This is a genomic window from Tropicimonas sediminicola, from assembly GCF_900188335.1.
GTDB classification, from domain to species: domain Bacteria; phylum Pseudomonadota; class Alphaproteobacteria; order Rhodobacterales; family Rhodobacteraceae; genus Tropicimonas; species Tropicimonas sediminicola.
Map to the genome: position 1 here is coordinate 55980 of NZ_FZOY01000007.1, position 56091 is coordinate 112070.

57 protein-coding genes (2 of these 57 running past the window's edge) are annotated in these 56091 nt (G+C 66.1%); 28 read left to right on the top strand and 29 right to left on the bottom strand.

Annotated elements, in window-relative coordinates; genetic code table 11:
* The 7 genes from CHB86_RS16970 to CHB86_RS17000 form a co-directional block, all read left to right on the top strand.
* Nucleotides 1–565 carry the 3' portion of a rod shape-determining protein gene (locus CHB86_RS16970; protein WP_089234281.1) on the top strand. It extends 473 nt beyond the left edge of the window, so 565 of the gene's 1038 nt are visible here — the last part of the coding sequence; its start codon lies beyond the left edge, outside the window; the stop codon is at nt 563–565.
* Nucleotides 566–609: 44 nt separating this feature from the next.
* The gene (gene mreC / locus CHB86_RS16975) at nt 610–1542 is read left to right on the top strand and encodes a rod shape-determining protein MreC (protein ID WP_089234282.1); all 933 of its coding nucleotides are present in this window, start codon (nt 610–612) and stop codon (nt 1540–1542) included.
* Nucleotides 1535–2074, top strand: coding sequence for a hypothetical protein (locus CHB86_RS16980; RefSeq protein ID WP_089234283.1), 540 nt, complete (start codon nt 1535–1537; stop codon nt 2072–2074). The genes mreC and CHB86_RS16980 overlap by 8 nt, the downstream gene beginning before the upstream one ends.
* Nucleotides 2071–3990, top strand: coding sequence for a penicillin-binding protein 2 (gene mrdA, locus CHB86_RS16985; RefSeq protein WP_089234284.1), 1920 nt, complete (start codon nt 2071–2073; stop codon nt 3988–3990). The genes CHB86_RS16980 and mrdA overlap by 4 nt, the downstream gene beginning before the upstream one ends.
* Complete coding sequence (rodA, locus tag CHB86_RS16990; RefSeq protein ID WP_089234285.1) at nt 3987–5135, top strand: rod shape-determining protein RodA; 1149 nt, start codon at nt 3987–3989, stop codon at nt 5133–5135. Before mrdA ends, rodA begins: the two co-directional genes overlap by 4 nt.
* Nucleotides 5132–6067, top strand: coding sequence for a 2-hydroxyacid dehydrogenase (locus tag CHB86_RS16995; RefSeq protein ID WP_089234286.1), 936 nt, complete (start codon nt 5132–5134; stop codon nt 6065–6067). Before rodA ends, CHB86_RS16995 begins: the two co-directional genes overlap by 4 nt.
* A 65-nt stretch (nt 6068–6132) precedes the next feature.
* Entirely contained in the window at nt 6133–6942 is an 810-nt protein-coding gene (locus CHB86_RS17000; RefSeq protein WP_089234287.1) for an alpha/beta hydrolase, read from the top strand.
* 109 nt (nt 6943–7051) lie between these two features.
* Here CHB86_RS17000 and CHB86_RS17005 read toward each other — a convergent pair whose 3' ends face one another.
* The 3 genes from CHB86_RS17005 to CHB86_RS17015 are packed head-to-tail and all read right to left on the bottom strand — an operon-like array spanning nt 7052 to nt 9444.
* Entirely contained in the window at nt 7052–7627 is a 576-nt protein-coding gene (locus CHB86_RS17005; protein WP_089234288.1) for a hypothetical protein, read from the bottom strand.
* 57 nt (nt 7628–7684) lie between these two features.
* Nucleotides 7685–8686: a P1 family peptidase gene (locus CHB86_RS17010; protein WP_089234289.1), complete on the bottom strand. Its 1002-nt coding sequence runs from the start codon at nt 8684–8686 to the stop codon at nt 7685–7687.
* Nucleotides 8687–8703: 17 nt separating this feature from the next.
* Entirely contained in the window at nt 8704–9444 is a 741-nt protein-coding gene (locus tag CHB86_RS17015; RefSeq protein ID WP_089234290.1) for a glucose 1-dehydrogenase, read from the bottom strand.
* A gap of 45 nt (nt 9445–9489) precedes the next feature.
* Between CHB86_RS17015 and CHB86_RS17020 the strand changes: the two genes are divergently transcribed.
* On the top strand, nt 9490–10476 hold the full coding sequence (locus CHB86_RS17020; RefSeq protein ID WP_089234291.1) for an aldo/keto reductase: 987 nt from the start codon (nt 9490–9492) through the stop codon (nt 10474–10476).
* Between the two features lie 9 nt (nt 10477–10485).
* On the opposite strand, the gene CHB86_RS17025 is transcribed toward CHB86_RS17020, so the two are convergent.
* The 4 genes from CHB86_RS17025 to CHB86_RS17040 form a co-directional block, all read right to left on the bottom strand.
* Entirely contained in the window at nt 10486–11940 is a 1455-nt protein-coding gene (locus tag CHB86_RS17025) for an aldehyde dehydrogenase family protein (RefSeq protein ID WP_089234292.1), read from the bottom strand.
* A 73-nt stretch (nt 11941–12013) separates the two neighbouring features.
* Nucleotides 12014–12727 carry an alpha/beta fold hydrolase gene (locus CHB86_RS17030; protein WP_089234293.1) on the bottom strand — a complete coding sequence of 238 codons (714 nt, stop codon included), beginning with the start codon at nt 12725–12727 and terminating at the stop codon, nt 12014–12016.
* A gap of 131 nt (nt 12728–12858) precedes the next feature.
* Complete coding sequence (locus tag CHB86_RS17035; protein ID WP_245838062.1) at nt 12859–13836, bottom strand: alpha/beta hydrolase; 978 nt, start codon at nt 13834–13836, stop codon at nt 12859–12861.
* Nucleotides 13833–14597, bottom strand: coding sequence for an alpha/beta fold hydrolase (locus CHB86_RS17040; RefSeq protein ID WP_089234294.1), 765 nt, complete (start codon nt 14595–14597; stop codon nt 13833–13835). Before CHB86_RS17040 ends, CHB86_RS17035 begins: the two co-directional genes overlap by 4 nt.
* A gap of 99 nt (nt 14598–14696) precedes the next feature.
* On the opposite strand from CHB86_RS17040, the gene CHB86_RS17045 reads away from it, so the two are divergent.
* Nucleotides 14697–15803, top strand: coding sequence for a pyridoxal phosphate-dependent aminotransferase (locus CHB86_RS17045; RefSeq protein ID WP_089234295.1), 1107 nt, complete (start codon nt 14697–14699; stop codon nt 15801–15803).
* A 78-nt stretch (nt 15804–15881) separates the two neighbouring features.
* The gene (locus tag CHB86_RS17050; RefSeq protein WP_089234296.1) at nt 15882–16067 is read left to right on the top strand and encodes a hypothetical protein; all 186 of its coding nucleotides are present in this window, start codon (nt 15882–15884) and stop codon (nt 16065–16067) included.
* Between the two features lie 4 nt (nt 16068–16071).
* Here the strand turns inward: CHB86_RS17050 and CHB86_RS17055 are convergent, their stop codons facing one another.
* Complete coding sequence (locus CHB86_RS17055) at nt 16072–17268, bottom strand: pyridoxal-phosphate-dependent aminotransferase family protein (protein WP_089234297.1); 1197 nt, start codon at nt 17266–17268, stop codon at nt 16072–16074.
* 159 nt (nt 17269–17427) lie between these two features.
* On the opposite strand from CHB86_RS17055, the gene CHB86_RS17060 reads away from it, so the two are divergent.
* From CHB86_RS17060 to CHB86_RS17075, 4 genes are all read left to right on the top strand, one after another.
* Entirely contained in the window at nt 17428–18123 is a 696-nt protein-coding gene (locus tag CHB86_RS17060; protein ID WP_089234298.1) for a tyrosine-protein phosphatase, read from the top strand.
* Nucleotides 18120–19925, top strand: a complete 1806-nt coding sequence (locus CHB86_RS17065; protein WP_089234299.1) for an ABC transporter ATP-binding protein — start codon at nt 18120–18122, stop codon at nt 19923–19925. The genes CHB86_RS17060 and CHB86_RS17065 overlap by 4 nt, the downstream gene beginning before the upstream one ends.
* Before the next feature lie 83 nt (nt 19926–20008).
* Complete coding sequence (gene ygfZ / locus CHB86_RS17070) at nt 20009–20764, top strand: CAF17-like 4Fe-4S cluster assembly/insertion protein YgfZ (protein WP_089234300.1); 756 nt, start codon at nt 20009–20011, stop codon at nt 20762–20764.
* Nucleotides 20752–21567 (top strand): fructosamine kinase family protein, encoded by an 816-nt coding sequence (locus CHB86_RS17075; protein WP_089234301.1) that lies wholly within the window; start codon nt 20752–20754, stop codon nt 21565–21567. The genes ygfZ and CHB86_RS17075 overlap by 13 nt, the downstream gene beginning before the upstream one ends.
* 66 nt (nt 21568–21633) lie before the next feature.
* On the opposite strand, the gene efp is transcribed toward CHB86_RS17075, so the two are convergent.
* Nucleotides 21634–22197 (bottom strand): elongation factor P, encoded by a 564-nt coding sequence (gene efp / locus CHB86_RS17080; RefSeq protein WP_089234302.1) that lies wholly within the window; start codon nt 22195–22197, stop codon nt 21634–21636.
* 215 nt (nt 22198–22412) lie between these two features.
* Here efp and CHB86_RS17085 point away from each other — a divergent pair, with 215 nt between their 5' ends.
* Nucleotides 22413–22733, top strand: a complete 321-nt coding sequence (locus tag CHB86_RS17085) for a DUF6280 family protein (RefSeq protein WP_089234303.1) — start codon at nt 22413–22415, stop codon at nt 22731–22733.
* Nucleotides 22734–23181: 448 nt separating this feature from the next.
* Here the strand turns inward: CHB86_RS17085 and CHB86_RS17090 are convergent, their stop codons facing one another.
* The 4 genes from CHB86_RS17090 to CHB86_RS17105 form a co-directional block, all read right to left on the bottom strand.
* A complete protein-coding gene (locus CHB86_RS17090) occupies nt 23182–24489 on the bottom strand; it encodes a hypothetical protein (protein WP_141134919.1) in 1308 nt (435 codons plus the stop codon).
* Between the two features lie 123 nt (nt 24490–24612).
* Nucleotides 24613–26016: a TolC family outer membrane protein gene (locus tag CHB86_RS17095; protein ID WP_342747477.1), complete on the bottom strand. Its 1404-nt coding sequence runs from the start codon at nt 26014–26016 to the stop codon at nt 24613–24615.
* Between the two features lie 61 nt (nt 26017–26077).
* Complete coding sequence (locus tag CHB86_RS17100) at nt 26078–26731, bottom strand: protein-L-isoaspartate O-methyltransferase family protein (RefSeq protein WP_089234305.1); 654 nt, start codon at nt 26729–26731, stop codon at nt 26078–26080.
* Nucleotides 26732–26855: 124 nt separating this feature from the next.
* Entirely contained in the window at nt 26856–27347 is a 492-nt protein-coding gene (locus CHB86_RS17105; RefSeq protein ID WP_176442913.1) for an autoinducer binding domain-containing protein, read from the bottom strand.
* Nucleotides 27348–27500: 153 nt separating this feature from the next.
* On the opposite strand from CHB86_RS17105, the gene CHB86_RS17110 reads away from it, so the two are divergent.
* Nucleotides 27501–28100 (top strand): helix-turn-helix transcriptional regulator, encoded by a 600-nt coding sequence (locus CHB86_RS17110; RefSeq protein ID WP_089234496.1) that lies wholly within the window; start codon nt 27501–27503, stop codon nt 28098–28100.
* A gap of 179 nt (nt 28101–28279) precedes the next feature.
* Here CHB86_RS17110 and CHB86_RS24240 read toward each other — a convergent pair whose 3' ends face one another.
* The 3 genes from CHB86_RS24240 to CHB86_RS17125 all read right to left on the bottom strand — a co-directional run bounded on the left by CHB86_RS24240 (nt 28280) and on the right by CHB86_RS17125 (nt 30035).
* Nucleotides 28280–28636 (bottom strand): hypothetical protein, encoded by a 357-nt coding sequence (locus tag CHB86_RS24240; RefSeq protein ID WP_141134920.1) that lies wholly within the window; start codon nt 28634–28636, stop codon nt 28280–28282.
* Between the two features lie 704 nt (nt 28637–29340).
* Entirely contained in the window at nt 29341–29751 is a 411-nt protein-coding gene (locus CHB86_RS17120; protein ID WP_089234308.1) for a hypothetical protein, read from the bottom strand.
* Nucleotides 29748–30035, bottom strand: a complete 288-nt coding sequence (locus CHB86_RS17125; RefSeq protein ID WP_089234309.1) for a hypothetical protein — start codon at nt 30033–30035, stop codon at nt 29748–29750. Before CHB86_RS17125 ends, CHB86_RS17120 begins: the two co-directional genes overlap by 4 nt.
* Before the next feature lie 372 nt (nt 30036–30407).
* Here CHB86_RS17125 and CHB86_RS17130 point away from each other — a divergent pair, with 372 nt between their 5' ends.
* Nucleotides 30408–31040 (top strand): acyl-homoserine-lactone synthase, encoded by a 633-nt coding sequence (locus CHB86_RS17130; RefSeq protein ID WP_089234310.1) that lies wholly within the window; start codon nt 30408–30410, stop codon nt 31038–31040.
* Between the two features lie 834 nt (nt 31041–31874).
* On the opposite strand, the gene thyX is transcribed toward CHB86_RS17130, so the two are convergent.
* Nucleotides 31875–32780 carry an FAD-dependent thymidylate synthase gene (gene thyX, locus CHB86_RS17135; protein ID WP_089234311.1) on the bottom strand — a complete coding sequence of 302 codons (906 nt, stop codon included), beginning with the start codon at nt 32778–32780 and terminating at the stop codon, nt 31875–31877.
* A gap of 218 nt (nt 32781–32998) precedes the next feature.
* On the opposite strand from thyX, the gene CHB86_RS17140 reads away from it, so the two are divergent.
* The 4 genes from CHB86_RS17140 to CHB86_RS17155 all read left to right on the top strand — a co-directional run bounded on the left by CHB86_RS17140 (nt 32999) and on the right by CHB86_RS17155 (nt 36758).
* A complete protein-coding gene (locus tag CHB86_RS17140; RefSeq protein WP_089234312.1) occupies nt 32999–34075 on the top strand; it encodes a hypothetical protein in 1077 nt (358 codons plus the stop codon).
* 7 nt (nt 34076–34082) lie between these two features.
* A complete protein-coding gene (locus tag CHB86_RS17145) occupies nt 34083–35492 on the top strand; it encodes a surface lipoprotein assembly modifier (protein ID WP_089234313.1) in 1410 nt (469 codons plus the stop codon).
* An 86-nt stretch (nt 35493–35578) separates the two neighbouring features.
* Nucleotides 35579–36007 carry a VOC family protein gene (locus CHB86_RS17150; RefSeq protein WP_089234314.1) on the top strand — a complete coding sequence of 143 codons (429 nt, stop codon included), beginning with the start codon at nt 35579–35581 and terminating at the stop codon, nt 36005–36007.
* A gap of 13 nt (nt 36008–36020) precedes the next feature.
* A complete protein-coding gene (locus CHB86_RS17155) occupies nt 36021–36758 on the top strand; it encodes a DUF1194 domain-containing protein (protein ID WP_245838064.1) in 738 nt (245 codons plus the stop codon).
* Here CHB86_RS17155 and CHB86_RS17160 read toward each other — a convergent pair.
* The 3 genes from CHB86_RS17160 to CHB86_RS17170 all read right to left on the bottom strand — a co-directional run bounded on the left by CHB86_RS17160 (nt 36752) and on the right by CHB86_RS17170 (nt 38010).
* Complete coding sequence (locus CHB86_RS17160; RefSeq protein ID WP_089234315.1) at nt 36752–37249, bottom strand: MarR family winged helix-turn-helix transcriptional regulator; 498 nt, start codon at nt 37247–37249, stop codon at nt 36752–36754. The genes CHB86_RS17155 and CHB86_RS17160 overlap by 7 nt on opposite strands.
* Before the next feature lie 87 nt (nt 37250–37336).
* Nucleotides 37337–37612, bottom strand: a complete 276-nt coding sequence (locus CHB86_RS17165) for a succinate dehydrogenase assembly factor 2 (protein WP_089234316.1) — start codon at nt 37610–37612, stop codon at nt 37337–37339.
* Nucleotides 37609–38010 carry a helix-turn-helix domain-containing protein gene (locus CHB86_RS17170; RefSeq protein ID WP_089234498.1) on the bottom strand — a complete coding sequence of 134 codons (402 nt, stop codon included), beginning with the start codon at nt 38008–38010 and terminating at the stop codon, nt 37609–37611. Before CHB86_RS17170 ends, CHB86_RS17165 begins: the two co-directional genes overlap by 4 nt.
* 98 nt (nt 38011–38108) lie before the next feature.
* Here CHB86_RS17170 and CHB86_RS17175 point away from each other — a divergent pair, with 98 nt between their 5' ends.
* The 3 genes from CHB86_RS17175 (at nt 38109) to CHB86_RS17185 (ending at nt 40865) form a co-directional block, all read left to right on the top strand.
* A complete protein-coding gene (locus CHB86_RS17175; RefSeq protein WP_089234317.1) occupies nt 38109–39311 on the top strand; it encodes a pyridoxal phosphate-dependent aminotransferase in 1203 nt (400 codons plus the stop codon).
* A gap of 153 nt (nt 39312–39464) precedes the next feature.
* Nucleotides 39465–39875: a hypothetical protein gene (locus tag CHB86_RS17180; RefSeq protein WP_089234318.1), complete on the top strand. Its 411-nt coding sequence runs from the start codon at nt 39465–39467 to the stop codon at nt 39873–39875.
* Between the two features lie 45 nt (nt 39876–39920).
* Complete coding sequence (locus CHB86_RS17185; protein WP_089234319.1) at nt 39921–40865, top strand: hypothetical protein; 945 nt, start codon at nt 39921–39923, stop codon at nt 40863–40865.
* Nucleotides 40866–40875: 10 nt separating this feature from the next.
* Here the strand turns inward: CHB86_RS17185 and CHB86_RS17190 are convergent, their stop codons facing one another.
* A complete protein-coding gene (locus CHB86_RS17190) occupies nt 40876–42255 on the bottom strand; it encodes an MATE family efflux transporter (RefSeq protein ID WP_089234320.1) in 1380 nt (459 codons plus the stop codon).
* Between the two features lie 67 nt (nt 42256–42322).
* The gene (locus CHB86_RS17195) at nt 42323–42922 is read right to left on the bottom strand and encodes an SAM-dependent methyltransferase (protein WP_089234321.1); all 600 of its coding nucleotides are present in this window, start codon (nt 42920–42922) and stop codon (nt 42323–42325) included.
* A gap of 136 nt (nt 42923–43058) precedes the next feature.
* Between CHB86_RS17195 and parE the strand changes: the two genes are divergently transcribed.
* Complete coding sequence (gene parE / locus CHB86_RS17200; protein WP_089234322.1) at nt 43059–45020, top strand: DNA topoisomerase IV subunit B; 1962 nt, start codon at nt 43059–43061, stop codon at nt 45018–45020.
* Between the two features lie 17 nt (nt 45021–45037).
* Nucleotides 45038–45418, top strand: coding sequence for a DUF3800 domain-containing protein (locus tag CHB86_RS24245; RefSeq protein ID WP_141134921.1), 381 nt, complete (start codon nt 45038–45040; stop codon nt 45416–45418).
* Nucleotides 45419–46147: 729 nt separating this feature from the next.
* On the opposite strand, the gene CHB86_RS17205 is transcribed toward CHB86_RS24245, so the two are convergent.
* Complete coding sequence (locus tag CHB86_RS17205; RefSeq protein WP_089234323.1) at nt 46148–47077, bottom strand: hypothetical protein; 930 nt, start codon at nt 47075–47077, stop codon at nt 46148–46150.
* 203 nt (nt 47078–47280) lie between these two features.
* Here CHB86_RS17205 and CHB86_RS17210 point away from each other — a divergent pair, with 203 nt between their 5' ends.
* Entirely contained in the window at nt 47281–47988 is a 708-nt protein-coding gene (locus CHB86_RS17210) for a DUF1194 domain-containing protein (RefSeq protein WP_089234324.1), read from the top strand.
* Between the two features lie 61 nt (nt 47989–48049).
* On the opposite strand, the gene CHB86_RS17215 is transcribed toward CHB86_RS17210, so the two are convergent.
* The 6 genes from CHB86_RS17215 to CHB86_RS17240 form a co-directional block, all read right to left on the bottom strand.
* Nucleotides 48050–48910, bottom strand: a complete 861-nt coding sequence (locus tag CHB86_RS17215) for a MipA/OmpV family protein (RefSeq protein ID WP_089234325.1) — start codon at nt 48908–48910, stop codon at nt 48050–48052.
* A gap of 137 nt (nt 48911–49047) precedes the next feature.
* Nucleotides 49048–49461, bottom strand: a complete 414-nt coding sequence (locus tag CHB86_RS17220) for a c-type cytochrome (RefSeq protein ID WP_089234326.1) — start codon at nt 49459–49461, stop codon at nt 49048–49050.
* Entirely contained in the window at nt 49458–49865 is a 408-nt protein-coding gene (locus CHB86_RS17225; protein ID WP_176442915.1) for a c-type cytochrome, read from the bottom strand. Before CHB86_RS17225 ends, CHB86_RS17220 begins: the two co-directional genes overlap by 4 nt.
* 85 nt (nt 49866–49950) lie before the next feature.
* Nucleotides 49951–50634: an ABC transporter ATP-binding protein gene (locus CHB86_RS17230; protein WP_089234328.1), complete on the bottom strand. Its 684-nt coding sequence runs from the start codon at nt 50632–50634 to the stop codon at nt 49951–49953.
* Nucleotides 50627–51913 (bottom strand): lipoprotein-releasing ABC transporter permease subunit, encoded by a 1287-nt coding sequence (locus CHB86_RS17235; RefSeq protein ID WP_089234329.1) that lies wholly within the window; start codon nt 51911–51913, stop codon nt 50627–50629. Before CHB86_RS17235 ends, CHB86_RS17230 begins: the two co-directional genes overlap by 8 nt.
* A 91-nt stretch (nt 51914–52004) precedes the next feature.
* Entirely contained in the window at nt 52005–52436 is a 432-nt protein-coding gene (locus CHB86_RS17240; protein WP_245838071.1) for a methylglyoxal synthase, read from the bottom strand.
* Between the two features lie 448 nt (nt 52437–52884).
* Between CHB86_RS17240 and CHB86_RS25110 the strand changes: the two genes are divergently transcribed.
* Nucleotides 52885–56091, top strand: partial view of a LamG-like jellyroll fold domain-containing protein gene (locus CHB86_RS25110; RefSeq protein WP_089234330.1) — the 5' portion only. The gene runs 1254 nt beyond the window's last position; the window shows 3207 of its 4461 coding nt (coding positions 1–3207); its start codon is at nt 52885–52887; its stop codon lies off the right edge, out of view.

Consider the following 56091-nt stretch of genomic DNA (forward strand, 5'->3'; position numbering starts at 1 on the left):
GGTCGTCGACATCGGCGGCGGCACCACCGAAGTGGCCGTGCTGTCGCTGGGTGACATCGTCTACGCCCGCTCCGTGCGGATCGGAGGCGACCGGATGGACGACGCCATCGTCTCCTACCTGCGCCGCCAGCAGAACATCCTCGTGGGCGATTCGACCGCCGAACGGATCAAGACCTCGATCGGCACCGCCCGCATGCCCGACGACGGGCGCGGCGCCTCGATGCAGATCCGCGGCCGCGATCTGCTCAACGGTGTGCCGAAGGAGACCGAGATCAACCAGGCCCAGGTGGCCGAGGCGCTCTCGGAGCCGGTGCAGGCGATCTGCGAGGCGGTGATGACCGCGCTCGAAGCCACCCCGCCGGACCTCGCCGCAGATATCGTCGATCGCGGCGTGATGCTCACCGGCGGCGGCGCGCTGCTGGGAGAACTGGACCTCGCCCTGCGCGAGCAGACCGGCCTCGCGATCTCCGTCGCCGACGAATCCCTGAATTGCGTGGCCCTCGGCACGGGCAAGGCGCTGGAGTATGAAAAACAGCTCCGGCATGCGATAGATTACGAAAGCTGACCCCCGCGACCGGCAGGCGCCTGGTCGGCAGAACGTGAGGCCGCGTGGCACGCAACCGTAACGGATCAGACGTGGACTATGTCCGCCCCGTAAGGCGTATCGTCGTCATCGGGCTGATTGCGATTTGCCTCGGCATCTTCCTGCTCTGGCGGATCGACAGCCCCCGCGTCGAACGGTTCCGCGCCAACCTGATCGACCGGGTCGTACCCAGCTTCGAATGGGCCTCGGTTCCGATGGCGCGTTTCGCCGGGATGATCGAGGATTTCCAGTCCTACCAGCGGATCTATCAGCAGAACCAGGACCTGCGCCGCGAACTCCAGCAGATGAAGGCCTGGAAGGAGGCCGCGGTGCAGCTCGAGCAACAGAATGCCAAGCTGCTCGCGCTCAACAACGTGCGGCTGGACCCCAAGCTCACGTCGGTCTCGGGCCTCGTGATCGCCGATTCCGGCTCCCCCTTCCGCCAGTCGGTGCTCCTAAACGTGGGCGCCCGCGACGGCGTCCGCGACGGCTGGGCGACGATGGACGGGCTCGGACTGGTCGGGCGCATCTCCGGCGTCGGCGAGACCACCAGCCGGGTGATCCTGCTGACCGACGCCGCCAGCCGCCTGCCCGTGACCATCCAGCCCTCGGGCCAGCGCGCGATCCTCGCCGGCGACAACACCGCCGCGCCGACGCTCGATTTCCTCGAGGATCTCGACGCCATCGAGCCCGGCGACCGGGTGGTGAGTTCCGGCGATGGCGGGGTGTTTCCCTCGGGCCTGCTGGTCGGCCAGCTCGCTCTCGGCCCGGACGGGCGATACCGGGTGTGGCTTGCCGCCGATTACCAGCAGCTCGAGTTCCTGCGCGTCCTGCGCAGCCACAAGGGCGAGGTCATCACCGACGCCTCCGGGCTGATCGTGCCGCCGCAGCCGGACCCGGAAGCCGAGGCCACCGAGACGCCGGCAGAAGGCGAAACGCAGGCAGGCGCCGATGGTTGACCCGATCACCACACGCACCTGGGGCTACCGCCTGCTCTACACGGCGGTGATCCTTGTCATCGCTTTCATCCAGTTGCTGCCCATCGGGATCGCGGCGAGCAACCTGCCGGGGCCGGACCTGGCACTCGCGGTGACTTTTGCCTGGGTGCTGAGGCGTCCGTCCTACGTGCCGGTCCTGTTGGTCGCCGCGCTCTTCATGTTTCTCGACCTGCTGCTGCAGCAGCCCCCGGGCCTCGGAACCGCGCTCGCGGTGCTCGGGACCGAAGTGCTGCGCTCCCGTAAGGGCGTCTCGCGCGACCTGCCGTTCCCGGTGGAATGGGTCTTCGTGACCGGCGTCATGGTTGCGCTGGTCGGGCTCAACCAGATCGTGCTGACCGTCGCGATGACCGACAGGCCGCCGCTGGGCCTCGCCCTTCTGCGCGCATTGTTTACCGCGGGGGTCTATCCCTTTGTGGTCGCCTTGTCGCATTATGGGTTCAGGGTCGCCGCCGCGGACCCGAACGAAGCCGACGCATTGGGGAGCCGCCTGTGAGACGCCCGCCAAAGGATACCGAGGAAAGTGCCCGCAGGATCACCCGACGCGGGCTGGTGCTTGGCGGCTCGATGCTGGGTTTCATGGGCGTGCTGGGCGCCCGGATGCGCTACATGCAGATCGACCAGGCCGAGCAGTTCCGCCTGCTGGCCGAGGAAAACCGGATCAACATCCGCCTGATCCCGCCCGCGCGCGGCCTGATCTTCGATCGAACCGGCGTGCCGATCGCCGAGAACACCCAGAACTACCGGATCGTCATCGTCCGCGAGGATGCGGGCGATCTCGACGAGACATTCGCCAAGCTGCGCGAGTTGGTGCCGCTCACCGATGACGACGTGGAACGCGCGATGCGCGAGATCCGGCGCCGCAGCCCCTTCGTGCCGGTCACCATCGCCGACCAGCTGGCCTGGGAGGACGTGGCCGAGGTCGCGGTGAACGCCCCCGCCCTGCCCGGCGTCACGCCCGAGGTCGGCCTCACCCGGCATTACCCGCTGGAGGACGATTTCGCCCATGTCGTAGGCTATGTCGGGCCGGTTTCCGATTATGACCTCTCCAAGCTGGAGGATCCGGACCCGCTGCTCCAGATCCCGAAGTTCCAGATCGGCAAGGTCGGGCTGGAGGCGCGGCAGGAAGACCTGCTGCGCGGCTCCGCCGGCACCAAGCGGATCGAGGTCAACGCCGGCGGCCGCGTCATGCGCGAGCTGTCCCGGCAGGAAGGCAAGAAGGGCGCCGACCTGCAGCTGACGGTCGATCACGGACTGCAGAACTTCATCAACGCCCGGCTGGTGGGGGAAAGCGCCGCCGCCGTCGTCATGGACGTGCGCAGCGGCGACGTGCTGGCCATCGCCTCGTCGCCGAGCTTCGATCCGAACCTCTTCGTCCGTGGCATTTCGGTCAAGGATTACAAGGCGCTGACCGAGAACGATCACCGCCCCCTCGCCAACAAGTCCGTCCAGGGCACCTACCCGCCCGGGTCGACCTTCAAGATGGTCACCGCACTGGCGGCACACGAGGCGGGCGTGGTGACGGCCGGGGAAACGATCTACTGCCCGGGCTACAAGCAGCTCGGCACCCGCCGGTTCCACTGCTGGAAGCGGGGCGGCCACGGCTATGTCGACCTTCACGACAGCCTCATGCGGTCGTGCGACGTCTATTACTACGAGCTGGCCGAACGCGTGGGCATCGACCGGATCTCCGAGATGGCGGTGCGGCTCGGGATCGGCGTGCGCCACGACCTTCCGATGTCCGCCATCGCCGAGGGGCTGGCACCGACGAAGGCCTGGAAACAGGGCAACCGGCAGGAAAGCTGGATGGTCGGCGACAGCCTGAACGCCTCCATCGGCCAGGGCTTCGTGCTCGCCTCGCCGCTGCAGCTCTGCGTGATGACGGCCCGGATCGCCACCGGCGAGGCCATCCGGCCCCGCCTGGTCAAGTCGGTCGACACCGAGGAGCAGCCCATTCTGTCCGACGGCCCGCTCGGGCTCAGCCCGACGACCCTGTCGCAGGTGCGCAAAGCGATGTTCTCGGTCTCCAACTCCCGCCAGGGCACGGCCTATCGTTCGCGCCTGCTCCCCGAGGACATGAAGCTTGCCGGCAAGACCGGCACCAGCCAGGTGCGCTCGGTGGTCGTTGACAACAAGAACGTGCCCTGGGAGCAGCGCGACCACGCGCTCTTCGTCTGCTTCGCGCCCTACGACAACCCGCGGATCGCGGTCTCCGTCGTGGTGGAACACGGCGGCGGTGGCTCCACCGCGGCAGCGCCCGTGGCGCGGGACATCGTTGCCCGCGCGCTCTGGGGCGACCTGCCGCCGCTCGACATCTTCCCCTCCGGGGAGCGCGACAGCATCGCCGAGATCTGGGATTCGATGCCCCTGCGCCGCAAGGACGGCAAGACCGGCCGGAGCGACCGCGCATGAGTTACCTGGAGTATCGCGTCCAGACCGTGCCGACCGGTCTGCGCAAGATCCTCTACCTGAACTGGGGCCTGATCCTGCTGCTGACGGCGGTCGCGGCTGTGGGCTTCCTCATGCTCTACTCGGTGGCCGGCGGGTCGCTGCAGCCCTGGGCCGAGCCGCAGATGAAGCGCTTCGCGGTCGGCATGGTGGCTATGTTCCTGATCGCCATGGTGCCGATCTACATCTGGCGGAACGTCGCGGCGGTGGCCTATGGCATCTCGGTCCTGCTGCTCATCGGAGTGGAACTGTTCGGCACCACGGGCATGGGCGCGCAGCGCTGGATCGACATCGGCTTCATGCGCCTGCAGCCGTCGGAACTGACCAAGATCACCGTGGTAATGTTTCTCGCCGCCTATTACGACTGGCTCGACATCCGCAAGGTGAGCCGGATCTTCTGGGTGATCCTGCCGGTCTTCATCATCCTGCTGCCGACCTTCCTCGTGCTGAAACAACCAGACCTCGGGACCGCGATCCTGCTGGTCGCAGGCGGCGGGATCATCATGTTCGCGGCCGGCGTCCACTGGGCCTACTTCGCGGTCGTCGGCGCCGCCGGCGTCGGGCTGGTCACGGCGGTGCTGAAATCCCGCGGCACCTCCTGGCAGTTGATCAAGGACTACCAATTCCGCAGGATCGACACCTTCCTGGACCCCGATTCCGACCCTCTGGGGGCGGGCTATCACATCACGCAGTCCAAGATCGCATTGGGCTCCGGCGGCATCACCGGGCGGGGCTTCATGCAGGGTACGCAATCGCGGCTGAACTTCCTGCCAGAGAAGCACACCGACTTCATCTTCACCACGCTGGCCGAGGAGTTCGGGCTGATCGGCGCGGCCTCGCTGCTGACGCTCTACGCGCTGATCATCATCTTCTGCCTCGCCTCTGCCTTCACCAACAAGGACCGGTTCGCCTCGCTCCTGACGATCGGGATCGCCGCCACCTTCTTCCTGTTCTTCTCCGTGAACATGTCGATGGTGATGGGGCTGGCGCCCGTGGTCGGTGTGCCGCTGCCGCTGGTCAGCTATGGCGGCTCGGCCATGCTGGTGCTGCTCGCGGCCTTCGGGCTGGTGCAATCGGCCCATGTCCACAGACCAAGAGACCGCTCATGAGCCCGCGCATCCTGTTCTCCGCCTCCGAGGCCAAGTGGCACGAATACGAAGGCCATCTGCGGCACAGCCTCTCCGCCGCCGGGATCACCGCGGAGCTTTCGCCCGATCTCGGGCCGCCGGAGGAGGTGGACTACGTTGTCTACGCCCCGGATTCCGATGTGCAGGATTTCACGCCCTTCACCCGCCTGAAGGCGGTGCTGAGCCTCTGGGCGGGGGTCGAGGACGTGGTGGGCAATACGACGCTCCGCGTGCCGCTCACCCGGATGGTCGACAGCGGGCTGACCGAGGGGATGGTGGAATATGCCACCGGCCACGTCCTGCGGCATCACTTGAACATCGACCATGCGCTGGCCCACCAGTCCGGTAACTGGGTGCGCCACGTGCCGCCGCTGGCGCGGCATCGCCATGTCACCGTGCTCGGGCTCGGGGTGCTCGGCGCGGCCTGTGCACGGGCCCTGGCCGGGCTCGGCTTCATCGTCGCCGGCTGGAGCCGGACCCCGCGCGATGTCGAGGGTGTGACCTGCCTGTCGGGGCCGGAGGGGTTGGAGCAGGCGCTGGCGCGGGCCGAGATCCTCGTTCTGCTCCTGCCGCTGACACCGGGCACCGACAGCCTGCTGAACGCCGCCCATCTCGACCAGTTGCCGCCGGGCGCGGTCGTCATCAACCCCGGCCGCGGGCCGCTGATCGACGACGAGGCGCTGCTTGCGGCGCTCGATCGCGGAGACCTGGGCCACGCCACGCTCGACGTGTTCCGCACCGAGCCGCTGCCGCCCGAGCATCCGTTCTGGGCCCATCCGAAGGTCACCGTGACGCCGCATATCGCCTCCGAAACACGCGCCGAAACCGCGAGCGAGGTGATCGTGGAGAATATCCGGCGCTGCGAAGCCGGGCTGCCGCTGCTGCACCTGGTGGACCGCGACCTCGGGTACTGACGTCTGGCGCAGCCGGACCCGCGGCATTATCTGTCCGATCAAGCGGACACGAGAGGCCCAATCCCATGATCGACCCGACCTCCTACGACAACGCCGATTTCATCCCGGACGGACACAGCTATTTCGACCGCTGGGCGGCAGCGGCGGAAGCGTTCCGGTCGCACCACCCGGCCTCGCTGCAGCGGCTCGACACGCCCTACGGGCCGGGTGAGCGGGAGAAATACGACCTGTTTCTTCCCGACGGAGCGGCGGCGCCCGAGGGGCTGTTCGTTTTCCTTCATGGCGGTTTCTGGCGGATGAGCGGTCGCAAGGACTGGTCCCACCTGGCGCAGGGGTTCCTCGGCAACAACTGGGCCGTTGCGATCCCCTCCTATCCGCTGGCGCCCGAGGTCCATATCGCCGAGATCACCCAGGCGATCGCCCGTGCGCTGCCGGTGATCGCCACCGAACTGCCCGGGCCGGTGCTGGTCGGCGGCCATTCGGCCGGGGGGCACCTCTCGCTGCGCATGGTCTGCCCCGATATCCACCTGCCGGAAGCGCTGCGGCGCCGGATCCGGGGCGTGCTGCCGATCTCGCCGCTGGCGGATCTGAACCCGCTGATTATGCTGCCGATGAACGAGTTCCTGCGGATCGACGCCGCGGAGGCGGAGAGCGAGAGCCCGATCCTCCATCCGGAACCTGACTGCGGGGTGCAACTGGAGGTGGGCGGCGCCGAACGGCCGAGCTTTGTAGATCAGGCGATCCGGCTTGCGGATGCCTGGCTGAAGTCCGACCTCACGATCACCCCGGGCCGACACCATTTCGACATCCTCGTCCCGCTGGCCGATCCGCAGAGCGACATGGTGCAACGGGCACTTCGGATGGCGCGCGGCTGAGACCGGACCGGGGATCTCCCCTCGGACCTCGACGCTGGCGCGTCTCGGCCCCTTGGGGCCGGGCGCCGCTGACGCGGCGCGGGGGCTGACCGCCCCCGGGTGGTCCGGGCTAGCTGCCGAACGCCTTCATCCCGGCGAAGTCGATGGTCTCGAGAAGCGGCGTCATGACCTCGACAGGCGCCCCCGAGGCCTGCACCAGGATGCGCTTTTCGATCAGGCCGGTAAGCTCGCCGCCCTGGTCGAGGAAGGCTTCGCCGCCGACGGTGACCTGGCTCCCGCTGGCCAGCGCCCCGAGGTTCCCGAGCAGATCGGCGAAGGCCTCGACCATGGCGTTGTCGGCCATCAGCGTGACGGTGAAGGTATCGTCCCCCCTGGCATAGGAGGCCGCCGCGCCAACGCCGCCTCCGAACAGCGACAGCGACAGCGCCGTGCCCATGTCCGTTCGCACCTCGCGGGTCCAGCCGTCGGGCGCCTCGGGGAGAAAGCCGAGGAGGCCGGCCGCCTTCATCGTGGCAACCAGTTGCTGGGCGTTTCCCAACTCGTCGATCGTATCCTGGATGTTGCCGGCCTCGTAGGCCGCGCGGGCAGCATCGATCGCGTCGAGCACGTCGTCCGCCCGGGCGGTGACCGGAAGGGATAGCACCAGCAGCAGGCTGGCAACGGAAAGAAGGTGAGGCTGGCGCACGTTCGAGGCTCCCGGAGACCCGTTTTGCCCGGATGCTAGACGAGCGCGACGGCCGCCTCAATCGCTGGCGTGCCGGGCGTCGGGGAATTTCTCGCGCCAGCAGGGCACGGGATCGCCATCTGCCGGTTCGGCAAGCCAGACACCGCGGGCGATGGCGCGGGCAAGGCAGGTCGCGGCGGCGTGGCCGAGCGCCATCGCGTCGAGCAGCGGGTCCTTTAACGGCCGCGCGCCGGTGGCCGCGGCAAAGACGAGATCGCCGTCGAGCGGGGTGTGAGAGGGCACGATTGCCCGCGCCATGCCGTCATGGGCGGCGGTGGCCATCCGGGCCGCCTCCGCCTGGGTCAGCTCAGCATCGGTCGCGACGATGGCGATGGTCGTCGCCTGGCCCTTCTTGAGCCCCGGTTCGGCAAGCGTATCGTGGCGACGCACCGGCCCGAGCCCGCCGAATTCCCCGTCGACCTCCCAAGGCCCGGCCCAGAACTCCGGCCCGTCGCCGATCACGTCTCCGAGCGCATTGACCGCGACGAGCGCACCAACCGTCACGCCCGAACTCAGCACCACGGAGGCGGAGCCGAGCCCGCCCTTGAGGCTGCGCGTGGTGGCGCCGGTTCCGGCCCCGGCAGTGCCCAGCGCGAAATTATCGGCCGCGGCGTCCAGCGCCATGCGACCGAGGGTTTTGTAGGGGTTCGCGGTCCAGGACTTGTCGCCACCGTTGAGCAGGTCGAACAGGATCGCGCCGGGCACGATGGGCACCCGCTGGTCCCCCACCGCGAAGCCCCGGCCCGCCTCGCGCAGCCCGTCTGCCACCCCCGAGGCCGCGTCGAGCCCGAAGGCCGAGCCGCCGGAGAGCACCAGCGCATCCACCGTCTGCACCAGCTTGTCCGGGGCGAGCAGATCCGTCTCCCGCGTCCCCGGCGCGCCGCCCATGACATGGACGGCCGCGGTGAAGGGCACGTCGCCGAGGAGCACGGAGACGCCGGATTTCAGCGTCGCGTCGCTGGCGTTGCCGACGCGGAGGCCGGGCACGTCGGTGATCAGGTTGCGGGTTCCCGGACGCATCGGCTCTCTCCCCGCGATCAGATGCAGCGCCCGCCGTCGACCTCGAGCACCGTGCCGGTGATCATGCTGGCCTCGTCGGAGCAAAGATAGCAGGCGGCATTGCCCATGTCCTCGGGCGTGGAAAACCGGCCGATCGGGATGGTGGCGAGGAACTTCGCCCGCATCTCGGGCGTGTCCTCTCCGAGGAAGGAGGCCAGCAGGGGCGTTTCCCCGGCGACCGGGGCGAGGGCGTTGACCCGAACGCCGAATGGCGCGAGTTCGACCGCCATGGCGCGGGAGGCCGTGATCATCCAGCCCTTGGAGGCATTGTACCAGTTCAGCTTCGGGCGGGGCGAGACGCCCGCGGTGGAGGCGACGTTCAGGATCGCCCCGCGCCCGTTGGCCTTCATGTGCGGGACGAGTTGTTTCGCCGTCAGGTAGACCGACTTGGCATTGACCGCGAGCACCCGGTCGAAATCCTCCTCCGAAACGTCTTCCATCAGGGCGGGCATATGGGTGACGCCGGCGTTGTTGACCAGGATGTCGACCGTTCCGAAGGCGGCAAGGGCGGCCGCGGCCATCTCCCTGACGCTCTCGCCGTTCGCAACGTCGGTCCGTTGGGCGGTGCCGCCGATCTCGTCCGCCACCGCACTGGCGCCATCCAGGTTGATGTCGGCCACCATCACCCGGGCCCCTTCGGCCGCGAACTTGCGGGCGATCCCGGCGCCAAAGCCCGAGCCGCCCCCCGTCACGATGGCGGATTTTCCTTCAAGACGCATTGATGCCCTCCCATAATCGGCGTGAACGGATGCAGGAGACACTCCATGACGCTGGACCTCAACCACAATCCGCGCCTCGGCATGGGATGCTGGGCGATTGGCGGCCCGTTCTGGGACGGAGACACCCCGCTCGGCTGGGGCGAGGTGGACGACGCGGAATCCACCCGCGCGATCCATGCCGCGCTCGATGCCGGTGCGCGCTATTTCGACACCGCCTCGGTCTATGGTGCGGGACATTCGGAAATCGTTCTGGGTCAGGCACTTGCCGGGCGGAAGGACGTGGTCGTCTCGACCAAGATCGGCGTCCTGTTCGACCCGGTCAGTCGCCAGGTCCTGGGCACCATCGACACGGCGGAGCAAGCCGCGGCGGAGATCGACGGCTGCCTGGAGCGGCTCGGGCGTGACCATGTGGACATGGTGTTCCTGCATCTCAACGAGATGCCGCCCGAGGAGGCCGCGCCGATTTTCGAGGCGATGGAAGCCGCGCGGCAGGCCGGCAAGATCGGGGCCTTCGGCTGGAGCACGGACTTCCCGGAGTCGGTGGCCGCCACGGGTCACCTGCCCGGCTTCACCGCCGTGCAACACACGATGAACCTGTGGTTCCCGGCCAGCAAGGTGCGCGCGCAGATCGCGCGGCACGGGTTGCTGTCGGTCAACCGGATGCCGCTCGCCATGGGCGTCTTTTCGGGCAAGTACACCGCCGACAGCCTGTTGCAGCCCTCCGACATCCGAACCAACAGCTTCGACTGGATGGAGTATTTTCGGGGCGGACAGGTCGTGCCCGAAGTGCTGGCGATGCTGGAGGCGGTACGGGAGCTGCTGCAGAGCGGCGGGCGCTGCGTGGCGCAGGGCGCGCTCGGCTGGATCTGGGCGACCTCGCCCGACACCTGCCCGATCCCGGGTTTCCGAACGGTCGCCCAGGCGGTGGAGAATGCCGGCGCGCTGGAGAAAGGCCCCCTGCCCGCCGGCGTGATGGAAGAAATCGAGCGGCTGGTGACCCGCCCGCCCGAAGGGGCTGCGCGAGCCCGGTGAGTTGCTCTCTCAGCCGTGCCGGGTCGCCACCGTCTTGACCTGCGAGAAGGCAAAGAGCGCTTCGAACCCCTTCTCGCGGCCGTGGCCGGACTTGCCGACGCCGCCGAAGGGCAGTTCCACGCCGCCGCCCGCGCCGTAGTTGTTGACGAACACCTGCCCCGCCCGCAGCCGCTTGGCCATGCGCATCTGCCGACCGCCGTTCTCCGTCCAGACCGCGGCGACGAGCCCGAGACCGGTGCCGTTGGCAATGGCAACCGCCTCCTCCTCGCCATCGAAGGGCAGAAGCACCTGCGCCGGGCCGAAGATCTCTTCCTGGGCGAGCCTGTGATCGGGTGCAGCACCTGACAGCAGGTGCGGCGCGACGTAGTGCCCTCCGGCCGGGGCGTCGGCGACGATGCTGCCCTTGGCCAGGCACTCGAGATCGGCGCCGAGCCGGAGGTAGCCCCCCACGATCTCCTTCTGGCGGGCCGAGATCAGCGGGCCGACATCGAGGTCCGCCATCGCGGGCCCGACCCTGAGCGCGGCATAGCGCTCGGCCATCCGCGCCGCAACCTCGTCGAAGAGCGAGCGTTCCACCAGGATCCGGGAGGCGGCCGAGCAGGTCTGGCCCGCGTTCTGGATGCCCGCGTTGACGAGGAAGGGCAGCGCCGCGTCGAGATCGGCATCGGCAAAGACCACCTGGGGCGACTTGCCACCGAGTTCGAGCGTCACCGGCACCACGTTGTCGGCCGCGGCCTTCTGCACCAGCTGGCCGACCGGGTAGGAGCCGGTGAACGAGATGTGGTCGATGCCCGGATGGCCGGACAGCGCTGCGCCGGCCTCCTCTCCCAGCCCTGGCACGACGTTGAGCGCACCGGCGGGCAGACCCGCCTCTTCCGCCAGCCGGGCAAAGGCCAGCGCGGTCAGGCAGGCCTCTTCGGCCGGCTTCAGCACGGCCGCATTCCCCATCGCCAGCGCGCCCCCGACGGAGCGGCCGATGATCTGCATCGGGTAGTTCCACGGCACGATGTGGCCGGTCACCCCGTGCGGCTCCCGCAGGGTGTAGACGGTGTAGCCGTCGAGGTAGGGGATCGTCTGACCCATCACCTTGTCGACGGCACCGCCGTAGAATTCCATGTAGCGGGCGAGCGCAATGGCGTCGTTGCGGGCCTGCGCGAGCGGTTTGCCGACGTCCCTCGCCTCCAGCCGGGCGAGATCCTCGACCCGCTCCAGCACGAGCTGCCCGATCCGGGTCAGCACCCGTCCGCGTTCCAGCGCGGTCGCCCCGCCCCACTCTCCGTCCAGCGCCGCCCGCGCCGCCGCGACGGCCGCGTCGATATCGGATGCGCCGCCACGGGCGATCTCGCCGATCTCGAGGCCGCTCGACGGGTCCTCCACGGGCAACAGGCCCCCGGCCGGCTGCCGCCATGCGCCGCCGATGAACATCTCCCGGCTATCGAACCATCCTGCGGTTGCGTTGGTCATTTGCTCCTCCGTCGATCGGCGCCACTTTGGCACCTCTGGCGCGAGAGACAAGACGTCCGCGACGTCGATTGCCTCAGCGTAAGACCATCGGCGCCGCGAGCCAGTCCGTCAGGATCTCCGTCGTGACCTCGGGCTGCTCCAGCGTCGGGAAATGCCCCGCGTCCGGGACGATCTCCAGCCGGGCCACGGGGATCAGCTCGGCCATGAATTCCTGGCGCTTCACCGGGAACAGAGTGTCGTGCTCGCCGCAGATCACCAAAGCCGGCACCTTCGTCGTGCGCATGGTCTTCTGCTGGTCGGGGCGTCGCTGCAGGGCGCGGGACTGGGAGATGAACGCCTCCGGTCCGAGGGTGTCGGCCATGTCGAGCACCAGCGACTGCACCTCCATGCGGCCCGGTCCCGGGGCCAGCGCAGAGGGCAGCTTCAGCTCCGTCTTGACCGCCTCGGCCAGCTTGCCTGTCTGGGCCGCGATGATGCGCGGCTCGCGTTCGGCGGCCATCTGGGGCGTTTCCGGCAGGGGGCTGGTGCCGATCAGGCTGATGCGGGTCACCCGTTCCGGGGCGCGGCGCAGGATCTCCATCGCGACCATGCCGCCCATCCCCTGTCCGACCAGCGCGAAGCGGCGCGGCGCGCCGTCCATCACCGCCGCCGCGATCGCCCCCATCGACGAGGCATTGCCCACGGGCGCGATCGTCACCGAGCGCGTGCGCCCGAAACTCATCAGTTGCGGCCAGTAGAGCCGCGCGTCGCACATCATGTCCGGCAGGAACACCAGGGGTTCTTTCATCGCACGCAGATCCTCGGGAACAGTCTTTCAGATGCCGAATCGCACTGCCTCGGCGTCATGCCAAGACGATGGAAGCGGCCCCGGCGGGAACCCGCCTAAGGCGGGGAACCTGCCCGGACAATCGGAGTGGATCACAGGCCGGAAGCCCAATCTGCGATCTGCCCGCTCACGGCATCGGTCCGTTCCGGGCTCAGGATATCGCCGACGATCACATGGTTGGCGGGGTCGCCCGCACCGTCGGCCTCGATCAGCAGCCGGCTTGCCGGTGCCCCCCAGGCATCATGCGCCACATCGGTCGCCTCGGCCGAAACCACGGTGTCTGCGCGCGAATAGATGAAGAGCGCCGGGACGTCGATGGTCCCGACGTCGATCTTCGCGACGTGGGAGACCAGCGCCGCAAGCGGCACGACCGCGACCGTGGGATAGCTGGAGGTCCAATGCGCCGCATGGGCCGCGTTCACCGGCGAGAAGCTCCGCTCGGCACCGGCGATCAGCGGCGCCCAGTGGCGGGCAAAGGGCAGCGTCAGCAGCCCGGCAGCCGGGTCGGCAATACGGTAGAGCGGCGATACCAGGACGACCCCGGCCATCCGCTCCGACATCGCGGGGTCGGCCGCGGCAATGGTGGCCAGCGTGCCGCCGGTCGAGGTGCCGATCACCAGGACGCGCTCGCCGATCCGCCGCCCGATGGCCAGCGCCTCCGCCGTGTCGTGGATCCAGTCGCCGGCACCAGGCTCGGCCATCGCAGCACCGTCGCGGCCATGACCCGAAAGCCGGCCGAAATAGAGGTTGGCGCCAAGGGCCTCCGCCACCGCGTCGGGCACCGGGCGGATCTCTTCCGAGGAGGCCGAGAAGCCGTGCAGGTAGACGACGGAAAGCGGCGTCACCTGCCCCGCTTCGCCCGCCCAGACGATCCGCTTGGCGCTGTCCGGCCGCAACGCCGGAACCCCGGACTCACGCTCGGCAAGCCACGCATCGAGGTCTGCCGGTGCCTCCGGCACTTGCGCCTCGTCGAAGCCGCGCGGCGGCTCCACCCGCTCGCGCGGCCCCCAAACCAGCAGCCCACCGACACAGACGACAAGCACGAGCGAAAGGAGCAGCACCGTCTTCACGCCGCATCTCCGGCCGCGATCACCTCTTCGACCGTGCTGGCGATCAGCGCGAGATCCGAAGGTTCCGAGAAGCGATGGTCCGCCCCTTTCACCAGCGTCAGCCGCATGTCATCGCCCTCTGCATGGTCGAGCAGCCGCAACGCGACGGACATGTCGACATCGAGATCGGCCGTGCCCTGCAGGAAACGCGTCGGGAAGGGCAGCGGAAGCGGCGTGCGCAGCACCAGCCGGTCTCGCCCGTCCTCGATCATGCGCCGGGTCACGATCAGCGGATCGCCGTAGTCTGACGGCAGCGCCACCTGTCCATCGGTCTCGAGCGCGGCCTTCTGCGCGTCGGTGAACCCGGCCCAGAAGCCGTCTTCGGTGAAATCGGGCGCGGCGGCGATGGTCACAAGGCCGGCCATCCGCTCGGGCATGGCACGGGCCATCAGCAGGGACAGCCACCCCCCCATGGACGAGCCCACCAGCACCAGCGGCCCCTCGGTCAGCTCCGCGAGCACCTCGGCGGCATCCTGGGCCCAGTCGCCGATGCAGCCCTCCTCGAAGGTACCGCCGCTGAGACCGTGGCCGGAGCAGTCGAACCGCAGGAAGGCGCGGCCGGTATCTCGGGCCCATTGCTCGAGATGGAGCGCCTTGGTCCCTTCCATGTCGGAGCGCAGGCCGTGCAGGAACACCACCACCGGCCCGGCGCCGCCGGTCCGCCGGTAGGCGATCTTGCGGCCCTGGCGGGTGGTCAGGAACTCCGGGTCGCTCGTCGTCATCGTGCCTCTCCTCCGCCGTCGATCTGTGGCGCCACACTAGCCATGTGCCGCCGCACCGCAAGCCTTGCCGGCGCTGCCCGGTTCCGACTAACTGGCGGCATGAAACCCGGACCCCGCCTGACCCCGCTCGCCGCCAGCCTGCCCGCCACCGTGCCCTTCGTCGGCCCGGAGGCGCAGGAGCGCAGCCGCGGCCGCCTCTTCGCCGCGCGGCTCGGCGCCAACGAGATGGGCTTCGGCCCCTCGCCGGCCGCCGTCACCGCGATGGCCGCCGCAGCGAGCGAAGCATGGATGTACGGCGACCCCGAGAACCACGATCTCAAGCAGGCGCTGGCCTCGGAACTGGACGTGCCGGCGGAGGCGATCGTCGTCGGCGAGGGGATCGACGCGCTCCTGGGCTACCTGGTGCGCCTGACGGTCGGCCCGGGAGACACCGTCGTCACTTCGCGCGGCGCCTACCCGACCTTCAACTACCACGTCGCGGGCTTTGGCGGCACGCTGCACGAGGTGCCCTACCGGGGGGACCACGAGGACCCCGCCGCGCTCGTCGCCGCCGCGCGCAAGACCGACGCGAAGCTTGTCTACCTCGCCAATCCGGACAACCCGATGGGCAGCTGGCACGGCGCCGCGGCGATCTCGGAGGCCATCGAGGCGGTTCCGGACGGCTGCCTGCTGGTGCTCGATGAGGCCTATGTGGAATTCGCCCCCGAAGGCACTGCGCCGCCGCTCGACCCCACCGACCGCCGGGTGATCCGGATGCGGACCTTTTCCAAGGCCCATGGGCTGGCCGGGATGCGCGTCGGCTATGCGATCGGTCACCCGGATCTGATCGGGGCCTTCAACAAGGTGCGCAACCATTTCGGCATGTGCCGCGTGGCCCAGGCCGCCGCGCTGGCAAGCCTGCGCGACCCCGAGCACCTGGCCGAGACCATCGACCGCGTCGAAGCCGCCCGCGTGCGGATCGGCGAGATCGCGGCCGCGAACGGGCTCGCCGCCCTGCCGTCGGCCACCAATTTCGTCGCCATAGACTGCGGCCGAGACGGCGCATTTGCCCGCCGCGTCCTCGCCGGGCTGATCGAGCGGGACGTCTTTGTGCGAATGCCTTTCGTTGCGCCTCAGGATCGTTGCATCCGGGTCTCCTGCGGCCCCGAGGAGTCGCTCGATCTTCTTGAAAAGGCGTTGCCGGCTGCGCTGAAGGCCGCCGGCTGAACCGCAATCGCGGGATTGTCACTGTCCAGCCGCGGCGTCCGCGTTAACTTGGGCGTACGCCCAGCGAGGACGGTGCGAATGAAACAGCACTCTGTCGGCCGCGCGCCGGACTATACCACTGCCGCACTGGTGACCCTCGGGGTCAACCTCTTCTGCCTGCTGACGGCGCTGCGGATGACGCTCGGCTGGTTGGCGGTGATCCTCGCGGCGCTGGCGATCAACCACCTGATCGACCGCCTCGCCCGCCGGCGCAACGCCCGCTGAGCGCTCAGGCCCGGGCAAGCACCGCGCTGGCCGCCTCCAGGCCCCCGGCCCCGTGCGGAATGCCGAGCGCCTTCAACCCGGCGTCCACGGTGCCAAGCGCCCCCATGACCATCTGCGCGTTCACATAGCCCATGTGACCGAGCCGGAAATGACCGTCGGCCGCCGGATCCTCTTCGGTCGCCATGCCCAGGCCGATCCCCAGCGTCACCCCGGCGTGCTGGCTTACCCAGTTGCGGAGCCGCGTGCCGTTGTCGCGACCGGCGTGAACGGTGGTGACCGCGTGGCTCCGGTGGGCGGGATCGGCCACGTTGAGCCGCAGCGGACCAGCTGCCCCCCAGGCATCGAACGCCGCCCAGACCGCGCCGGCAAGCGCCGCATGCCGCGCCCAGGCGGCCTCCATCCCCTCGTCGTGGAGCAGATCCAGCGCCGCCCGCAGACCATAGAGATGATGGGTCGGCGCGGTGCCGCAGAAATACTGGTAGAATTCCTCGGCCGCGACACGCGGCTTCCAGTCCCAGTAATGCGTCGCCAGATCGGCTTGCGCCCGCGCCTTCGCCGCCTTCTGGTTGAAGAACACGAAGGCGACCCCCGGCGGGGTCATCAGGCCCTTCTGGCTGGCCGCGACCATCACGTCGACGCCCCACTCGTCCATCCGGAACGCGTCGACCGCGAGGCTGGCGATGCAATCGACCATCAGCAGCGCCGGGTGCCCGGCCCGGTCGATCGCCGCCCGCAGCGCCGCGATGTCGTTGCGCACCGACGTCGCGGTGTCGACATGCGCGGCGAGCACCGCCCTGATCTCGTGCTTCGTGTCGGCCCTCAGCGCGGCCTCAACGACCTCCGGATCGATCGGCGAGCTGCGCCCGAAATCACGGCGCTCCACCTGCACCCCGAGCCGCTCGGCCACCGTGGCCCAGCCGTGGGTGAAGATCCCGGTGGCCAGCGCCAGCGCCTTGTCCCCGCGGCTCAGCACGTTGCTGAGGGCGGCCTCCCAGGCACCGTGGCCATTGCAGATGTAGACCGCGACATCGCCCTCGGTCTGGGCCACGCGCTTCAGGTCCGGCAGGATCGTGTCGACGATCTCGTGCAGCTCTCCGGTGTAGATGTTGGGCGCGGGGCGGTGCATCGCCCGCAGCACTTCGTCAGGCATGACCGAAGGGCCGGGAATAGCAAGGTAATGGCTGCCGCGCGAAAGACTCATACCGAAGGACTCCAGGAAATTCCGACGCCCGGTGCTAGGACGGCCGCCGCCCGGGGTCAATCCACCCCGACCCCGCCTGACTTGCCCCGCAGGCCCTTTCGCGTTAAGTCCCCGCGACGCCGCATGTATCGGTGCACGGGCCGGGGATCTGCCAGTCAAATGTTCAAGCGCATCGAGACCTGGTTTGCGAACCTCGAACGCCGGCTCAGAAAATCGATCGGCCACGACATCACGATACCGGAGAAGCGCCGCCTCGCCTGGTGGCACTTCCAACTGTTCGACCACGCCTTCCTGCGCGTGCCCTGGACCAATTTCGACAAGGTCGCCGAGGGGGTCTACCGCTCCAACCAGCCCGGGCCGGCGCGGGTGCTGAAGTACAAGGAAATGGGCATCCGCTCGATCCTCAACCTCCGCGGCGAGGATGGACGGAGCCCGTGGCTGTTCGAGAAGGAAGCCTGTGACGAACTCGGCATCGAGCTGCGCACCGCCAAGATCTATGCCCGCAAGCCGGCCAAGCGGAAGGAAATCGTCCATCTGATCGACACCATGCGGGAGATGGAGAAGCCCTTCGTGATGCACTGCAAGTCCGGCGCGGACCGCGCGGGACTCGCTGCGGTGCTCTACAAGGCGATCATCGAGGGCGCTCCGCTCGATGAGGCGCGCAAGCATCTGTCGCTGAAATATGTCCACACGGACTGGACCGAGACCGGTATCGTGGACCACATCATTGACATGTACGAAGAGCGCAACGCCCAGGACCCGATCGACATGGAGACCTGGTTCCGGACCGAATACGACCACAAGGAGGCCGCGGCCAGCTTCGCCGACAAGCGGGCCGGACGGCGGAAGCGATGACCAAGTACCTGACGGACGAGAACGTCGACGATCTCGGCTGGCGCGAACAGGGCAAACTGTTCGGCTGGCTGTGGCGCGACTACATGCGCAAGCATCTCGTTGTCGTGGTCATCGCCGGCATCCTGATGTCGATCGAGGGCGGGATGCTGGGCGTGCTCAGCTACATGATGAAGCCGATGTTCGACGAGATCTTCGTCGGCGGCAATGCCGATGCCATGGTCTGGGTCGGCGCGACGATCATGATGATCTTCATCGTCCGGGCCATCGCAAACGTAGCCCAGAGGGTGCTGATCACCCGCGCCTCCTCGAAGATCGTGTTCGAACTCCAGACGCGGCTGCTCCAGCACGTCATGAAGCTCGACACGCTGTTCCACCAGGCCAACCCGCCCGGCGCCCTGATGGAGCGGATCCGTGGCGATACCGGCTCGATCAAGAACGTGGCCAACGTCATCATCACCGGTGTCGGCCGGGACGTGATGTCCCTGGTCTCGCTGATGGTGGTGGTGCTCTACATCGACTGGCGCTGGACGCTGATCGCGCTGATCGGCGCACCCCTGCTGGTGTTGCCCTCGCTGCTGGTGCAGCGCTTCGTGCGCCAGATGGCCCTGAGGAACCGGATCAATGCCGGCAAGATGGTCACCCGGCTCGACGAGATCTTCCACGGCATCACGCCGATCAAGCTGAATGCGCTCGAAGCCTACCAGGCCGGACGCTTCCGGGACCTCGCCGACGAGCAGATCGAGACCGAAACCCGCGCTACCTTCGGCAAGGCACTGATCCCCGCGATGATCGACATCATGAGCGGCATCGGCTTCCTGGCCGTGCTGCTCTACGGCGGCGGCGAGATCATCTCCGGCGAGAAAACGCTGGGTGAGTTCATGAGCTTCTTCGCCGCGATGGCGCTGACCTTCGAGCCACTGCGGCGGCTTGGCGGGGTGAGCGGCGTCTGGCAGGCCACGGCGGTCAGCCTGCATCGCCTGAAAACGCTGTTCGAGACCCGCCCGCAACTGGTCAACGCGATCAACCCGGTGCGCCTGCCGGAGGCGCAGGGCGACATCTGCCTCGACGGCGTTTCGCTCGCCTACGGCGACCTGCCGGTGCTGCGGAGCACCAGCTTCGTCGCCAAGGCGGGGCAGACCACGGCGCTGGTCGGCCTGTCGGGGGCCGGCAAGTCCACCGTCTTCAACGTGCTGACCCGCCTCGTGGAGATCGACGACGGCTCCGTCACCATGAGAGGCACCGACATCCGCAAGTTCGACATCGCCGACCTCCGGGGTCAGTATTCGATGGTCACGCAGGATGCGCTGCTGTTCGATGAATCGGTGCGCGAGAACATCCTTCTTGGCCGGACCGACGTGTCGGACGAGCGCCTGCGCGAAGTGATGGACGCCGCGCATATCTCCGACTTCATCGACGCACTGCCGGCCGGGCTCGACACCCCCGCCGGTCCACGCGGCTCCTCGCTCTCCGGCGGCCAGAGACAGCGCGTCGCCATCGCCCGCGCGCTGCTGCGGGACACGCCGATCCTGCTGCTGGACGAGGCCACCTCGGCGCTCGACGCGCAATCCGAAGCCATCGTGCAGGCCGCACTTGAACGCCTCTCGGAGGGCCGCACCACGCTGGTCATCGCCCACCGCCTCTCGACGGTCCGCAATGCCCACAAGATCGTGGTGATGGACGCTGGCCGGGTTGTCGAGGAGGGATCGCACGACGACCTGCTCGCCCGCGACGGCGCCTATGCGGAGCTCTACCGCCTGCAATTCAACGAGCGCGGCGAGGACGAGGCGGAGCCGGCCGCCTGATCCTTCGGCGCGTGCACGGTCGGGGCTGTCGAGCGCGCCTGCCTTCTCCTATATGAGAGGGACGCGCGAGAAGGAGCTGACAGATGGCGGGTGAACGCACCGAAGGCCGGAAGGTCTTTGCAATTGGCGGAAAAGACCGGGAGCATTTCCTGCAAGGGCTTGTGACCAATGACATTTCCCGCCTTTGCCAAGGCATGGTCTATGCCGCCCTGCTGTCGCCCCAGGGCAAGTACCTCGCCGATTTCTTTCTGGTTCCGGACGGCGAGCGCATCCTGCTCGACGTCGCCGAACCGCTCGCCGCAGACCTGTTCAAACGCCTGTCCATGTACCGTCTGCGCGCCGAGGTGACGATCGAGCCGGTGGAGATCAACGTGCTACGCGGCCTCGGCCCTGCCCGGGACGGCGCCCACCCGGACCCGCGTCACGAGACGCTCGGCTGGCGCTGCTACACCGGCGACGCCGGAGCGCCGCCCGAGATCGACTGGGACGCGATCCGCGTCGCCGCCTGCATTCCCGAAACCGGTATCGAGTTGCTGCCGAACGACAGCTACGTCCTCGAAAGCGGCTTCGAGCGTCTGCACGGCGTCGATTTCCGGAAGGGGTGCTATGTCGGGCAGGAAGTCACGGCCCGGATGAAGCACAAGACCGAACTGCGCAAGGGGCTGGTGACCGTGCGCGTCGAGGGCGAGGCCCCGGTCGGCACCGAGATCACCCAGGACGACCGACCGGCCGGCCGCCTCTTCACCCAGTCAGGCGGCCGCGGAATCGCCTACCTGCGGTTCGACCGGGCGGAGGGCCCGATGCGCGCGGGCAAGGCAATCGTCACATGGGAGAGCTAGCGCAGCTTCGACAGGCGGCGGCAGAGACTTTCGGCTCCCCCCCGGACAGCATCCATCCGGTCCACGGCGGAGACCTCTCCGAGGTGTTTCGGCTGCACTGGCCGGACGGGACCGAGGTGATCGCCAAGCATGGCCCTCTCGTGCAGCGGGAAGCCCGCATGCTGAACGCAATCCGGACCACTGGCGCCCCGGCGCCGGACGTTCTTGGCATAACCGACGGAATAATGTTCCTCGAAGCCGTCCCGACCGCGCCCGCGTCAGCAGCCGCATGGCGTGCTCTCGGGCTGGGGCTCCGCCGGCTGCATGACCACACGGCGGACTCCTACGGCTGGCCGGAGGACTACGCTTTCGGCGCGGTCGAGATTGCCAACCAGCCGATGTCGGACTGGCCGGCATTCTGGGCGGAGCGGCGGTTGCTTCCCACGTCCCGCGCTCTGCCTGCCGACATGGTCAGGCGGGTCGAGGCGCTGTGCCACCGCCTCCCGGATCTGCTGCCAGACCACCCTGCTCCGTCTCTCCTGCACGGCGACCTCTGGTCGGGAAACGTGCTGTTCAGCCCCGGCAATCGGGCCTGGCTCATCGATCCGGCGAGTTACCACGGCGACGCGGAGGTCGACCTTGCCATGCTGCACCTGTTCGGGCGCCCCGGGTCCGGCTTTACCGACGCCTATGGCGCGCTGACACCGGGTGCCGAGCAACGTCGCCCGATCTATCAACTCTGGCCAGCGCTGGTGCACATGCGCCTGTTCGGCGGTAGCTACCGGGGGATGGTCGAGGGCTTCCTGAACGCGCTCCGCGCTTGAAACCGCCGGAAACGAAAAACGGGCCCACGATTGGGCCCGTCCCTGTCCGATGCGCAAGAGCGAAGCTCAGGCGCGTTCGGCGTATTCCATGGTTTCGGTGTTGACGACGATGTCCTCGTCCTGCCCGACGAAGGGCGGAACCATGACCTTCACGCCGTTGTCGAGCAGCGCAGGCTTGAAAGAGTTCGCAGCCGTCTGGCCTTTCACGACAGGCTCGGTCTCCACGATCTTGCAAACGACCTTCTGCGGCAGCGTCGCGTTCAACGCCTCGCTCTCGTAATACTCGATCTGGATCGTCATCCCGTCCTGCAGGAACGGACGGCGATCGCCGAGGATCTCGGCCGGCAGCTCGATCTGCTCGAACGTCTCGTTGTCCATGAAGACCAGCATGCCGTCGCTCTCGTAGAGGAACTGCTGATCCTTCTGCTCCAGACGCACCCTCTCAACCTTGTCGGCGCTCCGGAAACGCTCGTTCAGCTTGGAGCCGTTGCGGAGGTTGCGCAGTTCGACCTGCGCAAAGGCGCCGCCCTTGCCGGGCTTCACATGGTCCACCTTGACCGCAGCCCAGAGGCCGCCATTGTGCTCCAGGACGTTTCCCGGACGGATTTCGTTTCCGTTTATTTTAGGCATGAAGTGACCCTAGAGGCGCTTGAACCAGAATGTCCGGTGTCTATATCTTGGTCTCTGGCCGCTGGCAAGCAGACCAGATATGGCGAGTGCACTGTTTGAGCTATGCAGTTTCCGCATAGGAGCCATTCCGAAACGGAAATACCGAATCGCCGCAAAAACGTCATATTCGGCCCCACGCCGAAAAGACAAGAGCAAGAATAACAAAGGACGACGAGATGACTGATTTCGTTGACGGCACGGCTTTCAACTATGAGCAAGGCCAGAGAGCTCGCAAGCTCTTTGCCGCCGTTGTTCTGGCCGCGCTGGATGATGCCATTGCCGACGACAAGAAGTATGGCAATGGTCCCGAACAGATTGCCCGCTGGGCTCGTTCACGCGATGGACGCGAAGTGCTGAGCTGTGCCGGGATCGACCCGAACGAGCGTGTCGTGTCGGGCCTGATGCAGTTCGTTTCGAACGGTGTCCGGACCTCCGTCGCGCTGTCGCGCGAGGAAAGCGAGCGGCGTCAGGCTGCCGAACAGGCAGAGGCCGCTTGAGGATCGGAAACCCGATCCTTCGCTGAAGGTTCAATCTGGAACAGAGACAGGGTGCGCGGCAACGGCGCACCCTGTCTCTTTTTGCCCTGTGCGTTTGAAGCAGCTCGCAACTGGCTCGAGGTTGCGCCTTGCCGCCGATCTTTTCGTCGCGTCGTCAGGCGCGCGCCCGGCGCGAAACCTTCACGAACTTCGCGTCCCGCACAGCGCTTCAAAGTTTCCTGCTAGCGATGGTGGCTGGGATCGAGCCGGTTCACGGCCTTGGCTCGAGCAAATCGGCGCGCAGGCCCGCTACCGATGGGCGCGTCCCTTTCGGCCGCGTCCGGCTCTACAAACACACCTCTCCCAAAGACATACCCGCAGGATTGCCACGCATTTCGCGATGCCACCAATGGCTCACGTCCAAGAACAAATGGCCACGCTTACTGGGGGCGGGACGTTTCTCGCCCGATCAGTCGAAATCCCGCATCGCCAGGGCGCGGTGGATCTCTCTGCGCACCAGCTTGCGCACGTTGCGGGTGATGCGCTCACCCAGTTCGCCCTGCAACTCGCGATGCACGCACTCCGCGATCAGGTCCGAAAGGATGGCCTCATCCAGCACGAAGCCGGCGGCTTCATCGTGCGTTTCCGGGTCCGAGACTGGCTCTTCCGGGGTTGTTTCGACTGCGGCAGCAACCTCCGTCAGATCGTCGATGCGCTCGTCAGGCATCACGACGTCGGCTTCTGCCTCGACGGGAGCGACCTCTTCCTCCGGCGCCCCGGTCTCCGAAGCTTCGGTTTCTCCCTCGGCTTCGTCCCGCCAGTTCTCGGCGAACTCGGCAGCCTTCTCCTCCGCGAAGCTTTCCTCCATCGCGTCGAAGGTGCTCACGATGGACGATAGGAGATCGTTTCCGGGGAGGTCATCGTCCTGCCCCTCCGCGCCAGGCACATCGTCCCCCTCGGTAGATAGGCTGTCGTCCGCCGACGGATCACTCAGGTTCGGCAGATCCGCTTGACGGTCGCCGTCCCGGTCATGAAGCGGAACCAGATTCCGAACGCCAGCCTCTTCCTCCCAGCCGAAGCGGAAGCCCGACTTGGGCGCCGCGCGCTTCTCAAGCCACGGTGCAGCTTCGGCAACGTCTTCGTCGGTCGCGGGGTCTTCATCGCTGGCAGACAGCGGTTCGACAGGTTCAGGCTCCCGCCCCTTCTCCTGCGCCTCACGAAGATGGGTCAGATCACCGACGACGGCCCGCACGAAACTGGGCACGCCCGTCGCATCTTCCGGGGCGCCACCAGCGGCCTCGTCACTCCAGGCGAACGGCCGGCGCTCCTGCTCGATTTCGGGCGAATCCTCAGGATCCACCGCCCACTCGCCTTCCGCGAAGTCATCAAGATCCTCGCTATCCGGAACCTCGAAATGCAATCTTGCGCCGGCGGGGGGCGAGTCCAGCGGAGGATCTTCCGGTTCGAAATGGAGTTCGTCGTCCGGGCGTTGCGATTCCGCCGCAGGCTCCCGGCTGACGTCATCGACACGCAATGCGGGGGTGAGCACGAGCGCCTCGGCGGCCGGTTTCGGCCGCGCCGGTTCGTCGAAAACGTGCTCTTCCTCGACATCATCTTGACGCTCGGCAAACGCCTCAGGATCGGGATCGGCGAAGGGCTTCGTATCGCGCCGCGCGAAACCGCCTTCGCCCGCCGATCCTCCGGCATCACCCTGGACAAGGCGCCGGATCGACAGCAGGACGTCTTCGATTTCCGCGTTGGCTACTCGCTCCGACATCATGATCCTCGCGATTCCGGTTCACAACAGGCTACCGCCGAGACCATCGTCATACAATCCACCTCTGGCCCTGCCGTTGCCGGTAGGGCCAGAGCCGCCACACAGTTGCGTGACGACAGCCTGTTATTGCTGGCCGATCTTGCGCAGCACGCGATCAAGCTGCTGACCACGCGGCGAAAGCCGCGCCGGTGCGCTCTTGACCGCATTGTAGTAGCCCGCAGGATCATAAGTCTGGATGCCAAGGTTGAGATGGTCGACTGTCAGAAGACCCATCGCAGACAGAAGTGAATAAACTGCTACGTATTGCGTCGCGATCGCGTCGATACGGGATGCGCGGGCATCCAGCAGTTCCTGTTCCGCATCCAGAACGTCGAGCGTTGTCCGGGCGCCGAGGGTCGCTTCCTCGCGGGTTCCGTCGAAAGCGATCTGAGCCGCAGCGATCTGAAGTTCGGTTGCCTGGATCTGAGCCTTGGCCACGTCGAGCCGGGCCCAGGCGGTTGCCACGTCTTCCTCGATCCCCAGCGTCACCTGCAGCAGGTTGGCCCGCGATGCGTCGCGCTGAGAGATTGATTGCCGTTCCAGCGCCGCAAGCCGACCACCCTGGTAGATCGGCTGCCGCAGGTTGAGAAACAGCGAATGTTCCTCGACCTGGTCGTTCGAGTTCGTCTCCGAGTTCAGATCCGCCGTGATGGACGGCAGATAGCGGGCCGTGGCGATCTTCATGCCAAGCTCCGCCACGGTCACTTCACGCTGGGCCTGACGGATGTTGGGATGGGTCCGGACGCCGACGTTTACAGCCTCTTGCACGTTGGCAGCCGTGGCAGGCAGCCCGCCCGGAAACGCTAGGTCGCCGGGATAGCGGCCGACCGCCGTCTTGAAGGTCTCGCGGGCAACCTCTTCATCGCCGCGCGCAGCCTCGAGAAGGCTGACCGCAGCAGCGAGGCGGCTTTCGGCCAGCGCCACGTCGGTCCGGGTCACTTCTCCGACCTCGAAACGGTCTTCGGTCGCCTGCTTTTCCTGGGTCAGAACGCGCACGTTGTTCTCACGCAGGGAGACGAAGGCCTCGGCCCGGAGCACCCCCATGTAGGCGGACACGGCCTGCAGCAGCACGTTCTGCTCCACGGCACGCAGCGCCTCGCGGGTCGCCAGGACGGTCTCTTTCTCGCTTTCGATCGCCAGGCGGTTCCGCCCCCCGGCATAAAGCGTCATGCTTGCCTGCAACTGGAAGGTCGCGATCAGGTTGTCGAAGGACTCGAAGGAACTTCCGTAGCGCTCTCGGTGGTTCGCATAGCCTCCGTAGCTCGTGACGAAATCGAGAGACGGCAGAACCTCGGAGAGTGCGACTGCCACGTTATCGTCCGCAACGCGCAGCAGCGCGCGGTTCTGCTCGAGGAGGTTCGAATTCCGGTACGCGTCGATCAGGGTGTCTGTGAGCGTCTCGGCGGACACTGCAGCCGGACCAAGAGCCAAAATGATTGCCGCCGCACTACACAGATTGCGCCGGAGGCGCTTGCCAATAATCCCCACGGGATCTGCTCCTTCTAATGTGCCTGCCTTTTCGGCAAGTATAGCAGGGTCGATTCGCCGTTTACAGCGAGAATGCCTTTTCGGCTTCGAAGCCGGGCAAAACCGGCGCACCCGCGTTGAACGAGAAGCGCCAGTTGACGACACCGTCTATCTTGTAGCCGATCCGCACGGCACCACATTCACCATCCATAAACAGGCAGGCAATACGCCCGCCTTCCTTCAATTGCGCTGTGAGAGCTTGTGGTAAATTCACAACAGCTCCCTGAATCATAATGACATCATAGGGCCCGTGCTGCGCCGCACCCTCCGTGAGGCCGCCCTGAATGACGACGGCATTGTCCACGGATTGCGCGGCCAGGGTGGATTCCGCCTCCTCCGCCATAGCCTCGTCCTCTTCCAGAGCGACGACGGCCTGCGCCAGCCGGGCGGCGACGGCGCTGGCGTAGCCAAGCCCGGCGGCCACGTCGAGGACCAGCTCGTCGGGCTGAATGTTCAGCGCATCCAGCATCTTGGCAAGCGTGCGCGGCTCCAGGACGACCCGGCCCTTCTGCAGCGGCACATTGCGGCCCGCATAGGCCACCTCGCGATAGGCGTCGGGCACATAGAGCTCGCGTGGCACTTCCAGCATTGCATCGATGATCGGATACTTGGTGACATCGGACGGCCGGATCTGCGTGTCGACCATCGTCGTGCGAAGGGATGCAAAGCTGCTCATGTGAAACCCCGATCGGTCTTGAAGCGTCGTGATCCTGTCGCACAATCGCAAAGACCTGGCAACATGCAGCCGCGCCGCATTTCGCCGGCCCCGCGCCGGAGCCGGGCTCGATCTCCGTGCCGGATCATTTCCAGGTGTGGGTCAGTTCCACCGACAGCTTGCGCAGCATTTCCGCAATCGCATCCTCTTCTCCGTCGGCCACGTGGGTGCCGCGATGGAGCTGCAGGAACATCGAGGACAGAACCTCGCGGTCTTCCTCGGAAAAATCCGTATCCTTGCGAGCGAAACTGCCCACGCTCCGCGACCCGCCATCGGCGATTGCGTGCGTGAATCCATAGTGGATGCCATGTTCCCGCGCGAGCTTGAGCACGCCCGCCGGATCGTCATGTTCTAGGGCACTCCAGTCGATCATGCCCTCGTTCTCGAGCCCCCACCTGACGGTCGGATCCCTCAGCACCAGGCCCCGCTCGGAATAGACCTTGGCCCATGCCGGTTCGTAGGTCTGGAACAGAAATCGCGGAGTCGTGTAGTGGACGTGCAACGCTACGGCAAAACCTGCATTGCAACGGCCCTGTATCTCCGCCAGAATGTCACGAATTTCACGTGTGTCGTCCATTTTTGGCCTTTGTTGAAGCCTATGCATGGGGCACCCCGTTCAGCAACGGGCTGAATTAAATAGACCAATAACAGATGTCCGCGACATTGGACACCCGGAGATGGCGTAGCAGTGAAGGTAAACGGCCAAAACGGACACGAAACCGAGAAGGCCATGCTCGAGCAATTGGCCCCAGCCGGTTTCCATCTCGCCGTCCGTGTCGGCTTTGCCTTTCCCGAATACGAGTGGAGCACGCTGCCCCTGGGCTGGGTGCATCGCTATACCCGGGAAGCGCTGATGCTCTACGATCCGGTCACCCGATGGGTATACGAGAATGTCGGTTGCGTCCGCTGGTCCGAGATCGGCGACGACGATCCCAAGGGCGTCCTCTCGCTTGCCGCACAGCATGACCTGACCTTCGGCGTGGCCGTGTGCGTGATGGACGACAGCGAGCCCGGAATCAGGACCTACGGCTCCTTCGCCAGGTCGGACCGCGAGTTCCGGGTCGACGAGATGGAAACCCTCGTCGATCACCTCACCCGGCTGCATCACCAGGAGCCGATCGCCCTCGTCCTCACGCCGGCCGAGATCGAGGCGCTCCACATGATCCGGGACGGCCTCCTGACCAAGGAAATCGCCTACGAACTCGACATCAGCGAGAGCGCCGTCAAGCAACGGTTGCGCAGCGCCAAGTCGAAACTCAAGGCGCGGACCACGACGCATGCCGTCACCCTGGCCGAAAGACGCGGCCTGTTCCGAATGAGCGATATCTGACATCTTGATCTGCGAAGTCCCGGCTGCCGGAAGCCCTTTCATGGGCTTTTTTGTCGAGGGCGATGCCGCGAGCCCCGAGAACGGGGCGCGCAACGTTTCAAGCCGCAACGCAGCGCCTGCCTTGAGCAGTCTACGAGCGCACCGAAAAGGGTGCGCTCGGGAATTTTCAGGGACGGTGCTTACTGAAGCTGCCGGTTGAGGGCCACGCGGTCCTCGAGGAACGCGCCGGAGGTGACAAGATCATCCTCCGTCGTGATGACGGCAGTGCCGGACAGTTCCGCGGCCATCGCGGCATGGGCTTCGGCCACTTCGGCGGCCGTCTGGGCACTTGCAAAGACGGGAGTAAGCGCAACGGGCAGACCGTTGCCGACGGGGATCATGACCGCACGAAGGCGACGGAACCCGATGTACCAGACGCCGGCTCTCCAGGCGCCGCCCGGCCCGACATGAATCTTGGACTTTCTAAGGATTCTTGCTTCTGCAGGAACAGCATCAAAGGATTCCGCAGCAGCCAACAGACTCTCTACAACACTCATCGTACACCTTACAGTCAAACGCGCCGCCACCCAGCACTTAACGTCCTGTTTACTATTGCGCGTTCTTCGATGCCAATCATCATGTCCAAAAGTGCTTAACGAGCCCTTTACGAGGAACAGTGCCCGACATCCGGCCCGACTGTTCACCAGCAACGCTAGAATCCGCCCTTCCCATTGATTCCGCGCAGGAAGTTCCGGCTGGAATCGCGCGGCGCAAGCCAAATACCCCGCTCATCGACCGACGCCTGTTCACTGCTTCAGAGCTGCAGCGCCTGGCGCCCACACGCTTTGGCGCGGCTTCGGCCTTGCAGCCGCCAGCGCCAGTCCCCCATCCAGCAGTCGTGGCGGAAAATCGTCAGGAATGCGGCAGCAAAATGTCATTTCGCGAAATGGAAGCACAGAGAATACCGAAGCAGCGAATTGTTTCGGTTCAATTTGACCGAGTTGCACCTTCGACCATGATGAGTCGTCCGGCGGATTCTGCCATTCTCATGGACAGCAGGAGCCATGGTGTGTGTCGCTTCTTGTCGAAGCTCCCTGGTAAAGAGTTCCGGCCCTGCTGTGAGTAACGAGTGATTTTACTGCCGTTGAGTCCGGTTCGCATGGACAGGCAGGCAATGCATAGATCAATGTCCGGGGGCGCAGTGCCATTGGCGCGGCGCCCCCTGATCATTTCCGGAGCCCGATTTCACGGGCCGTCAACCCTACGATTGCTCGAGCAGGACCAGCGTATCAAAGCTGAACGCCTTCGGGGCGAGATAGGCATCCCTGACCAGCACCCCGTGCCGCGCGGCAAAACTCCGCACGTGCGCGCAAATCAGATCATGCCGGCGAACCGTCTCGTTGCGATCTTCGGCGCCTGCGCTGGTGGGACCGATGCCGGCAAAGCGAAGCGTCCGTATCTCCCGCGAAAGCACCCGCTGATCGCACAACGCCTCGAGCGCAAGATCGACGAGACCTCCCCGATGGTCATCCAGGGCGGCATGCGTAATCACCAAGGTATCGGATGTGGATCGGGACAGATCGACACAAAGCACGCGCGCACCGTCCGCGCTCTCCCGGATATCGATCAGGCCTCCCGTTCGCAGAACCGAGAGAGGACGCAGGTCGGTCACTGGCTCGGCTTCTCCCTCGTCTTGTCGCCAACGGACCCGTCAAATGCCCCGTGCCGATACGACCGGGCAATGAGATCCTCGAATTGAACCACGTGATCCGCCGCGCTGCCGTCGTCCTCCGGACCGTGCTCTGCCGGCCCGTCGCTCGACGCTTTGCCTATCACCCCCTGCAGGCGAAGAATGCAGGCCACTCCGCGCGCTCGGACGCGAGAAAAGTCGATGTCCAGCACGAACAGATAGGCAAAGAACACCAACATCCCGATGAACGGCGAAACCTCGACCATCACATTACTCACATATCCACAAATTGCCTTTGGGCATGGTCAGGTTAACCATGCGGCCGGGCGGGGGCAGCATGGCCTAAGGTGTTGAGATGACCCGGGGTCGCTGAACAATGGTGGCCTTGACAGCCATTTGCGCTACCGTTTGGCAACAATCATACAACAGATGCGGTGGTGCATTTGCCGTGGAGAGACAACCTCTAGATGCAGCCCCCGCGCTGCCACGAACCACAATACCATGGTAACTTCGGGTCGTAGCGACTTGTTCACAATGGCAAAATTGCCACTCTGGGCCACTTATCCACACGATCCGGCTGATTATCGTTCCCACTCGCGTCCGGATCGGCCCTAATCAAGCCAACTACGGTGGGGTCAATGCACAATATCTGCTTCGATATGGCATCCATGCACAAGCATGGGAATGCCTTCTATGAGTTCCTGCGAATCCGCAAACGGCTGTTTGTGGACACGCTGAACTGGGACATTCCACATAATGACGACGTGGAAATGGACCAATACGACAATCCCCTCGCTCATTATTCGCTGGTGATCCGGGACGGTGAAGTCATTGGCGGCGCGCGCACCACGCCGGTTCTCGCCCATTGGGGTCCGCACACCAGCATGTTCCAGGACGCGCTGAACGGCCGCCTGAAAGACATCCCCGCCGATCTGCTCGAGGCAGACTTCGATGCCGCGTCGAGCTGGGAATGCACGCGCCTTTCGATCGCCGAGACGGTGACCACGGCAAAGGACCGTACCGAATGCCTCGACCTGATCGTCGATGGCCTGGCCCGCACGGCGCAGGCGCATGGCGCGACGACGCTGGTCTCGCTGTCGCCGCCGCCCCTCCTGCGGGCTCTGCGCAGACTTGGCCATGACGTCACCCGGATCGGACGGATCTACCGTGCCGAAGGCGATGGCCGGTCCTATGCCCTGCTCAGCATGCCCGCGCTTACCTCGGCCCAGGCCCGCAACGACAAGAAGCCGCCGCTGCGCGCCGTGTCCTGACCCAGCGGGCTCAGGCACGAGGCCATAGACCTGTCGGGATTTCCTTACGGCCATTTCAGCCGGAACCACCGGTCGGGCTCACACCCGGCCGGTTTCCTGTCCCGGAAAGCAGGGAACCGAGTCCCCGATTGCCTGGGCGGCCTTGCCCTCGAGCAGGGTCACGCTCGGCATGAACGGCTCCTGAAACCCCGCATCATCAGTCAGACGACTAGAGCGCGGCCGCGTTACGGCCGGTCCGCGCCCCGATTTGACGGAGCTTGCGAGCGAGCGGTTCAGATTGGCAGACGGGACGAGACAGAACAGATCGTCCGCACCGATGAACTCAACACTACTACGCACCTTGCCTCGTCTCCCCGTTTGTTTCGAGAACGAGTCTTCACCAACATAAAGGCAGAACTGCGGACCCCCTTTGTCCGTGAATGGGAGAATCCGTGTCGGCCGCCATCCGTCACCGTAGCGGCGGCCGGTCTCCGGATCAGATCTCCCGACGCCCACGGAAGGACCGAGGCGGAGCAGGGTACGTCTCCGGTGGGTATGACCCAAGGCAGCAGCAAGCACGTGACCTGGTTCGAAGATAGAGCAAGTGCCGGGATCTGGACAGAATATTCGGCAGACACAGAAAACCGAAACACAGAAACAGACCGAACATCCCAGGTTCGTCCATATCCGGCACTCACTCCAACATCGTAATCGTTACCCCCACAACCAGAGGATCAGCGATTTCGATGCCCGTGACACCATGTGCAAAGGTGCAAACCCGCGCGTCGGTTCACGACAATTCCGGCATCGCCCCGCGATTGTCCGCGGGACGTCGCCGAAACAGGCTCAAAGCCCTCAGGACAGCAGTGCCTCGAACTCCCGCCACTCGCCCTTCGACATGCCGGAGGTCTCCTGCGTCACCTGCTCGCCCCTGACCATGCGCCGGACGCAGTCGAGCGCCTTGCCCGACAGGTTCGCGCCGCCGAGCCGGTAATCCTCGAAGGCCGCATAGGCCGCGGGAACCCAGTCGGCGACGATATTGCAGATCGCTTCCGCATAGACGCGGATCTCGTACTGCGCATGCGCATCTGCACGGAGCCTCAGGAAGTGGAACAGGTTGTGCAGGTCCACCTTCCAGTACCATTGGGTGTAGATGTTGGCCGGCAGGTTCATGCGGGCGAGTTCGCGGGCGAGCCCCTGCTGGCCTTCCTGGCTCAGCATCTGCTCGTAATGGTCATAGGCCCGGCCGGCATCGGCCTTGAGGAACTCCAGCACACGCGCGGCCTCCTCGCCTGTCAGAACCTCGCCGCGGCCCTGGTTGTTCACCGTCGACTGCGCCGCAAGCTGCTCCGGCGCCGGGATGTAGAATTCACGATCGAGGATCGAGTAGCGCGCGGAATACTCGTTCACGTTCGCGGTCCGGTGCCGGATCCACTGGCGGGCAACGAAGACCGGCAGCTTCACGTGCAGCTTGATCTCGCACATCTCGAACGGCGTGGAATGCCAATGCCGCATCAGGTAGCGGATCAACCCGCTGTCATCCCGGGACTTCCTGGTGCCCGCCCCATAGGAAACCCGGGCCGCCTGAACGATGGCCGCATCGTCGCCCATGTAGTCGATCACCCGAACGAAGCCGTGATCCAGCACCTCGTGGGCCGTGTAGAGATGCTGCTCCATGCCGGGAGCGGTCGCCCGCAGCGTCGGCTGCGAGACGCTTCTCAGCTCGGCAATTTCGGCAATCTGGTCTTCGGTGAGCGGCATGGGCGATTCCCTTCTTTCCCGCGGAGACATCGCGCACACCATATCTATGGAGTTCGCTCCGCGAAACCTCGATATCGGGTGTTTCGCGCAGAACGGTCACAGGTGGTCGGTTTCAATTGCCGCGCCTCCCTTGACAGTTGACTTCCAGCCTCCCGCTTGCGCACCATTGAGCAAAAGAAAACAAGTCAAACCAAGACGAACCAAGGCAGAGCAGTCCAATGACAAAGAACCTGGCGCTAATTCTGGCGCTGCTCGGCATGCTTGCGGCATGCAGCGACGGCAGCGGCAGCAATCCCGTATTCAACGGCGATGACGCCGAAGACTCCGACGGCGACACCGGCGACGGCACGGACGGCGAGGACGGCGAAGACGGGGACGGAACCGACGGCGGCATCGACGGTGACAGCGATCTGCCTCCGGGAACCGAGAGCCCGTCCGCCAAGCGGGGGATCACCCGCTACGAAGCCTACGACGCGGACTCCGGCAACGGCTTCGCGACCAACGTCTCCTACGACGCCGCGAGCGACACCTTCTACGTCAAGAACCTTGGCTTCGACGGCAACTCGGAAACGCCCTACACCCGCGGCGTCGATGTCGGCAGCCTCGGGCCCTTCGCCGTCTACGAGGCGGTCGACGAGGTGGTGGACCCGCTCACCGGCACGGTGATCGAGCAGTTCCCGCACAAGGCGATCTATGGCGTCAGCAAGTCCGGCGACACCCGCTTCTCGATCGTCCGCACCGGCGCCTATGTCGAGTACGGCTACGGCGGCTACGTCTACGAGCGTGACGGCAAGGTCGTCCTGCCGGCCAGCGGCCAGGCCGCCTATTCGGGCGACTATGCTGCGCTTCGTGACTTCAACGGCCGCGGCGCCATCGAATACGCAACCGGCGACATGACGATCGACATCGACTTCGAGGACTTCGAAGACGGTGGCGCCGTCAAGGGCTACGTCACCAACCGGGTCGTGTTCGACACGGCCGGCAACGACATCACCCAGGATATTCTGGACAGCCTGACGACCGAAACCGGCGTGAACGTGACCGCGCTTCCGACCCTGATCTTCAAGGTCGGACCGGGCCACCTGGACTCCAACGGCGAGTTGACGGGCGAGCTCAACTCCTACAAGCCCAATAACGGCGGAGCCTTGGAAGAGTTCGAGTCCGGCAACTACTACGCTGTCATTTCCGGCAAGGACGCCGAGGAAATCGTCGGCGTGATCGTGGTCGAAGGCGACGATCCGCGCTTCGAGGACGTGACAGTGCGCGAGACCGGCGGCTTCATCCTCAGCCGATAACCGCCGGATGATCCGACGCACCCGTCCCTGGCTCTGCGCGATGGTCGGCGCTTCCCTCTTCATGGGAAGCGCCGGCCTCGTCGCATCCGAAGATGTCTCCCTGACCCCCGATCAGATGCGGGGGGCGGCACATTTGAGCCTCCAGACGCGCCAGCCCCGGCAGGCCCTGATGCTCGCCGAGGCCCTGCTGCAGCGCGACCCGGAAGACGTGGACGCGTTGATCCTGAAATCCCAGGCTCTGCGCGACCTCGGGCAATACGATGACGCTCTCGATGCGGCCCGCACCGCCTATGGGCTTGCCGATACCGAGGCAGAGATCTTTGCCGCAGCGATGGTCCGCGCCCAGGCGCTTGCCTCCAAGGGGGCGCGCACCCGCGCGCAGGTCTGGCTCCGGATCGCCGGCGAGAACGCACCGGACGAGGAGGCCCGCGCCGTTGCGGTCCGCGATTTCCGATACCTCCGCAAGCGCAACCCCTGGAACACGCAGCTAAGCTTCTCCGTCGCCCCCACGTCGAACGTGAACGACGGCACGACGCACGACCGCATCAGCTATGGCGGCCTGCAGGGCGTGGAGCCCGTCGGAATCTCCCGGCCGCTTTCCGGCCTGAGCTACTCCGGCAGCCTGACCACCCGCTACCGTTTCTCGCAAGGCGAGACACACGACACTTCGGTCGGCCTTCACCTGTTCGGGCAGTCCTACATCCTTTCCGACGAGGCCAAGGACATCGCACCCGACGCCTCGGGCAGCGACTTCGCCTATACCTCCGTTGCGGTTGGGCTTGTGCACGAATGGGAACCCGAGGACTGGAGCGCGCCGGTGCAGTTCTCGCTGCTGACCGGGCGCGGCTGGTATGGCCAGGAGGATTACTCCCGTTACACCCGCGCCGGGGTGGCGAAACCCTTCATTCTCGGCAAGAGCACGATCCTTCGCCTCGACGCGGGCGCGGAGAGCTTCGATCGGCTGACCGACGACGCGGAATCGTTCACGCTTAGCGGCAACGCCGTGGTGCTGCACGAACTGGACAGCGGCGCCGCGCTCCGGTTCGGGCTCGGGCTCTACGACACCCGGTCGGACACGGGATCGCTGCAACGCGACCGGATCCGGGGCGATATCGGCTACACGCTTGCCAAACCGTTTGCCGGAGCCCGCGTGACCTTCGAGGCCGGCATGGAACAGGTCGTCTACGACGAGTTCCCGCAACGCGAGTTCATCATCTACCCGTTCTTGAGCGTCCCGATCGATGTCGAACGCAAGGACCTGACCCGCCGCGTCGGCGTCAGCCTGTGGTTCGAGGATATCGACTATTACGGCTTTTCCCCGACGGTCACGCTCAGCCACGAGGAGACCTCCTCGACGCTCGACCTTTACGACACCGTCGAAACCGGCATCAACTTCGGCTTCCGCTCCTCCTTCTGACCCCGCGACGCCCCGACGTCACCAGCGGTTGCCTCGGGCGCGGGGCGGAGTAGGTTGAGGCCAAAGTCACGTCGACGGAGCATCCGATGAAGACACGCTACCTGCACACCATGGTCCGGGTGAAGGACCTGGAAAAATCCATGGCGTTCTACAAACTGCTGGGCCTCGAGGAGACCCGGCGCACGGAAAGCGAAGGGGGCCGTTTCACGCTGGTCTTCATGGCGCCGCCGGGCCAGCCGGAATGCCCGGTGGAGCTGACCTACAACTGGGACGGTGACGAGGGGCTGCCGTCCGACAGCCGGCACTTCGGCCACCTCGCCTATGCGGTCGAGAACATCTACGACATGTGCCAGCACCTGATGGACAATGGTGTGACCATCAACCGTCCGCCCCGCGATGGCCGTATGGCCTTCGTGCGTTCGCCGGACAATGTCTCGATCGAACTGCTGCAGATGGGCGACGCGCTGGAGCCGGCCGAGCCCTGGACCAGCATGGAGAACACCGGTCACTGGTAGGATCGGAACCGGGTTGGCCGCGGCCTGCGTCGCGGCCGGCCTCTGGGCGCTGCCCGTGGCAGCGCAGGGCAACTGCCGGCTCGCACTTCAGCTGGCACTCGACATCTCCGGCTCCGTCGACGGCCGCGAGTACCGGCTCCAGATGGACGGGATCGCCTGGGCGCTGGAGCAGCCGGACGTACTGTCGGCGCTGATCGCGATGCCCTCCGCACCGGTCGTACTGTCGGTCTTCGAATGGAGCGGGCGCGACCATCAGCGGGTGATCCTCGACTGGTGGCCGATGCTGTCGGACGCGGACGTCGCCGCCGTGGCCGGGCAATTGCGCAGCACGACGCGGCGCGACGCTCCGGTGAGCACGGCCGTCGGTTCCGCACTGGCGTTCGGCAAGGCCCGCTTCGCCACCGCCCCTACCTGTGCCCGCGAGGTGATCGACATCTCCGGCGACGGGCGCAACAACGATGGCCACCGCCCGCAGGACGTGCGCCCGGGGCTTGGGAACGTCCAGGTCAACGCGCTTGTCATCGGTCCGCCTCGGGGCGACGCCATCGGCGCGATGGGGCGGGAACACGACGATCTCCTGCGGTATTTCCGGCAGGAGGTGATCTCCGGCCCCGGCGCCTTCGTGGAGCCCGCCGAGGGCTACGGGGATTACGCCCGGGCGATGCGGCGCAAACTCCTGCGGGAACTCGATGTGGTGGTGCTCGGCCACGCCGCGCACCCCTGGGTGCAGGACGGGCGCGCACCTCAGTAGATGTAGCGGATCTGGTCCGTCCAGTAGCGTTCCATGCGGCGCAGCGAGGAGGTGATGTCCTCCAGCCCCTCGAAACCGATGACCTCCCGGTCCAGCAGGCCTCGCGCATGGCGTTCGAAGAGGTCGTTGACCACGGTGCGGATGTTGCGCCCCTTCTCGGTCAGCCGGACGCGCACCGCCCGGCGGTCGATCTCGCAGCGCTGGTGGTGCATGTAGCCAGTCTCCACCAGCTTCTTGAGATTGTAGGAGACGTTCGACCCCTGGTAATACCCGCGGGACTTCAGCTCCCCGGCCGTGACCTCGTTGTCACCGATATTGAACAGCAGCAGCGCCTGCACGGCGTTGATGTCCAGGATCCCCACCCGCTCGAACTCGTCCTTGATCACGTCGAGCAGAAGGCGGTGCAGACGCTCCACCAGCGCAAGCGTCTCGAGATAACCGGTCATGAACCCGCGTTCCTGACCGGCGAGCAGATTGCTGTGGATACTCATGCAGACCTCCGCCTTGGCAACTTGGGGAAGAGCTAAGGCGAAATGTCCAAACAAGCGGTTAAACCGAGTCGAATTCCTGCGAATTCCTCAGTTTTCCGCCGTTCCGCGCGAATGGGCATGCTGGGAGATGCGACCGAAGAGTTCCGCAAAGCGCTCCGGCACCGGGTCCTGGCCGGTGATCCAGCGCAGCATGTCCTGGTCGTTCTCGTGGAGCAGCGCGTCGTAGGTCTCCAGATCCGTCTCCGAGAGCGATGCCAGCTCGTCGTCCGAGAAACGGCCGAGCACCAGGTCCATTTCCTTGATCCCGCGCCGCCAGGAGCGCATGCGCAGGCGTTTCAGGCGGTCTTCGTTCGATTCGGTCATTCGGTCCCTGTCTCCAGCAATGAGGCCCGCAGCCGTTTCTCCACGCGGGCGAGCCGGTCGGCCGCATCGTCGATCTCGGAACGGATCTGGCGGATTTCCAGCAGCAGCGAACGGATCTCCGGCACCGGGGCCTCGCGGTCCTCGGCCGGGCCCTCGAGCCCGTCGCCCTCTCCGTTGAGCAGCCACATCAGCGACACGCCGAGCACGCCCGACAGCATTTGCAGCTTGTTGGCGCGCGGCTCGCTGATGTCGTTTTCCCAGCCCCGAACGGTCTTGACCTTGACGCCAAGTCGCTTGGCGAGATCGGGCTGGCTCATGCCGAGGGCTTCACGGGCGCCCGCGACGCGGTCTCCGAATGTCGCTGTCTCCGCACTGAACCAGTCGGACGTGTCATGCATGGTGGCCTCCATGGGGTCGGTTAATCCTTGAACGGCCCCATGCGCAAGCCTAAGAAGCGCGCGGACCTTATGTCACAATCAGCCATCGGAGGCCGTTCATGTCCTTTCTCTCCGCGACCCTCGACCGGGTGAAACCGTCGCCCACCATCGCCGTCACCACCCTGGCGAACGAGTTGAAGGCCGCCGGCAAGGACGTCATCGGCCTCGGCGCGGGCGAGCCCGATTTCGACACGCCCGAGAACATCAAGGCCGCGGCGAAGGCCGCGATCGATGCCGGCAAGACGAAGTACACCGCGCCCGACGGCATTCCCGAGCTGAAGAAGGCGATCTGCGAGAAATTCAAGCGCGACAACGGCCTGGATTACACCCCGGCGCAGGTGAGCGTGGGCACGGGCGGCAAGCAGATCCTCTACAACGCGCTGATGGCAACGCTGAACCCCGGCGACGAGGTGGTGATTCCGGCACCCTACTGGGTGAGCTACCCCGACATGGTGCTTCTGGCCGGCGGAGAGCCCGTCATCGCCGAGGCCGGCGCCGACACCGCCTACAAGCTGACGCCCGAAGCGCTCGAGGCGGCGATCACGCCCAAGACCAAGTGGTTCATCTTCAACTCGCCGTCGAACCCGACCGGTGCGGCCTACAGCCGCGCCGAACTCAAGGCCCTGACCGACGTGCTGATGAAGCACCCGCATGTCTGGGTGATGTCGGACGACATGTACGAGCACCTCGTCTACGACGATTTCGAGTTCTGCACCCCCGCAGAGGTCGAGCCCGGGCTCTACGAGCGCACGCTGACCTGCAACGGCGTCTCCAAGGCCTATGCGATGACCGGCTGGCGGATCGGTTACGCGGCCGGGCCGCAGCCGCTGATCGCGGCGATGCGGAAGATCCAGTCGCAATCGACCTCCAACCCCTGCTCGGTCAGCCAGTGGGCCGCGGTCGAGGCGCTGAACGGCACGCAGGATTTCATCCCGGCCAACAACGAGGTCTTCAAGCGCCGCCGCGACATGGTGGTGGAGATGCTGAACGCCGCCGAGGGCATTACCTGCCCGACGCCGGAGGGGGCATTCTACGTCTATCCCTCGATCGAAGGCTGCATCGGCAAGTCCAGCGCCGGCGGCGCCCTGATCGAGAATGACGAGGTCTTCGCGAAGGCGCTGCTGGAGGAAACCGGCGTCGCCGTCGTGTTCGGCGCGGCCTTCGGGCTGTCGCCCTGTTTCCGGGTCAGCTATGCGACCTCGGACGAGAACCTCAAAAAGGCCTGCGAGCGGATCCAGCAGTTCTGCGCCAGCCTCTCCTGAGGCGGAAGCCGGGGGCCGCTGGCCCCCGGACCCTAGGGATATTTCCGGACAGGTGAAGGGGCGGACGGCGCGCAGATGCGGCCGATCCGCCCTTTGACAGTCGGCGCGCCGATTCCTAGGGTGTCGCGACCCGATACGACTGGATCCAGCGAGATGGCCGAGCTTCCCGAGTATTACTTCCGTGTGCGCGAGAACGGCGCGGCGGTGTTCCGGGTCGACAGCGAGACCCGCAATCGGCGAATCGAGATGGACCAGATCGCCGTGCTCAACATCCGCAACGGAGAGATCAAGCCGCAGGGCTCCCGGGAATTGAGCGAGACTGACATGGCCGCGATCCACGACTGGATGGAAGAGCGCCGCGCGGTGCTGGCCCGTCGCGACATCGACGACCTCTTCCGCGCTATCGACTATCTCAACATCACCACGCAATGGGTGCAGTCCAAGGCGACCGACGAGCAGCTCGAGGAAGTGACCGACGCGCTGCTCCTGGCGATGCACGACCTGCGGTCGATGCTGGTGCGCAAGAAGGCCGATCGCATCACCAAGGGTCAGCCGCAGGAGTGACCCGGCGACGGGCGCGGCGGCGGCAGGCAGAAGGATGAGATCGGCATGAAGACGATCCTGCTCCACATGGGCACGCACAAGACCGGCTCGACCACGTTGCAGACGTCGCTGGATGCGTTCCGCCAACCGCTCAGGGAGGCCGGGGTGACCTTTCTCGGGCCGGGGCGGCCCTATCCGCATCTCTATTCCGCCTTCCTCCATCGCAAGAGCGACTTCATCTACAACCGGCACAACGGGCTCAGCGAGGCGGAGATCCAGGCGCGCGATGCCGAGACGCTGGACAAGCTCGACCGCCGCATCGGCAAGGCCCGCAACGAAACGCTGATCGTTTCGAGCGAGTACCTGTCCAAGCTGTCGGTCGCCGAAATGGCCGACATGCGGGAGTGGTTCGGGCGGCACGGGCGGGTCGTGGCGGTCTATTTCTACCGGGAGTTGCCGTCCTGGATCGCCTCGGATTCGCAGCAGATGGCGAAGGTCGGCCGCACCACGGGCCCCACCCCGTTTTCCATCGCGATCGAGCGCGTGATCACCATGCCGCTTCGGATCGGCGAGGTGTTCGGCGCCGACAACACCGTCTTCCTGCGCTTCGAGGACGCCATCGTCGACGGGATCTGCAACAGCTTCCTGGCACGGCTGGACTGTCCGACGCTTGCCTCGCTGGGGCTGGAGGAGATCCGCGCCAACGAGGGGATCTCGGCCAACGCGGTGCGGGCGCTCTACGCCTACAACCGCCTGTTCCCGTTCGGTTCCGCCGACCGGCCGGAGGCGCTGATGCAGCGGCTGATCGGGCTGGAGGGGCCGAAGTACCAGATCGCCGGGTTCCGGCCCGAGGAGATCGCACGCTACGCGGAGGCGCGCGCAGAGGTTCTGGAAAAGCTCGGGCTGAGCCTGCAGGACCCGGCGGAGCTGCCGGTGAGCGAGAGCCTCGATCCGCAGGCGGATGCGATGGCAGAGCTTCTCGAGACCTACATCGCGCGGCAGCGCGGCTAGGCAGAGCGCGTCAGCTGGCGGCCGGCCGGGCGGCTGGCACGGCCCGCGGCAACGCCCTGCGCCAGAAGCGCCACATCAGCGCCGCGACGGCCACGCCAAGACCCAGCACCAGCCCGCTCCATACGCCCATGGCCCCGTGGCCCAGAACGAAGCCGAAGACGTAGCCCGACAGGACCCCCACGAGCCAGTAGGCGACCGCCGAGATCACCAGCGGCACCCGGGTGTCCTGCACCCCGCGCAGCAGGCCGTGGGCCATGACCTGGCCGCCGTCTGCCATCTGGAACAGCGCCGCAATCGCCACCAGGCCGACGCCGATCGCGATGATCTCGGGCTTGCTCGGGTCGTCGGGGTCGAGGAACAGGCTCATCAGCGCCTCGGGCCAAGTGAGGAAGATCGCGATGGTGACGATTGCAAACAGCACCGATGCCGTCACCGCGACCAGCGCGCCGCGGCGCAGGTTCGGCCCGTCCCGACGCCCGAGGGCGCGCCCGGCGCGGATGGTGGCGGCGTTGGAGAGCCCGAGGTGCACGAGGAAGGTTGCGGTCGCCAACTGGATCGCGATCCCGTGCGCGGCGAGCGGGATCGTCCCGAGCCAACCCACCATGACAGCGGAAGCCGCGAACAGGCTCACCTCGGACAGGTTTGTCAGGCCTATCGGCCAACCAAGCCGGAACACCTGGAAGAAGGCGGACCAGTCCGGCCGCCAGAGCCGGACGAAGAGCTCGTGCTCGGGGAATTGCCGCAACGCATAGATCACGAGGCCGATGAGCGAGATCACGTGAACCCCGACCGACGCGATGGCGGCGCCGCGGATCCCGAGTTCGGGGAAGCCGAACTTGCCGAAGATCAGAAGGTAGTTCATGCCCGCATTCATTGCCGCGGCCAGGATGGTGACCCAGAGCACGACCTGCACCCGCTCCATCGCCGCGAGATAGGACTTCAGCACCATCACGCCGAGCGCGGGCACAATCCCCCAGCCGGCGATCCCGAGATAGACCGCCGCCTGCCCGGCCAGCGCCGGTTCCTGGCCGAAGGCCAGCAGGATCGGCTCGGCCAGCAGCAACGGCACCAGCGAACAGAGGCCGACCAGCATCGACAGCCAGATCCCCATGCGGGTGACGCGCCGGATCTGGGTTTCCCCGTCCGGGTTGTCCAACTCCGCCGCGACGAGCGGCATCACCGCGAATCCGAAGCCCGCGCCCATCAGGAAGAGCACGTAGAAGAACGAGCTGCCCAGGACCAGGGCCGCAAGCGCGGTCACGTCGTACCAGCCCAGCATGATGGTGTCGGTCACCTGGATCGCGAATTGCGCCAGGTGCCCACCGATCAGCGGCAGGCCGAGCACCAGCAGGGACCGCAGGTGCGACGCGTAGGGGGAAAGCGGTGTCATGCACGCCGCTTAGTCTGGCGCGCGGGGCGGGGCAAGCCAGCGCGTGATGACGGTCGCGCGGGCGGTGTCAGCGCGCGGGTTTCAACGCGACGAAATCCACCAGCGCGGACAGGCCGGCATGGCCCTCTCCCTCCTCGATCTCGGCGTCGTAATCGGCCTTGTCGAGCACATGCCAGCCTGGGAAGGCCTCCTCGAGCAGCGGGAGCGTGTACATGTTCTCTGCATCGGGCGGGCCGCCGGTTCCGTATTCCACCTGGCGTGGGGCGTAGCCGTGCAGCAGGAGCTGCCCACCGGGCCGCAGCGTGGCGGCGATCCCTTCGAAGACCTCCCGCCGGACATCGGGGGGCGAGAACTGGATGAAGACGGCGACCACCGCGTCCCAGGCCCCCGGCGTCCAGTCCCATTCCTCGATCCGCGCTTCGCGGAAATCGACCGTGACACCCCGCTGGGCGGCCAGCTTGCGGGCCTTGGCGATCCCCACGTGAGAGGCGTCGAACGCCGTCACGTGGTGGCCGCGTCCCGCGAGGTAAACGGAGTTTCGCCCCTCGCCGTCCGCCACGCACAGGACCCGGGAGCGGGGCGCCAGCACGTGGGCATGCGCCTCCAGGAAGCCCGCGGGCTCGGTGCCGAACAGGTAGTCCTCGCGGTCGTATCGCGCGTTCCACATCTTGTGTATTGCTCCTCCCAGAGCGCCACCGGTCAGGCCGGGTGCGAAGCCGCGGGGGCAAAGTCCCTTCCCCCTTCCGCGCAATCCTGACAGAATACCGGCCAACCGAAAAGAACACCACGCCATGAGCAGTCCCATGCCCGAAGATCTCCTGTCCGGGGGCGCGCAGTCCCAGACCTATGACGCCTCCTCCATCGAAGTGCTGGAGGGGCTGGAGCCCGTCCGCAAGCGGCCCGGCATGTATATCGGCGGCACCGACGAGCGGGCGCTGCACCACCTCGTGGCGGAAGTGCTCGACAACTCGATGGACGAGGCGGTGGCCGGACACGCCAACCGGATCGAGGTGGAACTGCACGCGGACTACGCGATCACCATCCGCGACAACGGCCGCGGCATCCCGGTCGACCCGCACCCCAAGTTCCCCGACAAGTCGGCGCTCGAGGTGATCCTCTGCACCCTGCACGCGGGCGGCAAGTTTTCCGGCAAGGCCTACCAGACCTCGGGCGGTCTGCACGGCGTCGGCGCCTCGGTGGTCAACGCGCTTTCCGATTCCATGGTGGTGCAGGTCGCCCGCGACCGGCAGCTCTGGGAACAGCGATTCTCGCGCGGCAAGCCGCTGGGGCCCGTGGAGGTGGTGGGCAACGCCCCCAACCGGCGCGGCACCACCGTGACCTTCCACGCCGACGAAGAGATTTTCGGCTCGCACCGTTTCAAGCCGGCGCGTCTCTTCAAGTCGATCCGCTCCAAGGCCTATCTCTTCTCCGGCGTCGAGATCCGCTGGAAATCCGAGATCGACGACGGCGAGACGCCGCAGGAGGCCACGTTCCACTTCCCGGGCGGGCTTGCCGACTACCTCAGGGAAACCCTGGGCACGGCCAGCACCTATTCCCCCGCCCCCTTCGCCGGGAAGGTGGATTTCCAGGAGAAGTTCGGCGAGCCGGGCTCCGTGGAATGGGCGATCAACTGGACGCCGGTGCGCGACGGGTTCATCCAGTCCTATTGTAACACCGTGCCCACGCCTGAAGGCGGCACACACGTTCAGGGCTTCTGGAACGCGATCCTCAAGGGCATCCGCGCCTATGGCGAGCTCGCCAGCAACCGCAAGGCCGCGCAGATCACCCGCGACGACCTGATCTCCGGCGGCTGCGCGCTGGTCTCCTGCTTCATCCGTGACCCCGCCTTCGTCGGCCAGACCAAGGACAGGCTCTCCACCGAGGCCGCGGCCCGGATGACCGAGAACGCCGTGCGCGACCATTTCGACAACTGGCTCGCCGCCGACACCAAGGCCGCCGGCGCGATTCTCGACTTCCTCGTGCTGCGCGCCGAGGAACGGCTCAAGCGCCGGCAGGAGAAGGAAACCGCCCGCAAGTCCGCCACCAAGCGGCTGCGCCTGCCGGGCAAGCTGGTGGATTGCTCGACCACCAACCGCGAGGGCACCGAGCTCTTCATCGTCGAGGGCGACTCGGCCGGCGGCTCGGCCAAGATGGCGCGGGACCGCAAGACCCAGGCGCTGCTGCCGCTGCGGGGCAAGATCCTCAACGTGCTCGGCGCCGCCTCCTCCAAGCTCGGCCAGAACCAGGAGATCAGCGACCTCACCCAGGCGCTCGGCACCGGCATGGGCACGAGGTTCGTGCTCGACGACCTGCGCTACGACAAGGTCATCATCATGACCGACGCCGACGTGGACGGCGCGCACATCGCCTCGCTGCTGATGACGTTCTTCTTCGCCCAGATGCGCCCGATGATCGACGCGGGCCACCTCTACCTCGCCTGCCCGCCGCTCTACCGGCTGACGCAGGGGGCGAAACGCGTCTACTGCCTCGACGAGGCGGAGCGGGACATCTGGCTGGCCAAGGGCCTCGGCGGCAAGGGCAAGATCGACGTCTCCCGCTTCAAGGGCCTCGGCGAGATGGACGCCAAGGACCTGAAAGACACCACCATGAACCCGGCAACGCGCAAGCTGATCCGCGTCAGCATCGACGAGGACGAACCCGGCGAGACCGGCGACCTCGTGGAGCGCCTGATGGGCAAGAAGCCAGAAATGCGCTTCCAGTACATCCAGGAGAACGCGAGATTCGTGGAGGAGTTGGATGTTTGAGGATTTGGTGAGAAAATATGAGAATTGCCTTTATTGACGAAGCAAACCCAGAACCAAACGAACAAAACAGCCCAGATAATCGCTTCTTGATAGTCGGCACAACAATTATTGACGCGTCGCGAGCGCTTGAGCTTTCTGACAAGATTGAAAAAATCCGAGAAGATCACGGGTTCAAACGCGTCGATTCATTGAAATTCTCACCCAACGACCGCCCAGATCATTTGAGCAATGACGCCTTCATTTCAGCGAAGCGCAGTGTGCTGGAGGCAGCGAAGGACTGCGAAGTAAGAGTCATTCTCTATTGCGCGCTACATAGCATCATAGACAAGAATGGAATGGACAAATATCTCAACTGGGCGACAGACGCGAAACTTACGAAGCTACAACAGTTTTCGTAAGAATGCGCCGACAATCAACCTTTTTATTGCTTGATTGACAGGCACTCTCGTAAGAGCCTTGGTCCGCACCTGAGAGAAAAGTTTCAAAAGAGAAATCAACAGGCCAAGGCGGGTTTCAATACGCCTAACCTGTTGGGGATTGGCGTTGTATGGAACGGCACCACACATCTTGCATCTCTTTGTGATATAGTTACGGGTTCTTTCAACTATATTGTAAACCACCCAGAACGTGACATAGCTGGAAAAGAGATGATCAAGCTCCTCAAGCCACTGATATGGGGAACATCTGTCATTGAGGGGAAAGTCGACGTATTGGAACGTGGACTTCTATTTCGCCCGAAAATTTCCAGCATTAACCATCCACCGTACAAAGAGATATACGAGGAAGTAAAATCAAGAGTTATCGACTGGGCGAATGAGTAGCGAAAGAAGGCCAAGTGAGTTCTGCTTGCTCGAAAACCACACTCCCCAAACCGCCCGAACTTCGCTCTAGGGGCCGCGCCCGACCCTAGGTGGGCGTTCCTGAACGCCTGATCTCCGCGATTTATGGTGCAACCCACTCCAACACCTCCACGCCTTGCAACGTCAAAATGCGCCCTCCGGGGGGGGGGGGGGGAGGGTCGGGCGCGGCCCGGGGTTGGTCACCCCGGGCCAACATGTGATCGGAGTAGCACCCAGATCGGCGTAGGACGCAGCCCCTTGTTGACCCGGATGCCCAATCCCCTGCGCTCACTCCTCGAAAAGGCTCTCGTCCTCCGGAAAGCGCCGTTTCCGCAATTGCTCGTTGGACGCCGCGACACGGCCCAGCAAATCGTTCCGGGCCGCGTCGCTCATGCGCAGCGCGGCCCCCCCTGAGGGCGGCACGACGCCCGCGAGGGAGCGGATCGCCCATCGCACCGCGCGGTCGGTCTGCCCGCGCTGAAGGGCGGCCGGGACCCGGGCGTTGGCCTTTCGGAGCCAGTCGGCCTGGGCCAGCGTGAAGGATTGGTTGAGGGATTTCGGACGCTCCAGCCCCGCGGTGTCGATGCCCACGACGGAGCAATAATCCTCAATGAGGTCGCCGCCGACCAGATCCTTCCGCTGGAGGCGTCTGACGGTCACGCGGTCCGCGCCGAACTGCGCCTCCCAGAGCCGCACCAGCCGGTTGTAGTTGGGCGGCTGGAAATCTTCCAGGTACCGGTCGAAAGGCTTGCTCCCGCCGCCGCGAAGATACTGGGAGTAACAGCTTTCCGCGTAGCGATCCTGCCTGCGGATGTAGACGATGATCTCGACGTCGTCGAAATGGCCTCGCGCCCAGTCGTGAAAGGCTTCCACGAATTTCGCATTCCGCCGCGGTGCGCCGAGGAGTTCGCAGGAAAACAGCACCGTCGCGTCCGGGTGGCGGGCCGTGTCGCGCCTGATCTCCGCGTCGAACCTCCGTGCGAACGCCGCCTGGCTTTCGAGATCGCGAATACCAAGCGCCACCTTCAGAACTTCGTCGCCCAGCAGGTCTCCCAATCGGTCGAAGGTTGCGACGGTCAGTTCCGGCTGGTTGCCCTGCCGTCCATACCGACGAAACAGGAACCCCTGCCCAAGGAGCGCCGCGCGATTCACATGCAGGAAATCCTGCAATGTGGTGGTCCCGGTCTTTTGCGTTCCGATATGGACCTTCGCTCTCATACTCGCACCCTCGCTGACGTTCTGCTCGAACTGGGGAAGTATTGGACCATGGGCATGCCCAGTCGGGTCGATTGTTTCGGCAATGACTTGCGGAGTCCATCACGCGGGCGGCGTCAAATGCGCGCCCTCGACGCTGGAGTGTTTGTGATCAGCCGGCGCGGCGCGGTCGTTGCCCGAATCCGCAGATGCGCTAGGCTCGCCTCATGCGCATCCTCACAGCCTTTCTCGCCTGTCTCGCCCTCCCCGTCCCTGCCGAGGAGGTCTCGGTGGAGCTGGTCCTGCTGGCCGACGCCTCGGGCTCGATCAGCCCGGAGGAGATCCGGTTCCAGCGGCAGGGCTATGCCGAGGCGATGACCCATCCGCAGGTACTCGAGGCGATCCGGACCTCGGCCTACGGGCGCATCGCCGTCACCTATGTCGAATGGGCCTCCGCCGGCGAGGAGGACGTCGTGGTGCCATGGTCGGTGATCCACGACGAAGCCAGCGCCGCCGCCTTTGCCGAGGCGTTCCCCCTGCCCCCGCGGCGCGCCTTCGGGCGCAACGCCATCGGCTCGGCGTTGCTGTTCGGCAAGGACCTGATCGAGACCAACGCCCACGAGGGCTGGCGCAAGGTGATCGACATCTCCGGCGACAGTCCCAACAGCTACAACGGCCCCACCATTGAGGCCGCCCGCGCCGAGGTCGTCGCCGCCGGCATCACCATCAACGGCCTGCCGATCCTCTGCCGGTTCTGCGACACGCCCACGCGCTACCCGGATCTCGGGGCGATCTACGAGGAACGGATCATCGGCGGCATGGGCGCCTTCGTGGTGACCGCCGAGAGCGACACCGACCTCGCGGACGCGATCCGGCGCAAGCTGGTGCTGGAGATTTCCGGCCAGATGCCGGGCGAGACGTTCGCCGCCCGCTAGCTTCCCCCGGACATGGAAAGGGCGGCCCCTGGCCGCCCCTGTCGTCCCGATGTTCGGGAGATCAGAACTGGAGAACCAGTTCCCGGGTGATGCCGATGCGGAAGCGGAACTGGTCTTCGCTGCCGGCCTCGGTGATCGGCGAATCCGCCGCGTCGTTCAGCAGCCGGTCGGCACGGATCGCAGCTTCCAGGCCCCAGAGGTCGTTGAACCGGTAGCGTGCCGTCGCCTCGATGCCCGCCCCCAGCAGCCCGCCATCGGCTTTGAAGGTGCTCAGCCCGCTGGCCGCGGCTTCGGAGTCGTCGACCCCGAAGTAGAGATCGGCGAAATCGCCGTCCGCAAAGGAGAAGCGCGGACCGACGCGGAATTCCCAGTTGTCGGTGGGATATGCGATGGCATCCATGCCGAGTTCGCCGACGAAATTCTGGTGGCCGAGCACGCCGTAGCGCACGTCGCCGAAGGCTTCGAAGTTCCGCTCGCGGTAAACCAGGCCGAGGCCCAGTTCCAGCGAGGGATCGATATCCTCCAGCCCTTCCAGCTCATCGTAATCGTCATCGTCACGCTCGCCGATGAAGCGCAGCGAGCCGCGGATGCCGAAGGCGCTCGGCGGGGCGCTGTCGTCGAGGCTGCCGTAGTCGCCCAGCCCCCGGATCTTGGCATAGTCGAACTTGACCGCGAAATCCGGGCCGACCGTGTATTCATCGGAGCCGAAGTAGGCCGGCCGCGTCGTCACGCCGGCGCGGACGTCAAACTTCAGGATGACGTTCTTGTTGGGATCGATCCGTGCAAGCGGTCTCGGCTCGCCGGCCGTGATAGGCGCGGCAGGCGCATCGGACACGTCTGTCGTGCCCAGATCCTGACCCATTGCCGCGGTCGCCAGCCAGATGGCCACGAAACCCGTGGCAGCAAGGGCTCGCTTGTGCATTTCGTTCTTCCCCCGAATCGGCAGTGCCGAGCTAGTTCTGGATTCAACCTAAACGGGGGCCGTTTCACTGCAACCCCCGGTGGTACCGCTTTTCCCACGATGTCATAGATTTGACACGCGTTTCCGACGATTTGCGCTCACCTTTGCGTGGTTCGGAGATATTCGACGATCTCAAGCACCGGCAGGCTCACCGAAACCGGTCCGGACTGGGTGTCGATCGTCGTCTCCGGACTGCCCTCGAAGAAGGCGCCGTAGACCGGCATCGGGCTGCCGTGGGCCACGACGGTCTCCCGTCCGTCGATCCGCCGGATCAGCCGGGACACCGGGAACTCTCCCATGTTGGCCTCCGACAAGGCAGAGAGGTCGGGTGGCTGGACTGTCAGGAAGGCGGCCGTCGGGCCGTCGCCGCCGGCCGTGGCGCCGTGACAGGTCGCGCAGTAGCGCGCGTAGAGCGCCTCTCCGGAGGATGTATCGACAGCCTCCTGCGCCGCCGCCGCCCCTGCCAGAAGGCCCAGAAGGCAGCCAGGCACCGTGATCCCGCCCAGCGTCATTGGACCTGCACCGTCTCGAGCCACTCGGCGATCTCGAGGATCGGCCGGGTGGTGGTGACCGGGCTGCCTTCCGGCCCGTCGATCACCACCGATGCGCCGGACAGCAGCCCGCCGAACATCGGCATCGGCCCGCCATGCGCGGCCAGCCCCTCGCGCCCGTCGATCAGCCGGACGACCCGCGCCGCATCGAAGACGCCATCGTTGCGCTGCGCGAAGGTGGTGAGGTCCGGGACGGTTGCGGTCAGCAACTTGGCATTTGGCCCGTTGCCACGCGCGTCCGCGCCATGACAGCCCTGGCAGGCGTCGACATAGCTTTCCGGCGGTGGACCGGGCTCTTCGGCGCGCCCGATGGCGGGAGCAAGTAGGATGCAGGCAGAGAGGAAGGCGGCAAGGGAAGGGTTCATCGCAGTCTCCGATCCGACATTGGAATCCTCGGCCCGGCGGCGTCCGATGTCATTGATCTGGGTCATGAGTCCCGGGCGCCCGCCGTCAGCCGGCGACGATCCGGCCACCCTCCAGCCTTACCACGCGGTCCATTCTTCCGGCCAGTTCGAGGTTGTGCGTCGCCACCAGCGCCGCCAGCCCCGTCTCCCGGACCAGCCGCATCAGGGCGGCGAAAACGGTGTCGGAGGTGGCCGGGTCGAGGTTGCCGGTCGGCTCGTCGGCCAGCAGCAGGCGCGGGGCATTGGCCAGCGCCCGGCAGAAGGCCACGCGTTGCTGCTCGCCGCCCGAAAGCTGCGCGGGCCGGTGACCGGCGCGCGCGGTCAGGCCGACCGACTCCAGCAGCTCTCCCGCCCGCGACCGCGCGGCTGCGGCCGGCACGGCGTTGGCGAGCTGCGGCAGGACGATGTTCTCGGCTGCCGAGAACTCGGGCAGCAGGTGGTGGAACTGGTAGACGAAGCCGACCTCCCGCCGCCGCGCCGTGGTGCGCGCCACGTCGCCCGACCGGGTCATCTCCTGCCCCGCCAGCCGCACCTGCCCGGCATCGGCGGTGTCGAGCAGGCCTGCGATGTGCAGCAGCGTCGACTTGCCCGCCCCCGAGGGCGCCACGAGGGCCACGATCTCGCCGGCATCGACCCGCAGATCGACGCCGCCGAGCACGGAAACGGCCCCCGGCGTGCCGGGGTTGTAGGTCTTCTCGATCCCCATGAGCTCCAGAACCGGTTCACTCATAGCGCAGCGCCTCCACCGGGTTCATCTGTGCCGCCCGACGCGCGGGAAAGATCGTGACGATGAAGGACAGGCCCAGCGACAAGGCCACGGCAGAGACCACGTCCCCCGCCTCCAGCTTGGCGGGCAGTGCATAGATCCCCCGGATCGACGGATCCCAGACCCCGCCGCCCGAGACGTAGTTCACGAAGCTGAAGATCGGGTCAATGTAGATCGCGAAGAGACAGCCGAGGATCACCCCGGCAATCGTGCCGACCGTGCCGACCGATGCGCCGCAAATGAAGAACACCCGCATCACCGAGCCTTCGGTCAGCCCCATCGTGCGCAGGATGCCGATATCGCGCCCCTTGTTCTTCACCAGCATGATCAGGCCCGAGATGATGTTCATCGCCGCGATCAGCACGAGGATCGACAGGATCACGAACATCACGTTGTCCTCCACCTCGAGCGCCCGCAGAAAGGCTCCCGATGCATCGCGCCAGGTCCAGAGCAGCGTGCGCTCGCCGCCGGCCCGCAGCAACGCGGTCGTCATCTGGTCGACGCCGTCGGGGTCGGCGACCATCACCTCGAGCTCGTCGGCGACGCCCTCGCGGTTGAAATAGCTCTGCGCCTCGGTGAAGGGCATGTAGACGCGCGTGCGGTCGATGTCGTAGCGGCCAGCCTGGAAGATGTAGACGACCTCGTAGGCATTCACCCGCGGCGAGGTGCCGAAAGCCGTCTTGACCCCGTTGGGCGAGATCAGCTTGATCCGGTCGCCCACCGCCGCGCCGAGCTGCTGCGCCACGCCCCAGCCGATGGCGATGCCTTCCTCGAACCGCGCCAGATCGCCCTGCGAGTCCTCGGGCGTCGCGATCCGGGGCACCGTCGCAAGGTCCTCTGCCGTGATCCCGAACACCTCGACCCCGGCGTTGCGGGTGCCGAAGCTGGACATCACCTGCCCTTTGACCAAAGGCGCCACGCGGGTAACGCCCGGCACGGCCCTCAGCCGCTCGGCCATTTCGGCATAGTCGTCTATCACCCGGCTGGACTGGCCGGTCTCGGTCACGGCGACGGACTGGTAGACGGTCACATGGGCATTGGCGCCGAGGATCGTGTCGACGAACTCGGCCCGGAACCCCGAGCGGACGGAGAGCGTGGCGATCAGCGCAAAGACCGCCAGCGTGATGCCGACGAGGCTGATCCAGGTCATCACCGACACGCCGCCCTCGGCGCGGCGGGCGCGCAGGTAGCGCCAGGCGATCATCCATTCATAGCCGGCAAAGGGGGGGGGGCTCTGGGCCAAGGTCTGCTCCCGCGTTTTGCGCCCTCCATGGCGGCGTTCCGCGGTTGCGTCAACACTCCTTGCCCCACCTTTGCGCGAGCAGCGACGGGCCTCAGCCCGCGCTGCCGGTCTCGTCGGCCTGCGGGCCGTAATCCTCGTCGAGCAATCCTGAGGTCAGCACGAAATCCGCCGTGGCCGCGTTGCAGGCGACCACCACCTGCTCCAGGGTCGAGATCCGCAGCAGCGCCTTCACGTCCACGTCATGCGGCATCGCGGTCAGCGGGTCGGTGAAGAAGATCAGGATATCGAGCTTGCCGTCGGCGATCATCGCACCAAGCTGCTGGTCCCCGCCGAGCGGGCCGCTCTTCAGCCGCGCCACGGCCAGGCCGGCCCCCTCGCCCACCCGGCCACCGGTCGTCCCGGTGCCCCAGAGGTCGTGTTTCGCCAGGATCTCGCGGTTGCGGGCCGCCCAGGCCACGAGGGCCGGCTTCATCGCATCGTGGGCCACCAGCGCAATGCGCTTGCGCGCTGCCATTCGGGTCATCGGATCTTCCTTTGCCAACTGTCCTGCCGGGATGCCCGGCGGCCCGCGCCGTTCGGGATGTGCACGGTGCAGCGCCATATCGCCCCGTCAAACCGGCCTGTGCAACCGCCATTCGCCGCCCGACCCTGCGACAGCACCGCCCGCCGCGGTCCCCTCGCGAATCCTCGAAACTGCGAAAGCCGAACCGTTTCCCATTGATGAACAGTTCAGGCCTTCCGGCAGCTTCATCCGCCCTCCAGCGCCAGAAGTCCTGCACGCCACGCGCGCCCAGGGGACGGCCCACCGGGATCCCGAGGGCTTCAAACACCTGAAACCGCGCGAATTTGTATAAAATTCCCCTGGAAGCCGCCGCACCAAGGGACATCTCTGCTGCCATATTTTCTCCCTTTTTCGATGCGATTTCGGTCCGGCCGGGGGGCGCCAACAGGATCGAAACGAAGGCCGCGACATGACCACGACCTCCCTTCCCTCCGGGGCAACGCCCGTTCTGTCTCGCATGTACGACCGCCAGTACTCCGGGGTGTCCGGCGACTACTTGGAGATCTCTCACCGCAAGGCCCTCGAGCTGAAGTCCGCGACGATTTCTCTGAGTTTCTCGCTGGACCAGGTCTATGGCGACATGGCGCTGATCTCGAAGGACCTGTCGGGCTACGGCGCGGGGCAGTTCTCGGTCTGGATCAAGGACGGCACGATCCACGTCTACCAGGACAGCAAGGACGGCTACGAACACATCAAGATCCCGAATGTCGTGCTGGCGGCCGACACGACCTACCAGTTCGCGCTCTCCTTCGGCAGCCGCGGCCTCGAGGTCTGGCTCAACGGCGAGCTGGTCGGCGCAGAGCCGACCTTCAAGCAGGGCATGGTCAACAACGACGCGCCGCTGGTCGTCGGCGGCACCCGTTCCTGGCGCTCCGATCCCAACGACGACGCCCACAGCCTGTTCAAGGGCAGCATCGGCGATGTCCAGGTCTACGGCCGCCAGCTCGGCGAGGCCGACATGGCCACCCTCGCCGCCGATATCGACCCCGCGCTCGGCATGTCCGCCCGCATGGCCCAGAAGATGGCCGACCTGACGCCCGCCTTCGAGCAGATGCACCACGCCTCCGACACCTTCAGGGAGATCGCCGGCGACTATGGCGTCACCGAGCACGGCCACCTGATGCGCCCGCTCGACATGAAGCGCGGCGGCACCGGCGCCAACACGATGAACGGCGGCGCCGGCGACGACGGGCTCGACGGCAACAAGGGCAACGACACGCTCGACGGCAAGGCCGGCGACGACGTGCTGCAGGGCGGCTACGGCAACGACATCCTGCGCGGCTCCGGCGGCGACGATATCCTCGACGGCGGCCATGGCGAGGACCGGCTGATCGGCGGCGCCGGCAACGACCTGTTGATCTCCCGCGCCGACGCCCGCGAGCCCAGGATCGCCTACGTCAAGGGCCGCGACGAGGGCGACCCGATGAAGGAGCTGACCGACGGCAAGCTCTATCCCAACCAGCCGATCAACGGCGACGACGCCATGACCGGCGGCGCGGGCGCGGACATCTTCTATTTCCAGACCCTGATCAACGCCAAGAAATACTACATCGAGAAGCACACCAACGACGACGGCACGATCAACTGGCACGGCGTCGCGGGCGAGAACGACAACCTCCACGACCACTGGGTCGACCACCTCGGCAACGACGTGGTGATGGATTACAGCCGCGCCGAGGGCGACCGGCTGGTGATCGAGGGGCATACCACCAAGATCTGGTCGATCTCCTATTCCGACGCCAATGGCGACGGGGTGATGGACCGCTCGGTGATCAGGATCTACTCCGACCAGGGCTCCGGCGGCGGCGCCCACCACATGGACAAGCTCGGCTCGATCACCGTCTACGGCGACCTCGTCAAGCGCTCCGACATCGAAACCACCTCCGCCCCCGCCTACGGCATCGTCGCAACCACCGCAGACATCGCCGAAGCCGTCAGGCCCACCCAGACCGCAAAGGACCGCGGAAAGATCAAGGCACCGAGCGAGCTGGCCGAGATCGACGATTCCTTCTCCGGCGGCAAGGCGGCCGTCTATTCGCTCGCCGGCATGCACCGGTTCTCGGGCGAAAGCGGCGACTATCTCGACGCCGGACATGTCTCCGCCCTCGAACTGAAGTCCGCGACGATTTCTCTGAGTTTCTCGCTGGACCAGGTCTATGGCGACATGGCGCTGATCTCGAAGGACCTGTCGGGCTATGGCGCGGGGCAGTTCTCGGTCTGGATCAAGGACGGCACGATCCACGTCTACCAGGACAGCAAGGACGGCTACGAACACATCAAGATCCCGAATGTCGTGCTGGCGGCCGACACGACCTACCAGTTCGCGCTCTCCTTCGGCAGCCGCGGCCTCGAGGTCTGGCTCAACGGCGAGCTGGTCGGCGCAGAGCCGACCTTCAAGCAGGGCATGGTCAACAACGATGCGCCGCTGGTCGTCGGTGGCACCCGTTCCTGGCGCTCCGATCCCAACGACGACGCCCACAGCCTGTTCAAGGGCAGCATCGGCGATGTCCAGGTCTACGGCCGCCAGCTCGGCGAGGCCGACATGGCCACCCTCGCCGCCGATATCGACCCCGCGCTCGGCATGTCCGCCCGCATGGCCCAGAAGATGGCCGACCTGACGCCCGCCTTCGAGCAGATGCACCACGCCTCCGACACCTTCAGGGAGATCGCCGGCGACTATGGCGTCACCGAGCACGGCCACCTGATGCGCCCGCTCGACATGAAGCGCGGCGGCACCGGCGCCAACACGATGAACGGCGGCGCCGGCGACGACGGGCTCGACGGCAACAAGGGCAACGACACGCTCGACGGCAAGGCCGGCGACGACGTGCTGCAGGGCGGCTACGGCAACGACATCCTGCGCGGCTCCGGCGGCGACGATATCCTCGACGGCGGCCATGGCGAGGACCGGCTGATCGGCGGCGCCGGCAACGACCTGTTGATCTCCCGCGCCGACGCCCGCGAGCCCAGGATCGCCTACGTCAAGGGCCGCGACGAGGGCGACCCGATGAAGGAGCTGACCGACGGCAAGCTCTATCCCAACCAGCCGATCAACGGCGACGACGCCATGACCGGCGGCGCGGGCGCGGACATCTTCTATTTCCAGACCCTGATCAACGCCAAGAAATACTACATCGAGAAGCACACCAACGACGTCGGCACGATCAACTGGCACGGCGTCGCGGGCGAGAACGACAACCTCCACGACCACTGGGTCGACCACCTCGGCAACGACGTGGTGATGGATTACAGCCGCGCCGAGGGCGACCGGCTGGTGATCGAGGGGCATACCACCAAGATCTGGTCGATCTCCTATTCCGACGCCAATGGCGACGGGGTGATGGACCGCTCGGTGATCAGGATCTACTCCGACCAGGGCTCCGGCGGCGGCGCCCACCACATGGACAAGCTCGGCTCGATCACCGTCTACGGCGACCTCGTCAAGCGCTCCGACATCGAAACCACCTCCGCCCCCGCCTACGGCATCGTCGCAACCACCGCAGACATCGCCGAAGCCGTCAGGCCCACCCAGACCGCAAAGGACCGCGGAAAGATCAAGGCACCGAGCGAGCTTCCGGGTCCCGCGGGCAGCAAGGCCGCGAACGGGCTCGAGGCC

Coding starts and splice junctions, on each gene's coding strand:
- CHB86_RS16980 (WP_089234283.1), top strand. CDS start 1,535: ATGGTTGACCCGATCACCACACGCACCTGGGGCTACCGCCTGCTCTAC.
- rodA (WP_089234285.1), top strand. CDS start 3,987: ATGAGTTACCTGGAGTATCGCGTCCAGACCGTGCCGACCGGTCTGCGC.
- CHB86_RS16995 (WP_089234286.1), top strand. CDS start 5,132: ATGAGCCCGCGCATCCTGTTCTCCGCCTCCGAGGCCAAGTGGCACGAA.
- CHB86_RS17000 (WP_089234287.1), top strand. CDS start 6,133: ATGATCGACCCGACCTCCTACGACAACGCCGATTTCATCCCGGACGGA.
- CHB86_RS17010 (WP_089234289.1), bottom strand. CDS start 8,686: ATGCGTCCGGGAACCCGCAACCTGATCACCGACGTGCCCGGCCTCCGC.
- CHB86_RS17015 (WP_089234290.1), bottom strand. CDS start 9,444: ATGCGTCTTGAAGGAAAATCCGCCATCGTGACGGGGGGCGGCTCGGGC.
- CHB86_RS17020 (WP_089234291.1), top strand. CDS start 9,490: ATGACGCTGGACCTCAACCACAATCCGCGCCTCGGCATGGGATGCTGG.
- CHB86_RS17025 (WP_089234292.1), bottom strand. CDS start 11,940: ATGACCAACGCAACCGCAGGATGGTTCGATAGCCGGGAGATGTTCATC.
- CHB86_RS17030 (WP_089234293.1), bottom strand. CDS start 12,727: ATGAAAGAACCCCTGGTGTTCCTGCCGGACATGATGTGCGACGCGCGG.
- CHB86_RS17040 (WP_089234294.1), bottom strand. CDS start 14,597: ATGACGACGAGCGACCCGGAGTTCCTGACCACCCGCCAGGGCCGCAAG.
- CHB86_RS17045 (WP_089234295.1), top strand. CDS start 14,697: ATGAAACCCGGACCCCGCCTGACCCCGCTCGCCGCCAGCCTGCCCGCC.
- CHB86_RS17050 (WP_089234296.1), top strand. CDS start 15,882: ATGAAACAGCACTCTGTCGGCCGCGCGCCGGACTATACCACTGCCGCA.
- CHB86_RS17055 (WP_089234297.1), bottom strand. CDS start 17,268: ATGAGTCTTTCGCGCGGCAGCCATTACCTTGCTATTCCCGGCCCTTCG.
- CHB86_RS17060 (WP_089234298.1), top strand. CDS start 17,428: ATGTTCAAGCGCATCGAGACCTGGTTTGCGAACCTCGAACGCCGGCTC.
- CHB86_RS17065 (WP_089234299.1), top strand. CDS start 18,120: ATGACCAAGTACCTGACGGACGAGAACGTCGACGATCTCGGCTGGCGC.
- ygfZ (WP_089234300.1), top strand. CDS start 20,009: ATGGCGGGTGAACGCACCGAAGGCCGGAAGGTCTTTGCAATTGGCGGA.
- CHB86_RS17075 (WP_089234301.1), top strand. CDS start 20,752: ATGGGAGAGCTAGCGCAGCTTCGACAGGCGGCGGCAGAGACTTTCGGC.
- efp (WP_089234302.1), bottom strand. CDS start 22,197: ATGCCTAAAATAAACGGAAACGAAATCCGTCCGGGAAACGTCCTGGAG.
- CHB86_RS17085 (WP_089234303.1), top strand. CDS start 22,413: ATGACTGATTTCGTTGACGGCACGGCTTTCAACTATGAGCAAGGCCAG.
- CHB86_RS17090 (WP_141134919.1), bottom strand. CDS start 24,489: ATGTCGGAGCGAGTAGCCAACGCGGAAATCGAAGACGTCCTGCTGTCG.
- CHB86_RS17100 (WP_089234305.1), bottom strand. CDS start 26,731: ATGAGCAGCTTTGCATCCCTTCGCACGACGATGGTCGACACGCAGATC.
- CHB86_RS17105 (WP_176442913.1), bottom strand. CDS start 27,347: ATGGACGACACACGTGAAATTCGTGACATTCTGGCGGAGATACAGGGC.
- CHB86_RS17110 (WP_089234496.1), top strand. CDS start 27,501: ATGCTCGAGCAATTGGCCCCAGCCGGTTTCCATCTCGCCGTCCGTGTC.
- CHB86_RS24240 (WP_141134920.1), bottom strand. CDS start 28,636: ATGAGTGTTGTAGAGAGTCTGTTGGCTGCTGCGGAATCCTTTGATGCT.
- CHB86_RS17125 (WP_089234309.1), bottom strand. CDS start 30,035: ATGGTCGAGGTTTCGCCGTTCATCGGGATGTTGGTGTTCTTTGCCTAT.
- CHB86_RS17130 (WP_089234310.1), top strand. CDS start 30,408: ATGCACAATATCTGCTTCGATATGGCATCCATGCACAAGCATGGGAAT.
- thyX (WP_089234311.1), bottom strand. CDS start 32,780: ATGCCGCTCACCGAAGACCAGATTGCCGAAATTGCCGAGCTGAGAAGC.
- CHB86_RS17140 (WP_089234312.1), top strand. CDS start 32,999: ATGACAAAGAACCTGGCGCTAATTCTGGCGCTGCTCGGCATGCTTGCG.
- CHB86_RS17145 (WP_089234313.1), top strand. CDS start 34,083: ATGATCCGACGCACCCGTCCCTGGCTCTGCGCGATGGTCGGCGCTTCC.
- CHB86_RS17150 (WP_089234314.1), top strand. CDS start 35,579: ATGAAGACACGCTACCTGCACACCATGGTCCGGGTGAAGGACCTGGAA.
- CHB86_RS17160 (WP_089234315.1), bottom strand. CDS start 37,249: ATGAGTATCCACAGCAATCTGCTCGCCGGTCAGGAACGCGGGTTCATG.
- CHB86_RS17165 (WP_089234316.1), bottom strand. CDS start 37,612: ATGACCGAATCGAACGAAGACCGCCTGAAACGCCTGCGCATGCGCTCC.
- CHB86_RS17170 (WP_089234498.1), bottom strand. CDS start 38,010: ATGCATGACACGTCCGACTGGTTCAGTGCGGAGACAGCGACATTCGGA.
- CHB86_RS17175 (WP_089234317.1), top strand. CDS start 38,109: ATGTCCTTTCTCTCCGCGACCCTCGACCGGGTGAAACCGTCGCCCACC.
- CHB86_RS17180 (WP_089234318.1), top strand. CDS start 39,465: ATGGCCGAGCTTCCCGAGTATTACTTCCGTGTGCGCGAGAACGGCGCG.
- CHB86_RS17185 (WP_089234319.1), top strand. CDS start 39,921: ATGAAGACGATCCTGCTCCACATGGGCACGCACAAGACCGGCTCGACC.
- CHB86_RS17190 (WP_089234320.1), bottom strand. CDS start 42,255: ATGACACCGCTTTCCCCCTACGCGTCGCACCTGCGGTCCCTGCTGGTG.
- CHB86_RS17195 (WP_089234321.1), bottom strand. CDS start 42,922: ATGTGGAACGCGCGATACGACCGCGAGGACTACCTGTTCGGCACCGAG.
- parE (WP_089234322.1), top strand. CDS start 43,059: ATGCCCGAAGATCTCCTGTCCGGGGGCGCGCAGTCCCAGACCTATGAC.
- CHB86_RS24245 (WP_141134921.1), top strand. CDS start 45,038: ATGAGAATTGCCTTTATTGACGAAGCAAACCCAGAACCAAACGAACAA.
- CHB86_RS17205 (WP_089234323.1), bottom strand. CDS start 47,077: ATGAGAGCGAAGGTCCATATCGGAACGCAAAAGACCGGGACCACCACA.
- CHB86_RS17210 (WP_089234324.1), top strand. CDS start 47,281: ATGCGCATCCTCACAGCCTTTCTCGCCTGTCTCGCCCTCCCCGTCCCT.
- CHB86_RS17215 (WP_089234325.1), bottom strand. CDS start 48,910: ATGCACAAGCGAGCCCTTGCTGCCACGGGTTTCGTGGCCATCTGGCTG.
- CHB86_RS17220 (WP_089234326.1), bottom strand. CDS start 49,461: ATGACGCTGGGCGGGATCACGGTGCCTGGCTGCCTTCTGGGCCTTCTG.
- CHB86_RS17225 (WP_176442915.1), bottom strand. CDS start 49,865: ATGAACCCTTCCCTTGCCGCCTTCCTCTCTGCCTGCATCCTACTTGCT.
- CHB86_RS17230 (WP_089234328.1), bottom strand. CDS start 50,634: ATGAGTGAACCGGTTCTGGAGCTCATGGGGATCGAGAAGACCTACAAC.
- CHB86_RS17240 (WP_245838071.1), bottom strand. CDS start 52,436: ATGACCCGAATGGCAGCGCGCAAGCGCATTGCGCTGGTGGCCCACGAT.